Genomic DNA, 57,671 nt, shown 5'->3' with positions numbered 1-57,671 from the left:
CCAGGTTATACCTGCCTTCCATATACGGCCCGGCCATATCGGCAAAATATTTGTACCGTGAGGGAGAAATCAGCGTCCATTCCGTATCTTTCGGTGCACGCTTTTTCCAGTTTGTCAAAACGGACAGATTGGCATATCCCGCTCCCACAAACAAAACGTGGTTACTCACTATGTCTTCCTCCTTTTTTCTTGTAAAACTCACAGGGAAGAATCCCAGCCCTGCAAATGTAAGTATCTACTGTCCTCCCTTCCTCTTTTGGGCAGAAGGCAAACATATCCTATCTGCGTTTCTTTTGTCGTCGAATAAAGGATATTTCATGCAACATAGAACAAAAACGTGTGAATCAGGGAATAAAACAATACTGAATATGAAGAAACTTGACCTTGCGGAATTGAAGAAAGCTTTCAGGACAACATAATCTTTGTACAAAAAAGAACCTTTCGGGCTGTGCCGCTCGAAAGGTTCAAAATGGTTACCAGCGTATGTCATCCAGCACCTGAAAGACCCGTTTTTCTTCTTCTGTGCTCCACCCCCAGGTGCGGATGTCCTCTTTCAGTTCCTTCATGGAAGAACGGCCCCTTACAAAACCGTTGAGTCTTGCCGTCACAGCTGCGTCGCGGAATGAAGCTTCATCGGGATATAGCCGGGAAAGTGTTTCTACCGCTTTTTTATACCGGCGCAGAAAATATTTCTGATGATAATCTTCAGCAATATAAAACGTATCCCCTGCCACTATTTCTGTCTGGATTGGTGTCCCCAGTTCCTTTTCTTTCGCTGCTTTTGAAGCGAATGCTTTCTCCTTCTGCTCCTTGTTCTCATATATCAACAGCGACATATACTGTCGGGCCCGGAACAGGCTTTTCTGTGTAGGATTATGGCTGTTCCAGAATATATCAAGCAATTCCTCGTAGCTTAGTATTTCCGGGTCAAATGTAACTTGAAGGGACTCTGTATGATCCCCCATCTTCCGGTAGGTTGGATCAGGTTTTGTGCCGCCCGTATAGCCGGTGCGTGTCCGATATACACCTTGGAGCTGCCCAAACTGGGCATCTGGTCCCCAGAATCAGCCGAGCCCGAATACTGCGGTTTCCATAATGGTTTCCCCCTTGAGTTTTATTATTCTTTCAGTTTATATGACTGCCCCGTCCAATGCAAAAACGATCCAACAGACAGTGAACAAGGGAACATTCTAAAAAAATTCTTTCTTGAAATTTCGTCAGGGTATCGATACAATATAAATCGTAACAATTACGATTTGAGAAAAGGAGGAGCTATGCGATGAACACATTACTTAAGAAAGCCTTGTTTGTCTTAGCCTTCAGCTTCATTTTGGCAGGATGCGGCCAAGAGTCCGATTCAAACACGGAGTCAGAAAACGGTTCGGAATCAACGGAAGCTTCCGGAACACAGGAGGAAACATCTGAAAGCGAGTCTTCAGATTCTTCTGAATCATCTGAATCTGAAGAAGGATCCCATGACCACAGTCACGGTGAGGAGGATGGTCATGATCATGACCACGATCACGACCACAGCATGAGTGAGGAAGAGCAGCAGATTTATAATGGTTATTTTGAGGACAGTCAAGTGGAAGACCGCCCCCTGTCCGACTGGGAAGGAGACTGGCAGTCGGTTTATCCTTACCTGCAGGACGGCACCCTTGACGAAGTGTTCTCACATAAAGCAGAAGAAGAAGGAGAAAAGACGGCTGAAGGCTATAAAGAATATTACACAAAAGGGTATCAAACAGACGTAAACCGCATCGTCATTGAGGGGCAGACCGTTACATTCCATGAAAACGGAGAAGAAACGTCCTCGGATTACGCGTATGACGGCTACGAAATCTTAACATATGAAGCAGGTAACAGAGGCGTCCGTTATATTTTTGAAAAAGAAGGCGACGCCGGAGAAGCCCCTGCCTACATTCAGTTCAGTGACCACAGCATCGCCCCGAATGATGCGAACCACTATCATCTGTACTGGGGAGATGACCGCGAAGCATTACTGGAAGAAGTCACGAACTGGCCTACGTACTATCCGTCGGATTTAAGCGGAGAGGAAATCGTCCATGAAATGAAAGCCCATTAAATATCGGAACCCTTACGAATGAATGTCCTTGCTTACTGGCAAAGGTTTTGTAAAACCTTTGCCTCATTTTCCGTTGACAGGACAAATGGCTTATGATTAAATAATAAATAACCGCTTACAAAAGTAATGATGACTTAGGATTGTAACTGTCCAGCAGGCAAAACCTAAATTTTTTCATACATCCCACGGGGCTGGTATGAAAAGATTTAGGTTTTTTCTTTGCCCAAAGAAAGATAAAAGGACGATCGATATGAAAATTAAGAAAGTGTTTAACAACAACGTCATATTGACCGAGAATGCCGAAGGACAGGAAATGGTCGTCATGGGACGAGGACTTGCCTTTCAGCAGCGGCCCGGCGATACGGTCGAGACGGCCAAGGTGGAAAAAACGTTCATTCTGGAAAACCATGCCGTTTCGGAAAAGCTGGCGGAACTGCTGAAAGAAATTCCGGAAAAATACCTGGTGATTTCAGAACGGATCATTTCCATGGCCAAACAGGAACTGGGCGTAAAGCTCGACGATTACCTGTACGTCGCTTTAACGGACCATCTCGGTTTTGCCCTGCAGCGGCACAAGCAGGGACTCCGCCTGCAGAACGCCCTGTCCTGGGAAATCAAAAAGTATTACCGCCCTGAGTTTGACGTTGCATTGAAAGCGCTTGACATCATCAAGGAAGAAACAGGGATGGAGCTTGAAGAAGATGAAGCGGCATCAATCACCCTTCACCTTGTGAACAGCCAGATGTCGGGAGAAAAGCTGGAATCCATCGTGCAGGTCGTCAATATCGTCAATGATTTACTGAGCATCGTCAAATACCACTTCGGAATGGAACTGGATGAAAGCTCCCTGAACTATGAACGATTTGTCACCCACCTCCGCTTTTTCGCCTGGCGGCTGATCCGTAACGAACGAACCAGTTATGAAACCGAAGATGATTTTCTTTTCAGGCAGGTGAAACAGCAGTACCAAGAGGCTTATGAATGCACCAGCAAAATGGCGGCTTACGTGGAAAAAGCCTATCAATGGACGGTCTCCAAAGATGAAATGGTCTATCTTACCGTTCATGTGCATCGGGTGACATCCCGTGCGAAAATGGAATAATAGAGATCATCAGGATTGTAACTGATCAAGCAGGCAAAACCTGAGTTGAACTCCATGCAGAAGGCACACGTGTCGGTTTTCTGCTTGGACTCAGCTCAGGTTTTTTTATTTTTACATAGAACGAAAGGGGAGATTCTCATGAAAAAAGATTATGAATCGCTGGCCGGCTCTATTATTGAACATGTCGGCGGCGAAGAGAACGTGCAGTCTGTTGTTCACTGCGCGACCCGGCTTCGTTTCCGGCTGAAAGACCGGGAGCAGGCGGATAAACAGGCAGTTGACGACCTCGAAGGTGTCATTCAGGTCGTGGAAAGCGGAGGCCAGTTCCAGGTCGTGATCGGCAATGAAGTATCCGATGTATACAAAGCCATCACGAAAACAACCAGACTGGGAGAAGAAAGCGGCGGGAATGATGACAGCGGAGAGAAAGGAAATCTGTTTAATCGCGCCATCGATATTATCGCCGGTATTTTCACGCCGATCCTCGGTGCGCTTGCCGGTGCCGGTATCTTCAAGGGACTGCTTGCCGTACTGGAGTCTACCGGTCTGCTTGCCACCGACAGCGGCACGTACCAAATCCTGAATGCAGCGTCGGACAGTCTGTTTTACTTCCTTCCATTTCTGCTTGCTGTCACAGCAGCACGGAAATTTGAAGGAGATCCCTATGTGGCGATGGTTATTGCAGGTGCATTATTCTATCCCGACCTGATTACGTTCGGTGAGGAACAAGGCACGATGTCGTTTCTCGGTATTCCAGTCATCATGGCGGATTATTCCACCTCGGTCATTCCGATCCTTCTATCCGTATACATTATGTCAAAATTTCAGGGTGTACTTAACAACTGGCTGCATTCCAGCATCCGGATGTTTTTCACCCCGCTGATTCTCCTTCTTGTCATGGTGCCGTTAACCCTGGCTGCGTTTGGCCCGGTCGGAACGGTTATCAGCGGCTGGCTTGCCGACGGCTATACATTCGTGTTTGATCTCAGTCCTGTTATTGCCGGAATCATTATGGGTGTTTTCTGGCAGGTTCTTGTTATATTCGGGCTGCACTGGGGATTTGTACCGATCGGCATCAACAACATCTCTGTGTACGGTGAAGACACCTTTTCTGCCATTATTGCGCCAGCCGTATTTGCCCAGGCCGGAGCGGCTCTCGGGGTATGGCTTAAAACAAGACAGACCGGCGTAAAAGCGATCGCCGGACCAGCTGCCATTTCCGGCTTGTTCGGCATCACGGAGCCTGCGATTTACGGGATCAATCTGCGGTATAAGCGTCCTTTTGTACTCGGTGCTGCTGCAGGCGGGGCCGGCGGGGCCATTGTCGGTCTTTCCGGCGCAACCGCCCTTGCTGTCGGACTTCCCGGCCTGACAACACTTCCGATTTATTTTGGCGAAGGATTCGCCCTGTTCTGCGTGGCGATTGCCGTTTCGTTCTTCCTTGCTGCCTTTTTGACCTTTTTCTTTGGGTACAGCGACGCCCGGGACGGGGAAGCAGAAGGCGGAGAAACAAACCAGGCGGAGAAAGAATCAGCTTCCGCATCGGTTGTTAAAGAATCACAGCATACGATCCTCAGCCCGCTGGAAGGAGCTGTTATCCCGCTTGGAGAAGTGAATGACGCCGCGTTTTCCACGGAAGCCCTCGGCAAAGGGGTAGCGGTCATTCCGACAAACGGGAAGCTCTACGCACCGGCGGAGGGCACCATCAGCACTGCCTTCCCGACAAAACATGCCTACGGACTTACAACAGACGCCGGAGTCGACATACTCATGCACATCGGACTCGATACCGTACAATTGGATGGGAAGTATTTTACATCTCATGTGGAACAGGATCAGAATGTAAAGAAAGGGCAGCTGCTGGCGGAGTTTGATATTCAGGGAATTACGGATGCAGGCTTTGAAATTGCCACTCCGGTTATCGTCACCAACACAGGTGATTACCTGGATGTACTCGGCGATAACGACGGCAATGTCTTTACAGACGATCCCATCATCTCCATTGTGCAGTAAAAGAACACCTTAGTGCCTGCAGCCGTCCTCTCGGCTGCGCGCGTTCCCATTTATTATGAAGAAGGAGTGATACATTTATGACATTTCAACCACAGTTTCCGCAGGGCTTTTTATGGGGAGGAGCGACATCCGCGAACCAGGTAGAAGGCGCCTATAACCTTGGCGGAAAAGGATTATCGACAGCTGATGTCGTGGAATTTGTAGAACCGGAAGACCGTACAAGCATGAAAATTCCATTTCCGAGCCTCGATGAGATCCGGCACATTCTCGAAACCGAAAACGACCGTGTTTTTCCGAAACGGTTCGGGATCGATTTTTACCACAACTACAAGGAAGACATTGCGCTGATGAAAGAACTCGGTTTTAAAACGTTCCGCATTTCCATCGGCTGGGCCCGAATTTTTCCGACCGGTGTGGAATCCGAGCCGAATGAAGAAGGCCTCGCCTTTTATGACAACGTCTTTGATGAAATGCAGAAGCACGGGATTGAACCGCTTGTAACATTATCCCATTATGAAATTCCGCTTTATCTTTCCCGCGAATACGGTGGTTTTTACAGCCGGGAGGTTGTCGATTATTTCGTCCATTACGCCAGAACAGTCTTTCAGCGTTATAAAGATAAAGTGAAATACTGGATTACTTTTAACGAAATCAATTCCCTTTTAATGGCCCCCTATATCGGTACAGGCCTGGTGCAGGATTTTGTTCCGGACGGGCGGCTGCTTGAGGCGAAGTATCAGGCAGCACACCATCAGCTCGTAGCGAATGCCAAAGCGATTGAAGCCTGCCACCGTATCATTCCGGACGCAAGCATCGGCTGCATGGTGATCGGCATGATCAATTATCCAAACAGCCCGCACCCGGAAGACGCTGCAGCCGCACACACGGATATGCAGAAGACATTCTTTTTCACCGATGTATTCACCCGCGGCGGCTATCCGTTCTACATGAAACGGTTTTTTGCCGAACACGATATCCATATTAAGATGGAACTCGGGGATGAAAGGCTTCTTCGTGAAAACACCGTCGACTTCATTCCGTTCAGCTACTACATGTCAGGAGTCTCCGCCCGTCCGGAACAAGGCGGGGAAAAAGCCGGCGGCAACCTGATATCCGGGCTCAAGAACCCGTATCTCGAAGCTTCGGACTGGGGCTGGCAGATTGACCCGGTCGGTCTGCGTACCCTTTTAAATATGTTTTATGAAAGGTATGAGACTCCGCTTTTCATCGTGGAAAATGGACTCGGTGCCTTCGATAAAGTGGAAGAAGACGGCAGCGTTCACGACCCGTACCGTATTGATTATCTGCGCAGTCACATTGAACAGATGAAAGAAGCAGTCGGCGACGGTGTAGATCTGTGGGGCTACACGACGTGGGGTCCGATTGACCTTGTCAGCTTCTCCACCTCTGAAATGTCGAAGCGTTATGGCTTTATCTATGTCGACCAGGACGATTACGGCAATGGCAGCCTGAAACGTTCCAGAAAAGACAGTTTCTCCTGGTACCAGAAAGTCATCAAAACAAACGGAGAAGACTTGTCTTCCTGATATTTATTCTTGAAGAGTCTGGGACAAAAGAATGCAGGTCCGTTTATGATCCGAACGATGGAATGGAGTGCTGTGCTTCAAGCATTCTGTTCCGTCCTTCGGATTTTTTTGTCTATCTGCGGTGCTGCCGGGATGAAGTGCGCGTCGTCCTGCTAACCTGCTGTTCGAACGGCAGCGGATGAAGAGCTGACAAAAAGGCCTTACCAGCCAAACATCCGGGGTTACCGGCTGAATCCGGCCATTTACATGCCAAATATACGGATTTACAAGCCAACGCTGTCAAAAAAAAAGACCCTGTATCAACAGTTCGTTCCATGCTGAGGCATCCACTGCAGGCGGACGTTTGCCGCGGAGAGCGCCGGCTAAAAACGGTCACGTCCTGTGATTGTATTTTACATATGATGAAGCACTTGCCTGTTCTTGAAAACCCTATGACTCTTTCACAGATGCTTAGTGGCTCCATTCCATCCTCTTGAAACCACTTTGGCTGAATTTTAAAACCGCAGTGTCCTTAGGACGACGTTATGCGGACACTATTCCTTTATTTCACGGTGCTGATCGGTCCATAAAAGGATTTTTTGAACAAAACGCGCCCGACCAAACTTTCGGACAATTAGGAGCGTTTTGTGACAGCTTCTTTTTTGTTTCACGTGAAACATTTTTGGTGTGTTTTCATATTTTATAAAAAATGATGTTTAAATACCCTTTCTACTTGGTATAACACAAATGAAAACAACACATCATTTCTTTTGGAGGTGCTTATGATGGCTGATCTATTTCCGAAACGCAACCGTGATTTTTTCAGCTGGCTGCCTGGACTGTTTGACAAAGACACCACCACCGATTTGTTTGAACGCCCATTCGGCCTGCAGTATCCGAAAGTTGATGTGAAGGATGAAGGAGACCATTATCTGGTGGAAGCGGAACTTCCCGGCTTTTCCAAAGAAGATGTGAGCGTGGAATACAAAAACGGCTATATCACACTCGAAGGCAGAAAAGAAGAATCGTCGGAAACAAACGACGAAAATCAGAACTATATCCGCAAAGAACGATCCTACGGTTCCTTTCAGCGCAGCTTTTATGTAGGTGATGTGAACGAAGAAGAGATTAACGGACAGTTCCATGACGGCCTGCTTACGCTGCATGTCCCAAAAACAAAAGATTCTCTGGATGATAAGTCCGGTTACAAAATTGGCCTGAACTAGAAGCCGCCTCCTCCCGGCTTCTTTTTTTACGTTTCCATCCTCTATTTTCCTCAGACTAAAATCACATATGAAAGCAAACCACTCCTTATCCATTCAATTCATAAAGAAAAAATTTAATTTTTTTAAACCATTTAATATCCCCTCATGAGCGTTTTTGAAGGAATGTTCCCCGTTTCCCGGGGGTCGAAAGGTGTTGAAAATTATCAGTGTTATTATTATGATATAAACTATTGAATGCGCAGCAGGGATCTATAGGTCAGGGCATCCATTTTTTGAAAAAGATTCAAAAAGCAATATTAGAAATACTATGTAAAGTTAATTTGAAGCAGAAGTAAGAGGTGAAAATGTGAAAAATGTAACGTTAGTATTCTGGATTTCGATAGCCATCTGTGCTGTCCTTGTTATATGGGGGGCATCATCACCGGATCAGCTCGAATCCGTGACAAACACTCTCACATCAAGTTTTTCGACTGGTTTCGGATGGTATTACTTAATTATTGTCGTCGCTATGCTCGGATTTTGTGTATACTTAATTTTCTCTCCCTACGGACGGATTAAACTGGGAGATCAAGACACACAGCCTGAATTTAAACTGCCAACCTGGTTTGCGATGCTGTTCAGTGCCGGAATGGGGATGGGGATGGTATTCTGGACGACCGCGGAACCCATTTCCCATGCCTTTGTCAATGCTCCGGAATCAGAAGTCGGATCGGAACAGGCCATCCGCGAATCTCTGCAGTATTCTTTCTTTCATTGGGGCATTCATGCGTGGGCCGTTTACGCCGTTGTAGCTTTAACCCTGGCCTATTTCAAGTTCCATAGAGGGTATCCCGGTCTTATCAGCGCGACCCTGATCCCGGTTTTCGGAGAAAAAAGCATGCGCGGCATTGCCGGCAAGCTGATTGATGCGCTGGCTGTATTTGCCACCGTTCTCGGAGTAGCTTCCACCCTTGGCTTTGGAACAGCCCAGATTAACGAAGGGCTCGCCTTCCTGTTTAATACGCCGAATACATTTACCGTTCAGGTGATTGTACTTGTGGTTGCCACTGTGCTGTTCATCATCTCGGCGTGGTCCGGCATCAGCAAAGGAATCAAGCATTTAAGTAACATTAACATGTGGCTGGGCTTCCTCCTGCTCATTGCCCTCTTTATTGTAGGACCGACGCTGTACATTCTGGACATGTTTACTGGTACATTGGGGAACTACCTTTCGGATTTCTTTAACATGAGTTTCCGCAGTGCTCCTCTTGATGACGGCACGAGGGGCTGGATTGATGCCTGGACGATTTTCTACTGGGCCTGGTGGATTTCCTGGTCACCGTTTGTCGGGATCTTTATTGCCCGTATTTCCAAAGGGCGTTCCATCAAGGAATTCATGCTCGGCGTTCTGTTCGTGCCGTCCCTTGTCTGCTTTATTTTCTTCACGGTGTTCGGCGTTTCCGCGCTGAACCTGGAACAGAACGGCATTGCTGAAATTTCACAGTATCCGATGGAAACAGCCACCTTTGCTGTGCTTCAGGAGTATCCTCTCGGATTTCTTATGTCTCTTGTCACCATCGTTGTCATTGCCGTGTTCTTTATCACGTCCGCGGACTCCGCGACATTTGTGCTCGGCATGCTGTCGACAAACGGTTCCATTGACCCTGCCGGTCTCGTGAAAATTACATGGGGTGTGGCACTGTCTCTTGTAGCGGCTGTGGTCATGTACTTCGGTGGAACTCAGGGACTGCAGAATACCTTGATTATTGCCGCCCTGCCATTTTCAGTCGTCGTCCTGTTAATGGGTGCGTCGTTTTTCAAAACCGTCCGGGACGAACGAAGGCAGCAGAAAAAAGCAGCAAAAGCGGCATAACACAAAGCGGGGCTGTATCAAAAGATACAGCCCCTTTCCTGTGATAAAGAAAGTTTAACCGAGGCAGAAGCGGAAGGTGGCGACGCCTGCGGGAAGAGCAGCAGCCGAAGATCCCATCAAACGGCGGTTTTACCGTTTGATGTAGCTGAGGCGCTGCCCGCGGCAAGCGTCCACCTGTAGCGGATGCCTCAGCAATTAACGGACTTTTGATACGGCTCCTTTTTTACCTTTTATTTAATTCGGCCGCAATGGCTGCACCCACAGCGGCGTTGTGTTTGACCAATGCAATGTTGGCTTCCAGGCTCTGTCCCCCTGTGGTTTCCTGTATTTTCTGCAGCAGAAACGGTGTGACATCTTTGCCGGTGATGCCGCGTTCTTCCGCCTCCCGCACCGCTTCCTCTATTACATTGGAGATGGTTTCTTCTTTCATGGCATAGTCTTCGGGTATCGGATTTGCAATGACCGCTCCTCCTTCCAGTCCCATCTCCCATTTGGCCTGCAGTGTGGAAGCGGCAGCGGCCGCATCATCAATCCTGTAATGAACGGGAAATTCACTGGAACGTGTGAAGAACGCCGGAAGCTGGTCTGTCTGATACCCCATGACCGGCACTCCTTTGGTTTCCAGATATTCCATCGTTAAGCCAAGATCAAGGATGGATTTCGCCCCGGAACAGATGACGGCCACATTGGTGCGGGCCAACTCCTCCAGATCGGCGGAAATATCCATGGAATGCTCGGCGCCCCGGTGGACACCGCCGATCCCTCCTGTGACAAATACGGGGATATCCGCCATTGCCGCGCAGATCATCGTCGCCGCCACGGTGGTCGCTCCGTGCTTTTTCGAGGCGGCCAGATACGGAAGATCTTTTCTGGAAGCTTTCGCAACATCTTCCGACCGCGCGAGCATGTCCAGTTCTTCCTCACTCAGGCCGATTTTTATCTGCCCGTCGAGCACCGCAATGGTCGCGGGCACCACGCCGCCGTACCTGATAATCTGTTCGACTTCCCGGGCTGTCTGAACATTCTGCGGGTAGGGCATTCCGTGCGAAATAATCGTGGACTCAAGCGCTGCAACCGGCTTTCCTGCTTCCTGAGCACTGCGTACTTCCTCTGACAAGGTAATAAACTGATTCATTTTCTCTCCTCCATCCTTCTTTTCAATTCATCCGCTGTCATCATCTCTCCAGCGGCTGTTTCGGTAGTCAGAACTGCGGCAGCGTTCATCATTCCGGCCTGTCCGGCTGCCTGTACACCCCATCCTTCCAGCCACGCGTAGAACAGAGCGGCAGAGAACGCATCTCCCGCTCCGGTAACATCGACTATGCCTTCCACCGGTTCCGCCGGAATATGAAAAATACCGGACGCCCTGCTCCCGAGCACTGCTCCGCTGCTTCCGCCGGTAATCACGACATTGGCCGCCCCCCGCTCTATCCAGGCAGTCACAGCAGCCTCACAATCTTGTTCGTCTTCAATCTTCATGCCAAGAGCCGCTTCTGATTCATCCCTGTTGGTTACGAGCCACGTCACACCTTCCAGTTGCTGCGGCAGCCGCTGCATCTTCGGAGCAGAGACTGCAGTGAGCATCAACGGAACCTGATATTCTTCCGCTTTTTTACAAATCAGTTCCAGTGTGTCTGCAGGACAGTTCAGGTCCGCTGCTATCCCTCCGGCTTGCTGGAAAAGACGTTCATGTTTGTTTATATACTCCGGTGTGATGGACTCATAAATATCCATATCCGCAAAGGCAAGCATCATGGCACCTTCCTGATTCAGGACCCCCGTATAGGAACCAGTTGTCTTTTCCGGGAGCACGGCAGCGAAGCCCAGATTCATGTAGGATTCCGAGGCCTCTTTGACAGCCGACCAGTCGGCATCCATGCCTGTCGTCGTCAGAAGAATGGTCTCCTTTTCCAGACGGCCGAGATTTTCCGCCAGGTTACGGGCCACACCTCCGGCACTCTCTGTCGAAGTTACGGGATTGGAAGTTCCCCACTGCATCTCTTCTTTCACATAAAACTTCCGGTCTATGTTTGCCGCGCCAATACACACGACCGGTCGCGTTTCGTTGATGACATACGCCTTTCCCAGAATATAGTTTTTACGCACCAGACCGGATATGATATTGGCAACAGCCGGACGCGATAAACCGACAGCTTCCGCCAGTTCCTGCTGGGATATATAAGGATCCTGCTTAATACGCGTAAAAACCTCGTGTTCTTTTTCCGTCAACGACTCCCTGTTGTGATACATGGTTACCCGCCACCTCTTAAAACGTATGTTTATAAATAAAAACTTTTGTTTAAACGCATTATATCTGACTCCTCCCGCTTCGTCAATCCATCCATCCTTTATCAAAATAAGGCCGGAGCTTTCTCTTCCTGAAAAGCTCCGGCCTGACGTTTACCCCTTTCGGTTAGGACGGATGATGTTGGGGTGATTGGTCGTAATGATGAGATCACGGGAAAGGCGGCAGAGCCGTTCGACGACATGAGACTGATTCACCGTCCAGACATTAACACGATACCCGTTATACTGCATCAGATCGACCAGGGCCTTCCCTGCCATTTCGTGATAGATCATCATACATTCAGCCCCGGCATCCTCCATCTGTTCCAGAGGAATGACCGGGCGGTTCATAAATATGAGCCCGGTCTGTACCGAAGGGTCGATCTGTTTCACTTTTTTCACAGCCATATGGTCAAAGGAGCCGACCAGTGTGGTGCGGATGATATCATATTTACGCAGCAGCCGGACGACTTTTTCCTCCAGTCCGGAATAAAGATCTCTGCGCTGCTTCAGTTCAATCGTCAGTGTCTTTTTACGGTTCATCCGCCTGAGGACGTCTTCCAGGGTCTGGATTCTCTGCCCGGCAAATGTTTTACCGAACCAGGAGCCGGCATCCAGCGCTTTCAGTTCATTGACGGTATAGTCCCGCACCGCTCCCCGTCCGTTTGTTGTGCGTTTCACCGTCTGATCATGAATCACCACCGGCACCTTGTCCCGTGAAAGATGGACGTCCAGTTCAATCCCGTCCACTTTCGGCGAAGTCCACGCCAGCTCAAACGCGGCAAGTGTATTTTCGGGAGCCCTGCCGGACCAGCCCCGGTGGGCAATACATTGTACCATTTCCAGAACCCCTTTTTTTATATCTTCTCTTTCAAGTATACAAAAAATCATTGCCTTCGTGTTTATGGGCGGTATATTTTCCCATGATACAAGTTTAAAAGCAGACGGATTTACCAAGAATGATGAAAAGCAGGAGCTTCTATCAGGAGGGGGAACCAATGAACACAGCAGTGCGTCAACGCAGCCGGCAGAGACCGGGGTGGATCCGGCTGTTGATCCGGTGTCTTCTTGTCACCGGTATTATAGGAATGAGCGCTATACTGGCCGCTGTCGGTGCCGCCTTTGTGCTGCAGCCTCCGCCGATCCAGGTGGATCAGTCCACTGTATTTTACGGAGCCGATCAATCCGTGATCGGCGAACACCATAACGGGAAGCAGCGGTACTGGGCTGAACTTGATGATATCTCCCCGCATCTCGTTGACGCGGCGGTGGCCGTAGAGGACCGGGAGTTTTACGAACACAATGGCTTTGATCTATCACGTATTCTCTCCGCTGCCGCCGTCAATATCAGGACATTTTCCAAATCACAGGGAGCAAGCACGATTACCCAGCAGTATGCCCGCAATCTGTTTTTATCCCATGAAAAAACGTGGTCGCGCAAACTGGAAGAGGCGTTCTATGCCCTGCGCCTGGAAATGCATTATGCGAAGAAGGATATCCTTGAGGGCTATCTGAATACGATTTATTTCGGGCACGGTGCCTATGGAATCGAAGCCGCTTCCCGTCTTTATTTTGATACATCCGCTGAAGACCTGTCCCTGGCTGAAGCGTCTCTTTTAGCCGGCGTTCCGAAGGGGCCGTCCTATTACTCGCCATTCTCCCATCCGGAACGTGCCCGCAAGAGACAGCGCCTCGTACTCTCCTCCATGGAACAGACCGGTTTCATTACAGAGGCCGAACGTGAAAAAGCGGAACAGGCCCCCCTTTCACTGGAGCCCGTGGGCACGCTGGCTGATGACCGGACCGGCCCCTATTTTCAGGATTATGTGGAGTCGCTGCTGGAACAAAAATATGATCTCGATCCGGATCTTCTGGAACAAGGAGGCCTGCGCATCTATACCACGCTGGATCCCGGACTTCAGGAAAAAGCGGAAAAATGGATACGGCTGGAAATGCCGAAAGACTCGGAGCTGCAGGGAGCGCTTACCGCCATGGATCCCGATACCGGCAACGTTCTTGCGATGGTTGGGGGCCGAAATTATCAGGAAAGCACCTACAACCGGGCCGTCGACGCAGCCCGCGCTCCCGGCTCTGCGTTGAAGCCGTTTCTTTATTATGCGGCGCTCGAAGATGGGTTGACTCCGTTAACATCGTTCCGGAGCGAACCGACGGAATTTGATATCGGGGAAGATGGAGAAACCTATGCGCCGGGCAATTATGGGGAGATTTACGCGCATGATTATATTCCGATGTATGAAGCACTGGCTGTATCAGATAATATTTACGCCGTCAAAACCCATTTGTATCTGGGACCCGATGCGCTCGTAAACACCGTGAAAGAAGCTGGGATTTCGAGCGAACTGTCTCCCATTCCCTCCCTTGCCCTCGGTACCCAGAACGTAACACTGCTGGATCTGACCAGCGCCTATGTTCCGTTTGCCAACGGCGGCAAAAAAGCAGAACCGCGCCTGATTCAAAAAATCGTAGACGCCGACGGCAATGTGCTCGTCGACAATGAACCGGATACCGAACAGATCTTTGATCCTCAAAAAACATATGTCGTGACAGATATGATGAAAGGCGTATTCGACGTTTCCATGAATGCTTATACGTCGGTAACCGGACGTTCCGCGGCGCATCTGTTCGACCGGCCGCTTGCCGGTAAAAGCGGGTCCACCGATTACGACAGCTGGATGGCAGGTTCTTCCCCTCAACTCACCGCCGCTGTGTGGGTCGGTTATGATGATAACCGGGAGATGAATCATGCAGAAGAAGGACAGATTTCCAAACGAATCTGGGCAAAGTTTATGGACGAAGGGCTCGAAGGGGAACTGAAAATGGATTTTCCATCTCCAGACGGGGTTGTACAGGCATCAATTGATCCCGATACCGGACTGCTTGCTTCCGAAGAATGCGGTCCTTCACGGACCATCGCTTTTGAAGAAGGGACAGAACCGCAGCGATCCTGCACCAAAGAGCTTGAAAACGAGCAGGAAGACCGTCCTGAAAAACATCCGAATCAAAAAGAAGAGGAACTGCCGGAAAAGCAGGAGAAATTCTGGGACAGGCTGAAACGCTGGATACAACCCTGAAAAAACCAAAACGTGCAGGAGGCTGGATGGGCGCTCCTGCACGTTTTGGTGTCCTAGTTTATGATGCGTGCGTGTATTTCCAGTGTATTGATAATTGGCAGAAAGAACAACCGCTGTGCGGATTGTTCAAAAATCGTTCAAAAGTTCAGCTGTCCTCTTCCTTGTTTTCCTTGACATTCAGCAACTGGTGGAGTTCCTCGCTGGAATGATCCCAGATGTTTTTATCGAATGCCTTCAGGTACTCGCCCAGAATATATTTGGAATGCTCATCCATGTGATCCACGACAAGTTTCCCTTTCATCGATTTATCCATGTTGTTTACATGTTCCGGCATGCTCTTATATCCTTTGCGGATCCTTTTGTCGGAATCCTCTACCAGCGTTTCACATGCTCCTACGCCGGCATAGTAAGGTTTCCCGTCTTTATGGTCTACCGTCACCCAGACGAGCCAGTACAGTTTCGGATTGGGCACATCCTCTTTATCCGCTGAAAATTTTACTTTCTTTTCTATTTCGGAGCGGGCATGGAGCGCTCCCATATCTACAAACGCCCGGTCTTCTGCGGGATCAATGATGATCGGAGACATATTATCCAGACTTAACGTACCCGCGCCGAAGCCACCATCACCGCCGGTGGCATCTCCACTCAAGATATTAAACCCGCCGCCTTTTCGTTTCTTATCGTCCTTATCAAAAAGATCCATACAATCGTCTCCTTTTAAAAAGTCTCTTTCTTCATCATACCCTGTTTCTCCTCTTCATTTCAAAGAATCAATCAACTGCCAGGCTTCCTCTATATCCTCTTCCGAGTAGTTCTGGCTTTTTTTCAGCGTTCCGACTTTTTCCTTCACTTCATCCTTGGTTAATTCCTCAAAATATAACATGGTGGAAACGAGCTCCAGAAACCTGGCACTGTATTCATTTAACCGCCGGGTAATCATTTCTGCTTTGCGGCGCGGCCAGTCCAGCTGCATGTTCTGCAGGAAGGTGTTCCCCTGTTCGGTGAGCTGGTACCGGTACTGATAATATCCCGATTTCGTTTCCTTGATTTCAGACATGAAACCGAGACTGCACAGTTCTTCCGTTCTCATCGTCAGTTCCTCGGAATAAGGCCCGTACATATGAAACGTATATTTTTCCTGCAGGGGCAGCTGCATTTTCTTGCTGATATAGACGATCTTCTGCCATTTCTTACGGCCTACCACTTCCCCGGCGTCCTGTAACAACGCCAATAACTTTGCATGATCAGGCAGCATTGCCGATATCCTCCTTCGTGGTCCATCCACTCATATTCTATGTGCGGCGGTTATTCCGCTTCCCCATCCCGTCCATCAGGTTCTTCATAGGAAAACAGAATGTTTTTGATCTGCTGTTTTTCGTTTTCATGACCGGGCGTTTCCAGCCACTCCTGCGGATAGTACAATTTATGATCCGTTCTTTTTTTTCCTGATATGGCTTCCACCAGATCCGATTCCCTCGACAGCTCCCGGAGCCGTCCTCCCGGCATCAGGAGATGAATCGGCATCCGTTCTTCTTCCTCACCGGGCCGGTAGAAATCATACGGAAGATCCGACGACGAATCAATCACAAGATAGTATTCCGGATCAATCCCGGCGTTGGAAAACAGGTTCTGAAGCTTTGTCCATTCATTCAGCAGAAGGCTTTGGCTGAATTCCACATATTTAAACAGGTTCCGGTTCAGAAAACGCCGGCAGAGGTCCTTCAGGATGTCATCGTCTTCATACTGCCACATCTGAAAGTAGTACATGACTACCGACTCGTCCAGGCACAGATAATTTTCAAGGGTCAGTGTGCCTTCAAAGAATCCCTGAAAGTGGTAGGGATCCTGGAAAAAAGGATATCCTTCCTCCCGTAATTTTTTTACGCGCTGCAGAATTTTACTTAAAATCACTTCCGCACTGCGTGTGACAGGGTGAAAGTAAACCTGCCAGTACATCTGATACCGGCTCATGATGTAATCCTCTACGGCGTGCATGCCGGTGTTTTTAATGACGGCCTGATCCTCGGTCGGGCGCATGACACGCAGAATCCGTTCCATGTCAAAATGCCCGTAACTGACCCCTGTATAGTATGCATCGCGCTGCAGGTAATCCATACGATCCGCATCAATCTGGCTGGAGATCATGCTGACCACGAGTTTATTAGGATACGTCTTTTCAATCACATCGGCGACATCCTGGGCAAACGTCTCCCCCATTCTGCGCAGCACCTGGTTGACTTCCGTATCCCCTGTAATGATTTTTCTTGTCCACCATTCATGATCCGTCTGGAAAACTTTTTCAAAGGAATGCGAAAACGGACCGTGGCCGATGTCATGAAGCAAAGCGGCACTTAGGCAGAGAAGGCGTTCTTCCTCCTGCCAGTGCGGCCTTCCATCAAACACTTCGATGATTCGTCTCATGATTTCGTACACACCCATGGAATGGTTGAAACGGGTATGCTCCGCTCCGTGAAATGTCAAAAACGTGGTGCCGAGCTGACGAATCCGCCGCAGCCGCTGAAATTCGCGGGTGCCGATCAAATCCCAGATCAGTTCATCCCGAATATGAATATAGCGGTGAACAGGGTCTTTAAACACCTTTTCTTCCTGCAGTTTTCGGTTGCCTTCTTTCATGGGCCGTTTCCCGCTCCCTTATGTATGCTCTGCCTTTGGGCACGCCTATAGTAGTATCCTTTATTATACCAACCGGTCCGCTTCCTTGGCAAAACCTCTCAAAAGACGGTCACATTTCACCAATCCCCATTTCATGCTATAATCTACAAAGCTATATCCTTTTAGAACGGAGTTCAGCTCATGAGTATGAATGAAATGTTCCAAGGCAGAAGCTGGCGCTGGGTGGATCACGCGGGGTCCGGCCTTCATTTCGACCCTCTACAGTCTTTTGCCTACGACGATACGTTTTGTGTCAGTGCCGGTCTGGGGAGTGACCCTATCATGCGGGCATGGGTGCATCCCCCCACCGTTGTGCTCGGCATTCAGGACAGCCGTCTTCCGTCGGCGGCGGACGGCATTGCCTTTCTCGAGAATGAGGGATACCGGGTTATCGTCCGGAACTCCGGCGGACTCGCGGTTGTACTGGACGAGGGTATTTTAAATTTGTCTTTTATTTTTAAAGAACATAAACAGTTCTCGATTCACAGCGGCTATGATTTCATGTGGGAAACGGTACGGCAGCTGTTCACGGATGCCCCCGGGCCGATTGATGCGTATGAAGTTAAAGGATCGTACTGCCCGGGAGATTATGATCTTAGTATCGATGGAAAAAAATTCGCCGGTATCTCCCAGCGCCGCATCCGCGGCGGCGCTGCAGTCCAGATCTATATGGCCGTTAAGGGCAGCGGAGCCGGCCGGGCCCGCCTGTTGAAACAGTTTTACGAGCGGGCGGTGCAGGGAGGACCGTCGAAATTTGAATGGCCCCGTATTCGTCCTGAAGTGATGGCTTCTCTTTCCGAATTATACGAAGAAGAATGTTCAATAAACGATGTACTATACCGCCTCCTCACGACAGTAAAAGACGAAGGAGCCTTCATTGAATCTTCTGGACTCGATGACGAAGAGAAGGATCGGTTCGATACGTTCTACAACCGTGTCCTTGACCGCAGCAGCAAAGCGCTCCGGAAAACAAAGCGCCAGAATATATAAGGATGACTTTTAAAAAGTCTTATGGAAACGAAGAATCTGAGACAAAAGAATAGAAGCCAACCGAAAACCCGAATGAACGACTAGCTCGCTGCGGCCGGCCACTGCGCTTTCCATGGGGACGGCTTCAGCTAACTTGGTAAAGAAGACTGCTTTACCAAGTGGATCTTCAGCTCGTCCTCGTCCCATTGGAGTCTCCGTGACCGGCCTCCGCTGGATAGAAAGGGAAGCCGATCTAATCACAAAAGGAGAATACTTAAAACGGCAATTCAGCGGAGTCAGAGATTTTAGCTGATCTTCCTCCTTTCGAGCCGTGCCCGCGGAAAGACGAAGTGTTTTGGGGCAGCGGTTTATCTTAGGAACGAAAGATGCCGAACGATTTTAAAAAATCGTTCGGCATCTTTCTATCTTATAAAGGTTTTGTCGAACCTTTTTTCTTTTTCCCTTTTTATGCCTTAATCAGAGTTTTTTTTTCTGTGATGGCCTGCTGCCCGGTAATCAATGCGAGATTGTATACATCCATCACGCTGCAGCCGCGGGATAGATCGTTCACCGGTTTGTTGAGCCCCTGCAGGATCGGTCCGACAGCCTCATAGCCGCCAAGGCGCTGGGCGATTTTATATCCCAGGTTGCCCGATTCCAGACTCGGGAAGATAAAGACGTTTGCTTCCCCCCGTAGCGGCGAATCCGGTGCTTTTGTCTGCGCGACTGCCGGTACAAACGCGGCATCAAACTGGAATTCTCCGTCGATCATAAGATCCGGACGGTCCTCCTGTGCTTTCTTTGTCGCTTCCGACACCTTCTGGGTTTCCATGGAAGAGGCGGAGCCTTTCGTCGAGAAACTGAGCATGGCCACTTTGGGATCCATGTCAAATGTCTGGGCGGTTTCCGCCGTCGATACCGCGATTTCAGCGAGTTCTTCTGCGCTTGGCGAGATGTTAATTGCGCAGTCGGCGAAGACAAATTTCTTCTCATCTTTTACCATAATAAACACGCCGGACGTTTTTTGAATGCCTGGTTTTGTTTTAATGATCTGGAGGGCCGGGCGCACCGTATCCCCCGTGGAATGAGCGGCGCCGCTCACCAATCCGTCTGCTTCGTCCATATGGACAAGCATAGTACCGAAATAATTGGGATCCTGCAGCTTCTCCTGTGCGCTTTCTTCCGTTTCTTTTCCTTTACGGCGTTCCACAAAGGCTGCCGTCATGCGGTCGAAATGTTCATAGGTTGCCGGATCGTATATTACTGCATTCCCCAGGGAAACACCGAGTGCTTCCGCCTTGTTCTGCACCTCGTCTTTATTTCCGATAATGACCGGCTGCAGCATATTGTCCGCTGACAATTTAGCCGCTGCTTCAATAATCCGGTCATCGTCTCCTTCCGGAAACACAATGGAAGGATAGGAAGCTTTCACCTGGCTCTTAACAATCTCAAACAGATCGCTCACAGCCGATTCCTCCTTTATATCTATATCACATTCCCCGTGTCTATCTAATGGATCATCTATTCCTACTATACCCTGTTCAAGCTCGAACTACATATTTCATGAAAACTTGTCACTCTTTTTTCATTCACCAGCATACTCCTGTATATCAAAAAAATAAACCCAAAGACTTAAAATAATAAAAATAGAAATTTTCTAACCGGTATTCGTTTTCAACCCCTGTCAAATCAAGCGTTTTCACATTCATTTCTATATGTTTCACGTGAAACATTTTCAGCCCGGAAAGAATGATGAATACTACTTTTCTGTATCATAATAATAAAAGAATGATCAGAAACGACCCGACAAAGGAGCATATAGTATGGATGAAAAACGATGGATGCACCCTCTTCCCCTTCGCAACATCACCCTTCCGAGCAGCGTCATGATGGAAGTAAGCGAAACACAGGACATCGATCTTTATAAATATTACGCAGAACGGGAGATCAGTCTTCTCCTTTCCAACGAAACAGACAATCATTCTCTGGATCACTGGGAACCAACGATACAAGCCGTCCACGACGTACAGGGAACGATCATACTGCAGCTGAATTCCAGCCGGCAGTACATCGAAGCTGCTTCCAGAGAAACAGCCCTGCATGACATCCACCAGATGATTCAGTCGTTTGCCGATCAGGCCGCAGAGGCGGAACGAACCGGATTTGACGGTGTGGAAATTTTAGGAACAAAAGGTTCCGGCGTTTACTCCTTTATGTCATCCGAAGCCAATGAACGAACCGGACAGTGGGGCGGGTCCCGCGAAGACCGTCTTCACTTTCCGCTTGCCGCCGCCAGACATATCCGGGAATATACCGGAGGCGATTTCCCTGTTCTTTTCCGGCTGCCCTGCGCCGGCATCGGCATCGATGAAGAAGAGATCACGGAAGCGGCCGAACAGTTGGAAGCCTCCGGCGTGGATATGCTGCATATTGGAAGCGGCAGGCACGGGTCTTCTCCTGAATCCATCCATCATAACATTTATACGGCTTTGTCCATCAAACAGGCTGTCTCTCTCCCGGTGGCAGTATCTTTCGGTAACGAAGCGGGAGAAGCATCCTTGCAGCAATGCGAAGATACTTCGTTGGACGGAATCTCCCTGACACATGGAAATGATGCATGGAAGCCATTGTTTTTGACCAAAAATTGAAACCTTAAGGAAAAGGACAGTCTCAAGGGGCTTGTTTTTTTCGTATTCTTTCATTCATGGTATAGTGTTTGATAACAGAGAATTTTTCCAAAGGAGTGGTACATAATGAGTGAACCGTCCCAAACCCTTGACGGCTGGTTCTGCTTTCATGATCTGCGCAAAATAGACTGGGCAGCCTGGCGGAAGGTTCCTGAAGAGGAGCGGCAGGCCATGGTTAATGAATTTGTGGATGTTGTACAAACATGGAAAGGCGTGGAAGAAAGAGAGACAGGCAGTTATGCTCTTTATACGGTTGTCGGGCATAAAGCCGACCTGATGATGGTGAATCTGCGCGATTCGATGAACGACCTGGATGCGATCGAACAAACATTCAATAAACTGCGCCTCGCGGATTTTACCACACAGACCTACTCTTACGTATCTGTCGTGGAACAGGGCAACTACACCCCTCCAAAAGACGGCAGTGATCCCCTGGACAATCCGAATATGCGCGCGAGAGTTTATCCTATTCTGCCGAAATGGAACCATATCTGCTTTTATCCGATGGATAAAAAGCGGGAAGGAAATGATAACTGGTACTCCCTTCCGATTGAAGAACGCGTGGAATTAATGAAGGCGCACGGTAAAACCGGCCGTAAATATGCCGGCGAGATCAAACAGATTATCTCCGGCTCCACCGGTCTTGATGACTGGGAGTGGGGCGTCACCCTGTTTGCCCATGACGCCCTGCAGTTCAAAAAGCTCATTTATGAAATGCGCTTTGATGAAGTGTCTGCCCGGTACGGGAAGTTCGGCGCTTTTTATGTCGGAAACCTTCTGGAACCGGAGCAGGCACAGCATTTTTTTCAGCTGTAACGACAGAATAAGGACAAAAGACCGGTGTGAAAACGCCGGTCTTTTTTTAACATATCCTGCTTTTTGTTTTCATAGGGTACAGTAGTGTGAAGCTGTAAAAAGCGGGGTGATGTCATCGCAGTCATTAAGGCACCGACCGAAGATCTTAAAATGCTGGCCCGTTTGATGCGGGCGGAATCCGAGGGAGAAGGCAAGCTGGGCATGCTTCTTGCTGGGAATGTGATGGTAAACCGGGTGTATGCCAACTGTCTGGATTTTCAAAACATCCGCACTATTCCTGAGATGGTCTACCAGTCCCCGGGTGGATTTGAAGCGGTGCAAAGAAGTTATTTCTACCAGCGGGCGCGGAACCGTGATGTCCGCCTGGCGCGCCGTCTTGTGCAAGGTCAACGGTTTTCCCCTGCCGAGAATTCCCTCTGGTTTTACCGGCCGGGAGGGGACTGCCCGGCAGAATGGTTCGGACAGCCGAACGTCGGTCGTTATAAAGCCCACTGTTTCTTTTCACCCCGATATGAAGACTGTCCTGAAGTATACCGGTAATTCCCACTCAAAAGGAGGCACTTTTCGTGTACAATTATTATCCCTGGTACCCCATGCAGCAGTCCGCAGGCTGGTACCCTTACGGACCGGAGACGGATATGTACCGGCAGAACAGCAATAACATTAATGGCAATGGTAACGGCATACTGCCGATGGAACAATCCTACATTGAAAATATTCTTCGTCTGAACAGCGGCAAAATGGCTTCCGTCTATATGACATTTGAAGCAAATCCGGATTGGCAGTCGATGGTGTTCCGCGGCGTCATTGAAGAAGCTGGGCGCGACCATATTGTACTCAGAGATCCCGACAGCGGAAAATGGTATCTACTGTTGATGATCTATCTCGATTATGTCGTCTTTGATGAAGAAATCAACTATCAATATCCTTATGACGGGCAGAGCCCGGCCTCCCGTTAACCAGGTTTAAAACGCCGGCGTATGTGCAATAGTCACAACAGGAAAGCAGGCAGTGCGTGAACCTTCATGCACTGCTTTTTTCTTTGCTTTCTTAAAAATTTAAAGCTTACCCCTTGAAAGTCAAAAATGGTCAGTGTACAATATGATTACAAGGTCAAAGAAAGTCAAAGTCAAAACAGATGATTTGATACCTTGTCACCCACGCGTTAAGATGCCAATTAAAGATAAATAACTGTCGACAACAAGCACCATAATGAATTAAAGGAGGAAAACGAATCATGAGAAGATGTGAATATTGCAAACAGCGCCAGGCGCGCATTGAATTGAATATGAACATTAATGGATATCAGCAGAAAATGAATTTATGCGATATATGCTACCACGAAGTACGAAATGAAATGAAACAGCCGTCCAGCTTCGGCGGCGGACAGTCCTCTGCGTTTGACCAGTTCTTCCAGAACATGATGGGAGGACAGCAGCAGATGGACGGCGCTCAGGACCAGTCTGGACAGGCCCAGCAGGGCGGCGGAAACGGTGGTCTTTTGGATGACCTTGGGAAGAACCTATCCGACGCTGCCCGCGCCGGCATGATCGATCCGGTCATCGGCCGTGAAACAGAGGTGGAACGTGTTATTGAAACGTTGAACCGCCGCAACAAGAATAACCCGGTGCTGATCGGGGAAGCCGGTGTCGGTAAAACCGCCATCGCTGAAGGGCTCGCCCTCCGGATTACCGAAGGCGATGTACCGAACAAACTGAAAAACAAAGATATCTACCTGCTTGATGTTTCTTCCCTCGTCGCCAATACCGGTGTACGCGGACAATTCGAAGAAAAAATGAAGCAGCTTCTGAAAGAACTGCAGGAGCGTAAAAACGTCATCGTCTTTATCGACGAAGTTCATCAGATTGTCGGCGCCGGTTCCGCGGAAGGGTCATCTGACGCAGGCAATATCATGAAACCGGCCCTCGCCCGCGGTGAAATTCAGGTCATCGGTGCGACTACGTTGAATGAATACCGTAAAATCGAAAAAGACGCCGCGCTTGAACGCAGATTCCAGCCGGTTATGGTGAACGAACCATCCCTGGAAGACTCCGTCAGCATTTTGGAAGGCTTGCAGAACAACTATGAACAGTATCATCAGGTTTCCTATACCGAAGATGCGCTGCAGGCCTGCGTGAACCTGTCGAACCGCTATATTCAGGACCGTTTCCTGCCGGACAAAGCGATTGACCTGCTTGATGAAGCCGGCTCAAAAATCAACCTGATTCACAGCGAAGACGACGAGCAGGAACTTCGCAGCCGCATAGAACAGACCGCCGCGGACAAGGAAAAAGCCACCCAGCAGGAAGACTATGAACGGGCGGCCCAGCTCCGCGACGAGGAAGCCAAACTCCAGAAACAGCTTGAAGAATCGGAAGGCGGCAGAGATATCTCCAATCGTGACGCGGTCGTAGACGTCGATACGATCCAGCAGATTGTCGAGAATAAAACCGGCATTCCGGTCCGTCGTCTGCAGCGGGATGAACAACAGAAGATGAAAGACCTGCCGGAACGCCTTCGCGCAAGCGTCATCGGCCAGGATGAAGCGGTCAGCAAGGTTGCCCGTTCCATCCGCCGTAACCGTGCCGGACTTCGGAGAGGCACACGCCCGATCGGCTCCTTCCTGTTTGTCGGACCGACCGGCGTCGGAAAAACCGAGCTCTCCAAGTCTCTCGCCAGAGAAATGTTCGGCGACAGTGAAGCGATGATACGCCTCGACATGAGTGAGTATATGGAAAAACATTCTGTTTCCAAACTCGTCGGTTCTCCGCCCGGATATGTAGGACATGATGAAGCAGGACAGCTGACCGAAAAAGTGCGCCGTCAGCCGTACAGCATCATTCTGCTCGACGAAATCGAAAAAGCGCACCCCGACGTGCAGCACATGTTCCTGCAGATCATGGAAGACGGCCGTCTGACAGACAGCCAGGGCCGCACCGTGAGCTTTAAAGATACCGTGCTCATCATGACATCCAACGCCGGCTCCAACGTGAAACACGTCACCGTCGGGTTCGGAAATAAAGATAATGTGGAACCGAAATTGATGGAATCCCTGTCGGACTACTTCAAGCCTGAATTCCTCAACCGGTTTGACAGCATCGTGTCCTTTGAAGAACTCAAACAGGAAGACCTTGTCACGATCGTTGATCTGATGCTCGAAGACATCGTCGACGCAGCCAAGGAGCAGAATCTTAACGTCACCATCTCTCAGGAAGCTAAAGAGATGCTGGCCGAAGAAGGATATGACCCGGCATTCGGCGCCAGACCGCTCCGCCGCGTCATCGAAGAAAAAGTCGAAGACGGCATCGCTGACTTGATGCTCGAGGAAGAAGACCTTGAAAACATCCAGGTCACCGTCGAAGACAACGACATCTCCGTCGTCAAAGCATAATATTCACTTCTCCAGGGACCAACCTTTTCGGTTGGTCCCTTTTTATGTTTGGCGTTGTTGAATGTCCAGCCGTTCGGGGCCTGAGCCGAAGGAAGCTTGAAGCACTGGCCGGTGGGTGAAAAATCGGACGTTATTTCCTCCTTTTTCCATGTGAAAAAAGCGGATTCTGGCTTGAATAACGGAATGGATGGCCGCCATGTTTTCTTTTGACAAAATGCCGGTCCAAACAAACGTCATAAAACATCCATTGTTTCCCTGTCCCGTCCATGCTATGCTTCTAGTGGATAAACCACTTTCATGCGATGAGGTGAAAGATAAAAATGCTATCTTCTGCGATTGGTAGACTTCGGGCGGCGGGTATCCTTGAAGGGATATCGTTTATTGTGCTGCTTTTTCTGGCGATGCCGTTGAAGTACGGCCTCGGCATGGACATGGCGGTAACGATTGCCGGTTCTGTCCATGGCGGTTTGTTTATTTTATATATGCTGGCGGTGCTGTTCGTCTGGATTCAGCGGCGCTGGCCTGTTCCAAGAGCCATGATTGCGGCGGTGGTGTCCGTCATTCCATTCGGTCCGTTCGTGTTTGACCGCAGCCTGCGGAAAGAAGAAGAACTCGGGACAGCCCCGGGAAACGCCATTGGCCTGTAAAAAGTACGTCCCTGTAACATTTACGCTGTCAGGGACGTCTTTTTGTGTGCATGACAATATCAGCTTGTACATACGTATCATTGAAAAACATCAACTGAAGGAGATTTGCTATGTTCGAATGGAAAAATATTCTCAGGGGTGCGGCAATGGGAATCAGCGATATTATTCCCGGTGTCAGCGGCGGCACCATCGCCCTTGTGCTCGGCATTTACCACCGGCTGATCGCCGCGATCAACAACCTGTTCAGCAGGCGCTGGAAAGAGCAGCTCGGCTTCTTCATCCCGCTTGGTATCGGGATCGGCGCTGCCATCTTCGGTTTAAGCAGTGTACTGGACTGGCTCCTGGCCGATTATCCGCAGCCGACGTTTTTCCTGTTTATGGGGTTGATACTCGGGACGATTCCCCTTCTGCTCCGCGAAGCCGACTATAAACGGGCATTCAACGGCAGTCATTATGTAATTGCAGGGATTGCCGCCGTACTTGTTATTTTGTCCGGGCTTTTCGGGGGAGAAGAGAAGGAGGCCATGCAGAATCTGGCCGCCTCCGATTATCTCCTCTTCTTTTTCTCCGGCTGGATCGCGAGTACAGCGATGATCCTCCCCGGTATCAGCGGTTCGTTTATTTTACTGCTCCTCGGCGTGTACGGCACTGTCATTCATGCGGTAAGCTCCTTGCAGTTTTCGGTGCTGCTCGCGGTGGGAGCAGGGATTGTCGTCGGCCTGGCGATCATGAGTAAACTCCTGCACTACCTGCTGCGCCGGCACACTGCAGGAACCTACGCCGTGATGACAGGCCTTTTAACTGGGTCGTTGTTTGTCATATTCCCCGGCCTCAGTGCCGGCTTCGTCCAGTTTTTCGTCAGCCTTTTCACCTTCGCCGCCGGACTGGTCATTGCCGCGGTACTTGGAAAAGTGGAACGCAGGTAATGTAACATTTTTAGGTGTTTCTGCTGCTCCGCAGAAACTTGCATAATTCAGTATAGTTGGCATATAATAATGGCAGAGGCACAAGAAGTGCCCCTGCCTAAACAAGATGCGAACCATCCCTCTTAAGGAGGGCTTAAAACAGAATGGTTTAAATAGAAACCCATCCTACTTAGAGTGGCTGCTCTTTAGGATGGGTTTCTTATCTCTTGTCGGAAACGAGAACCAGCAGCATTGTCAAAATGACCATAAGCAGTTCAAAATCCGACATACAACCACCCCCTTTCATTAGAGGGTAGCTGCCCATCCCAAAAGCAGACCGTTCACATCACTCTATGATTATATCATAAAACTTGCATTACTTTATCCCCGGTAACGAAAAGACTTCTCCCTGCCATCCAGACAGCGAATATGGATTCGGTACAGCCATGTTTCCATACGACCCACCAAAAACTACAAACTGTATCATCCGTGTTGTTCCAAGGTATAAAAAGGCTGTTAAAAAGATGTGTTTATTCTATCATTGAATAACTGCGAGTCGTTTTGCATTTGTTCAATCATATGAACCCAATCTTCATCCATTATCATGCAGCGGAGTAGTCTCGAAAAATTTATTAGAAACAATAGCTTGGTTAGTGTCCTTCACACCATTATTTTTTAAATCTACAATGTTTTTGGTGGCACGGTCACCCCTTTCATATTCGCTTTGATTGCTTGAACCCATGTTTTATTGACGGTTTTCATCAGCTTGAACGTTTCTAACTGGCTTTTTGACAACACTCCGCTGACCTCCCCCTGTAAACGATCTACATACAACAGAAAATCGCTGGTCATATATACACAGGAAAACGTTTGCGCACAAAGTCATTGTTCTTTGTGCTTTTCAAATCATTATATTTTTTCATCATACTATATCCATATTCTTTCATCCGCGAATAGTTTTCCTTCAGGTTCGATAGTTGAGCAGGTGATATATGCTCTCGATCTGTAACAGCTTCCAATTGGTATGTATTTAAGATTACAGCAGTAGAGAATAAATTAACATCTGTAATTAATTCGTCAGATAGATGGAATTCGTATTTCTTATTTTCCAGGTATTGTATTAAAGCGAAAGTTCCTGCTAGTATGATGAAAAAAGCGAAACTTCCCAGGAATAACTTCCTGCTCAAAACACTCACCTTACTCTTTTATTTTTTAGCAAAAGACATTTTGGCATTAGGTAGAAGTCAACGTGCTGCTTAACACAGAAATGCTTATTGAAGAACCAACCGGGATTTATATCTGAGGGATAAAAAGAATCCTGTTTTTTCTCAACCCCAACGACAGTGTTTACAATTCCACGTAGGTGCGATCTTCTCAAAACCAGTCAACAAACTCTTGGATCTGGAACATCCTGTAACATCGCGTGCATACTGGAACTGGCAGCATGTGGAGGATATTGAGATAATATAAAAAAGGGGGAAGATGAATGAGAAAGAATGTGGTATTCATAACTATATTAGCCTTAATATTTATACTTAGCAGCTGCTCATTCAAGGAAATAATTAATAACCATGAAGATTTCAACATACAAACAGAAGATGTAAAAGAAAAGGTGCAATTTCAATTCAATGCTCAAGATTATATAAAGGGAAATTTAGATAAAAAAGATAGAACTTTTGCTGTGAAAAACACTGATTTTACTTTAAAGAAAGTTGAATCAACAATGAATGAAAAGACTCTTCGTTTTGAGCTTACTCACCATATTGCTGATGAAGGAACGTTAATATTGCCAAATGACTATAGCTTTTCAGAAAAGGACGATACAATAACTTCAAGCAGTCCTTTTTTTGGTGAAATTTGGATGGATGGTAAGAAAGCAACTCTTGAGCAGATTGGTTCTTCTAACAGAAACATTACTTTCACGATGAAGACAACGCTTCAGAATGCAGATAATGTAAAGGTACAATTCAAAAGATTACAGCGTTTTCATTACTCACGTGATAAATAGGTCAACACATCCCTTTAGGTACCCAAAATTTTATTATATAATCATTTTTATTGTAGAATGGGAAAGTAAAACTCCATCCTTAAAATAGAGCGGCAACTCTAATAAGGATGGGGTTTTAATATACCCTGAAATGGATGTTGCCCTATTTGAAGGGCCGTTCGCATCTTCCTGAGGAAGGGGTAGTTCATCGCTGTCCCTTCCTTTTATTATATCTTTACTGTACCATATTATTCTTATCACGTCTCTTGGAAGAAAGAGAAAAAATAAACACCCATCCTGCCCGGAGCAGATGCCCTCTTTTAGGATGGGTCTCTTCGTGGTCCGTATTTTCTATTATGCTTTCCATACCGCCGCGATCAAAAGAATCCAGCCGGCGATAAAGGCCGTGCCGCCGATCGGGGTAATGGCGCCGAGCCAGGAGATCCCGGTAAAAGCCATCGTGTACAGGCTTCCTGAGAATATGAGAATGCCCGCAAACAGCAGCCAGCCGGCCCACACAATCAATGCCGAACCGCCGGCATAAGCCGCCACCAGGCCGATGGCGAGCAGTCCGAGAGCATGCATGATATGATACTGCACGCCGGTCTGATACACGTCCATCAGGCGGTCCGATAACTTTCCTTCCAGACCGTGCGCCCCAAATGCACCAAACCCTACCGCTGCTGCGGCATTCAGTGCGCCTAGAATCACAAACAGTTTCCACATCTATCTCACCGTCCTTTTAAAACTCCAGTAGATTTCCTTCCGATGCCGGAATATCCGCCGCATCCGAAGACGAGGATGGAGAGGATAGCGGCGCTTTCGTTTCGTTGAAAAAATCAGCAGAAGATTTTTTTCCTGCCGTCTTCGGTTTCGTATGTTCCTGTTCCCCTGTCAGCATATCGCAGTACGACTTTATCACTCTGGCGTGATTTTTCACGGCATCTTCATCATCATATTCCAGCCGGTCCGCCAGCTCCATCATTTCTTCTTCCATCTTTTCCACTACGGTTCGAGCGGAAATATACATCTATGTTTCACCTGCCCTGTCAGCATTCACTGCCGGCATTATAACACAGGAACAGCACCTCACGCTCTGGTTTCCGATGAATGGACACGATATCTTCACGTTCATGGAAGGCCTTCCCTTCGGCGTAAAAAATCCTGAACCCGCTGTTCCAGCTGCCTGTTCAGGATTTTTTTATTCGTTGTTGTTCAGTCCACCACGGTGTAACCAAACGCTTCGATTTTTGGATAATTTTCTTCGTCCACCACCCAGATCTGCTCGTCATTGTCCTTTACTACCACATCTTTATCCGCTGCCGCTTGTTTTGCTTCGTCCTTGCTGTCATATTTTCCCGCAGGAATCTGCATATCATCCACTATGATGAATGCCATACATAACACCTCCATCTGTGAGGAGGTTTTCCCGCTCCATTCCAGCATTAAACAGGTGACAACATATCGTTACAGAATTGTAAAAGGGGTGGCATCAGCCGTCTGTTTCATGATAATAGCGGCGCAGTTTTTTGATGTCTTTGTTCCGCAGCGCTGATTTCTTTTCTTCATCGTGATACTGTTTTTTCTCTGCAAGCACGGTTCTCACCCCTGCAATATTCAGGCCCTGGTCGATCAGTTCCTTAATACGGGCGCAGCGGTCAATATCTTCGAGTGAAAAAATACGCTGGTTTCCGTCATTACGTTTTGGGGCGATCAGCCCTTTATCTTCATAATACCTGATCTGGCGGGCGCTTAATGATGTCAGTTCCTGTACCACACTGATTGGAAAGCAGGCGGTACGACGCGGGATTTGTTCTGTCACCTCGCCTTCCTCCTTTGTACTAGATGACATTCATAACAAGGCACGGATACTGGTCAGCGCGTCTGCCGGTTTAAACGGATGTACACATCCTGCAGGGTTTCATACCCCATTTTCATGGCTTCCTGCATCGTACAGACCCAAAGCTCGGCAGCCAGTACAGCATCGGCCAGGGCATGATGACGGTTGCTGACCGGTATGCCATAATGCGCACAGCAAACGTCCAGTTCATTCGAATCCTGCTCCGGAACCGCAATCTGATACAGAAACGACGTGTCCAGCAGCCGGTGCCGGAATTGCATGCCGCTTGCCTGGTATGTTGCATGCTGCAGAAATTTCCTTTCATGTTTGGCGTGGTGAGCGACGAGAATGTCGGTATGGATAAAGGTATAAAACTGATGCAGGACGTCGGAAAGCGGTGGGGACGACTCCAGCTCCTCTTTCGTCAGACCTGTCAGGCCGGCAACTTCCGAAGATAATGCCTCCGGTTCAGAAATCGTGCTGTAAAAGGTTTCTTCCTGCATGATGCGTCCTTTTCTTACTTTTACCGCTCCGATCGACAAGATTTTATCGCCGCCGTCCGGATAAAAACCGGACGTTTCGAGATCCAGAACAGTGAACTCCAGTGTATCCAGCGGCTGCAGCAGCGGCTGTTCCGCTTTTAAATCCTTCTGCAGCTGTCTCATATATGACTGGTGCTGCAGGCTATTCTGGTCAATCGACCCGGGGACGGGGGCTCCGAGCTTACCGGATACCTGGCGCACCCACTGGAACATGTTGTTCATGACCATTCGTTCTCACCTGACTCTGCAAGCTTTTTTGTATGCTGAAAGAGGGTTTTTCCTTCTTTCACGGCCGCTTTCAATTTCTGTTTCTGATCCTTGGTCAGGGCATCGATCGGAATGTAATGAACATCCTCATAGCTTTGCTGCTTATCGGCAAAGGCCGACCGGATCTCAAGAAGGTTTTTGAAATGTTTCTCCCTGTCCGCGGCAAAAGGGTAGGCGTCAGCCGTTTTTTGCATCCGTTCCAGCGTCGGAGTTTCCAGAATACCTTCCTTGATGGAAAGCAGACGCATGGCGTGAACATATGGAAAAAAACCGATATCCTTGATATGAATCGAGCCGGCATAGGGGCCCTTTTCATCCGGAAGCAGTTGACCAAACGCATTCACACCCTGACGCAGGTAGGAAATATTCTGGGATAGGCGCGTTAACAGCTTCGGCTGCTCCGCGACGAGATGAAACACATGCTGCTTCACATCCTCCAGCAGTTCTGTTTTTCCCACAAGCGGTCTGGCATCAATGAACGTCAGTAAATGACGCAGTGTCTCCCACTTATCCGCCTCCACCCACTGTTCAATCTGGGTTTTCCACGCCTCTCTGCTTCGGCACCAGCGCGGTTGGGAAGCCATAACCTTCCCTTCACAACGAGGATAGCCGACGACAGCCATCCCTTCCCGTAATTCCGCCCCAAGAGCCAGGAAATAGTCCTGACTGGCAGCTTCCCTTCCGTCTTCAAATACAATGCCGTGATCCTGATCGCTGAAGATCCCCTGCTCTTTTCTGCCGGCACTTCCCATCACAAAGAACACAAAATGAGCAGGAGGGATCCCCCGCTCATTTTGTACCCGGTCCACGGCAAGGGCTGTTGTTTCAAGAACCCACCGGTCATGGGCTTCGTTTAACTGCCATGAATCGTGCGCATACCTTTTCGTTTCTTCATCGCGGGCTTTCTTTATTTCTTCGTAACTTTGAAAAGAAGGAAGTGGAAGAGCTTCCTCCTCCAAATAGAACGATGAAGATCTCATCTTATCACGCACCTGTATGAAGGTTGGCTGAATCTGTCTGGGGATTCACGTTTTCCGGGTAACCGTAACTGCCGTGTTCACTCATATCAAGCCCCATGATTTCTTCTTCTTCAGACACCCGGAGCCCTCCTGTTAATCCTTTCGTGATGAGCAGCAGAATGTAGGAGGCAATAAAGGCGAACGCGCCGCACGCCAGCACGCTGATAAACTGTACACCGAGCTGTGTTAGACCGCCGCCGTAGAACAGTCCGGCCTGACCCCCATTCATTTCCGCCAGCTCAGGTGTGGCAAAGAAACCAGTGGAAAGTGTTCCCCACACACCGGCAGCACCGTGTACGGAAAGGGCGAAAATAGGGTCATCAATGCCTTTCTTTTCGAAGAATTTCATGCTGTAGAATACAAGCAGTCCGCCGACGATACCAATCAACACAGCGGCCCAGGGTTCAACAAAGGCGCAGGAAGCTGTAATGGCAACGAGTCCTGCAAGAGCTCCATTCAGCATGGTCGGCACATCTGCTTTACCAAGTGACGCCCATCCGATAAGAAGAGCGGCAACCGCACCGGCGGCAGCAGCAAGCTGGGTGTTCAGGGCAACAAAGCCGAAGAATGCGTCCGCGACACCAAACGTACTTCCGGCGTTGAACCCGAACCAGCCGACCCATAGAAGGAGCACGCCTAAAGCGGTGAAGACCTGGTTATGACCTGCCAGTTCATTCGGAGAACCATCCTTGTTGTATTTACCGATACGCGGCTTCAGAAGAATCGTAGCCGCAAAAGCTCCCATCGCACCGGTCAGGTGAACCACCGTCGAACCGGCAAAGTCCTGCTTCCCAAGGGCGCCGATCCAACCTGCGCCCCATACCCAGTGAGCGACAACCGGGTAGACAAAAGCTGAAAACAACACAGCGAAAATAACGTAGACGGACAATTTTGCTCTTTCTGCGAATCCGCCAAATGCAACGGTCAGCGCGATAGCTGCAAAGGCCAGCTGGAAAATAAAGTCGATCGAACTTGAAAGACCTCCGCCTTCAAAGGCATAATCACCATAGAAGAAATTTGAAAGACCAATGACGCCCCCGGCACTGTCTCCATATATGAATCCATAACCGACAGCCCAGAACACAAGCGAGGCAATCCCCAGCGTAAAGATGGTTTTACCGGCAATGTGGCCGGCGTTTTTCATCCGGGTGGAACCGGCCTCCAGCATAATAAATCCACCCTGCATGAAGATAACTAAAATAAATGCGACCATGATCCAAAGATTATCCATAAGTACCATAGGATCCATGAAACGTTCTCCCCTTTCTTTATCTTTGAAGATGTAAACTTAGTTAACATCTTTCGTTAATTCATATTTTACATGTTCCACAGATCACATCTACATTTACGTAAGAAAACCTAACATAGTAATTCCAAAAAAGGTGGGCTTTCTTTCAGCCGCAGCATGCAAAAGGAGAGATACAATGAAAATATTTGTCAGAGTATGCCTGCTGCTTGGTTTTCTCCTGCTGGCATACACCGCCTGGACCGGTTACAGCATTTGGAGTTTCAGCCAGGTAAGTGAAACAGAAAAAACCGATGCCGCTATTGTTCTTGGCGCAGCAGTGAACGGAGAGGAACCCTCCACAGTCTTCCAGAAACGGATTGACCATGCCGTCCGTCTTTGGGAAAACAACCAGGTGGATGCCTTGATCTTTACCGGAGGCAGCGGAGAAAAGGGAGAGATGGCAGAAGCAGAGGCAGCAGCCGCTTATGCCGAAGAGAAAGGGGTGGACGAAGAAGTTATTTATATGGAAACCAGATCAAACATCACGGAAGAGAATCTCCGCTACGGGAAACAGGTGGCCGCTGAAAATCAGTTCGATACCTTCACCCTTGTAAGCGATCCGCTTCATATGAAGCGGGCGGAAGCGATCGCCCGGGATCTCCGGATGGACGTCATTTCTTCCCCGGCAGCTGATTCCGCCTATCAAACGTGGAAAACCAAAGTCCCGTTTTTCCTGCGGGAGTGGTTTTTTTACACCGGATATCAGCTTCTTTCCCCGTTTCGTTTTTAAAGAGGAGAGAGGAAGGTTGGAGACACACTGCTTATGAAAAAGTCTGCTAATTATTTTTTACTGCCATTTTTTCAGGAGAACGGCATATTCTGTCCGTTATCATAATGTTCCAGACATTTTTCATCGTTTTGCGCTGATTTTGTCCATAACCCTGCTGTTACAGCCACTTTCCTTTCGCAACTGTCCATAACGCCGTAAAAAAGCTGCTTCGCGTCGGTGCACGAAGCAGCTTTTTGTCATTATCGGACTTTTCGTTTTAAGCGTAAGGGAAATCATCCGGGTGATACCCGTAGCGGCGATTTTCATTCAGGCCATCGATCGCCTGCAGGTCCTCGGTGTCCAGTTCAAAATCAAACACATCCGCGTTAGCTTTGATCCGTTCCGGCGTGACCGATTTCGGAATGGTAACAACGTTGTTTTCAAGGGACCAGCGGATAAGCACCTGAGCCGGTGTCTTTCCATGCTTTTCTGCAATCCGCTGAACCGGGTCTTCATCAAGAAGGTCTCCCTGACCGAGCGGACGCCAAGCTTCCAGTTGAATATCATGCGTCCGGCAGTATTCCAGCAGCTCTTTCTGGAAAAGGCGCGGATGGAATTCCACCTGGTTGACCATCGGTGTTACCTTGGCGATCTTCAACAGTTCTTCCAGATGCTGATCGGTGAAGTTGCTGACCCCGATGGCTCGGACTTTTCCTTCTTCATAAAGCTTTTCCAGCGCTCCCCAGGTTTCCTTGTATTTGCCCGGTACCGGCCAGTGGATTAAGTATAGATCAATCACATCGACGCCAAGCTTTTCACGGGAGCGTTCAAAAGCTTCCAGTGTCTCGTTAAAGCCCTGTTCATCATTCCAGACTTTCGTCGTAATGAAGATGTCTTCCACAGGCACATCACTTTCTTCTATTGCCTTCCCGACACTTTTTTCATTTTTATAAAAAGATGCGGTGTCAATGCTGCGGTATCCTACTTCCAGTGCGGACTTCACCGCACGTTCCACTTCGTTTCCGGCTTCCGCCCGGAATACGCCGAGTCCTACCCACGGCATCTCAACGCCGTTTGCCAGTGTTGTTGTCGATGTTTGAATGCTCATATAAAACTACGCCTCCTTGTCTATTCGTCAGGAATACACCAATTAATTTCCGGCCTTCCTGCCTCCTTCAAAAACTGGTTCGTGCGCGAGAAAGGCCGGCTTCCAAAGAATCCTTTATGCGCGGAAAAAGGACTTGGATGCGGGGATTTGATCACAAGATGATGCCCCGCCGTGATGAGCTCTTCTTTTGCCTGGGCATGACGCCCCCAAAGTATAAATACCACAGAATCGCTTTTATTATTCACCTGTTTGATCACTTCGTTCGTGAAAAATTCCCATCCTGCTCCACGGTGGGAGGCAGCCTGCCCCGCTCTCACCGTGAGTACCGTATTTAACAGCAGCACACCCTGCTCTGCCCAGCTGGTCAAACAGCCGTGACTTGGAATCGGACAGCCGACATCTTCCTTCATTTCTTTATAGATGTTCTGCAGAGACGGGGGCATTTTCACTTCCGGCTGCACGGAGAAGCTTAAGCCATGCGCCTGCTTTGGCCCATGATACGGATCCTGCCCCAGAATAACCGCTTTCGTTTGTTCATACGGTGTATGATGGAGCGCATTAAAAATGTCATACATATCGGGGTAAATAGTCTTTTCCCCGTATTCTTTTTTTAAAAACTCTCTCAGCTGAAGATAATAATCTTTTTGGAACTCCTGGTCGAGAATATCGGACCAATCATTTTTAAGCACAGCCATTCGATGATCTCCGCCCCTTTTCTCCAGGTGCCTGTCAGCATGTATTCCCGCTCTGCTGCAGTTCAAACCTGGAATGTTTCACGTGAAACAATTACCTTTTGATGAGTGAATCCAGTTCAGAATAAATACCGGGCGCGGCAGAAAGAGCGTATAATCCTTTCGTTTCTGTGGATACCTTCGTGCGTCCGCCCGCTTCGTTTACTATCAAGAGACCTGCCTCCACATCCCAGTCATTCAGCTTAATTTCCCAGCTCCCATCGAGTCTGCCGGCGGCGACATAACAAAGATCGAGCGCTGCACTGCCAGTACGCCGAAACCCGCCGACACGGGGAACGACCTGATTAACATGTGCTAGATTATTATCTTCTGTCGTTCCTTTATCATACGGAAAACCGCTGGCGATGACTGCTTCGTCCAACCGCTCTGTCCGGGAAATATGTATGCTGTTTCCATTCAAACTGGCTCCTCTATCCTTGACGGCTTCATACATCTCATCAAGCTTCGGAGCATAAACCACTCCTGCCACGGTTTCCCCTTCCCGGCGGATTCCGATTGAAATACAGTAAAATGGGATGCCCCTCGCATAATTCACCGTTCCATCAATCGGGTCGATCACCCATTCATAGGGAGAGTCCCCTTCATACGCACCGCTTTCTTCGGTCTTCATCAGATGATCAGGATAATACGTTCGAATCTTTTCCGTTAGAAACGATTCTGTCCACACATCCATCTCCGTGACCAGATCAATCGCAGCACTTTTACTGTTGATCCCCATCGGCTTTTCCGCGCGCTCCACCTGTTTTCTTCCAGCCTCACGCGCCCACTCTTTCGCATGTTCCAGCATGTTTTCCCATTCCTGCATTCACATTACTTCCTTTCTTTCCCTCATCTTCTATTATCTTATCTAAAAACAGGAAAAGACTCAAAAGGAGGAATGGAACAAATTCCTCCTTTTACATTCCTTTTTGTGTTAAATTAAGAGTGATACCGTGATATTATTGATCTGCCAAGGAGACTATCTATGCTTGAACTCATTCTGAATGTACTGGAGCAGCTCGGACTGGCGGGTTTGTTTCTGGGGATTGCCATTGAGGCCATATCCTCCCCGTTCCCAGCTGCCATTGTACTGCTTGTATACGGCTACATCATCGACCCCTATGGATGGGAATGGATTCTTCTAAGCATCGGTTCCGCCGCTGTTTATACCGCCATTGCCTATATTCCTTACTGGCTGGCCCTCCGCTATGATTACCTCCTGCAGAAACAGGTGGACAAAGCCGGAACCAGACAGATGATGAAATTCATGGACAAGTATCGGGAATGGACGATTACCGCCGGACGGATTCTCGGAATGGGTTATATCGTGTACGTCGCCGCCTTTTACCGCATCACGCCCTTCCGTTACGGCTTTTTCACCTTCATCGGCGTGTTCCCCGTCGCCCTGCTCATGCTGTACCTCGGCAGGCTCGGCAACATCGAAGTCGTCTACACCTGGTTTCAGGGGATCCAATATATTTTGATGGCTGTTCTCGCCGGACTTATCGGATGGTATATCTATTACCGTATCAAACGCCGGAAAAAGATGACGGACACAGAACACGACAGAGAACAAGAATGAAAAAACAGACCGGGACTATAAAAACGACAGTCCCGATCTGTTTTTTTGTTGGTTACAGGGTGAATTTATTCACCGTTCCATTCAGTTCATCTGTCAGCGCCCGCAGTTCGGTAACTTTATCGACCACATTGCGGAAGGCTCCGAGCTGCTCCTGTGTCGATGAGGAAATTTCTTCGTTTTCCGCTGCCGTTTCTTCCACGACACTGCTGATACTCTCTACATTTTCCAACACGTCGCTTCCAAGACCTTTGGAATATTCCATACTTTGCAGCAGTTCTTCCAGCTTGTCTGTGATGGAAGCCACTTTTTGATGAATGTCTTCAAAAGAGCTGTTCGTCGTTTCCATGGAAGACTGTTCTTCCGCAGAAATGGATACTCCGCGGTCCACCGCTGTTGTTACGGCTTCTATGCCTTCTTCAATCGAGCCAACCATATCGGAAATCCGTGTTGTTTCTTTTGATGTCTGTTCGGCCAGCTTCCTTACTTCCTCTGCCACGACGGCAAATCCTTTGCCTGCTTCGCCGGCACGTGACGCCTCAATGGCAGCATTCAGCGCCAGCAGATTCGTCTGTTCGGCAATGTCGGAAACGGAATCCGCCATGGAATGGATTTTTTTCGTCGATTCGACAAACGATTGGGTAGCTTCTTTAATACTTTCGGTCGTTTCTGTGTTTTCCTGAACCAATGACCGCTGTTTCTCCAGCGCTGCCTTCCCGGACTGGACGGCTTCAATAGCTTCTTCTCCGTATTGAACAGATTGCTTTGTGTAGTCGACGTTCGACGTGAAGGCTTTGTCCATATCTTCCACTTTCGTGACAGAATCCTGAAGATCGGATGCGATTGTCTGCGTGCCCTGGGCCAATTCGTCTGTAGAGGAAGCCACCTGCTGATTGATTTCGGTCACGGTCGCGTTTTCATTCTCAATCTGCCCGGCAAACCCTTCTACCCTTTCGCTGACCGACTGAATGGACTGGAGTAATGTTCTGATCTGTTCAATCATCTGCTGGAAAGAGTCATTTAACCTTCCCAGCTCATCCTTCTTTTGATAGGCAATCGGCTCAATGGCCAGGTTTCCATTGGCGACCTCATTGGAATGATCCGCTAACTGCCGTAATGTTCTTGTGATCGGGCTCGTGATTCGATTTGAAACGACGAGACTGATGATAATGAGAAGCAGAACACTGACCGCGCTCGTAATAATAATGAACTGCACCTGCTGGTCGAGTGCTGCCTGCGCCTGATCATAACTTGCTTCTGCAAACAGCTGCAGCATGTAAACATCATTTTCAATACCTGCCAGACGGGACGCCTGCTGATCCGCAGCCGCACCATCTTCTGCATTCAATACCTGCAGCGTTGCTTCTTTCCATCCATCAAATTTAGATGTAATTCGCGTAATATATTCGCGGCTTTCTTCGTTCACCGTGATGTCATCCAGCTGACCAAGAAGCTCTTCGGTTGCTTCGATGGATGTCGTTGTCTCCTGTACCAATTCTTCCGATTGTGTCGTTGAAAAACTGGATAAGTTCTGCTGGGCTGCATTGGTCTGCGATTTAAATTCTTCAATGGTCACCAGCGCATCCACTTGATCCTCACTGGAAGACTGAATCTGCATCATGTTGAAGATGATGAACGTAATGATTGCTGCTGCCAGTATGACCGTAGTCAACGTATTGATGAATAATTTCTTTTTTATAGACATCTTTTCCTCCTACGATTCCTCTGCCAGTTCTTCTTTGGCAGCATCAATTTGTTCATCGATATTGTCAGGAAAATCCGCCACACGCAAAGGCGCTAAGCCGACCCCTTCTTCTGCAAGTCCGAACTCCAGATTTTCCCCTGATAACGTTTCTCCTTCCGCCATACGCTCTACAACTTGATAAATGGCGTTATCCACGTTTTTCATCACAGAAGTAATGACCGCGTCTTCCGCCTGGAAATACTGGTCCGTATCTACACCTATTCCATATACACCCTGAGCCTGTGCCTCCTGAAGCACACCGACTCCGGTAAAACCGGCAGCAGCAAATATAATATCTGCATCGTTCTGAATCATTTCATCCGCCATTTCCGCTCCCAGTTGATCATCTTCGTACGTCCCAGCGTATTCCCGGTCGATAACAATATCAGGGTTTGCCGCCGTGGCCCCTTCTTCAAAACCATTATAGAAATTGTTGATAATTTCTACATCCATCCCTCCGATAAACCCGATATGATCGGTTTCTGTCGTCAACGCGGCTGTCATGCCTGCTAAATAGCTCGCCTGTCCTACCTTGAAGTTGACGGAGGTAATGTTCTCCATTTCCGATACGGAATCGATGATCATAAATTGCTGATCCGGATGATCACCTGCTACTTTTTCAAGCGCTTCCTGCAGCTGATAACCTATTCCGATAACCAGGTCATTATCCTGCTCTACCAATTCACGTATTCCCTGCTCATATGTGTCTGTTGCTGCAATTTCCCGGTAATCGAACACGACGTCCAGATTATCTCTTGCCTGAACAAGCCCCTCAAACGCCAGATCATTAAAAGACTGGTCTCCCAGCCCGCTGTCGGACATCATCACACCGACTTTAAGTTTCCCTTCCGTCGCATTTATTTCCTGTTCCTGACCGCATGCTGCCAAGGACAGCACACTCATCAGCATAACCACCATGATAAAAAAGTGTTTGTTTTTCATGCTTTTCCCCCTAAAATGATCTCCACCTTTATAATCGACAAATTTCCTTTCATTTGAAGGGTTTTACAATTATTTAACAAAAACTTAGTGAGATAAGCCTTTCGAAAATAGCGATTCATAGATTAAAAGTCAAAAAAAGAGACCCAAAAAGGGCCTCCTGGATTTTCCTTATTTATGGTACGGCTCACCGTATTGCTGTAAATACGATTTTTTATATGAAATAGTATTCTATAGAATAATTGATGACATCCAAAACTCAATGGGGGATAAAACAGTACCTGTCCCCTTCCCTCTACTATTTATATAATGATGTAAGAGCAGAAGATGTTATATCTATTATTGATATTGAAGCTTCTTTACTATCAAGGATTGGGATTTATATAATTTTAGATAATTATAGTATAAAGCCGAGTGAAGTTATTCAAATTAATCAAAACTTATTGGAAGAATATGCAAACGCTGCTTATAAAGTAACAACAATTACACCGTATGTTGAGAATCCGGAAAAAATATTAGGATATTAGACCACGAAGGGATAGACCAACTATTAGATGGCTACGGAGAATAAGGAGAGTTTATAATTGAAGTAGTAAAAATATAGCGATGATAATAGCTCGGTTACACATTGAAATAACGTCACGCAAAGAGTTTGCAAAATCCCGTGAAAAAAACTTCTATATTTTCCAATTCATATACCTATCATTTTTACCATTTAGGCCATTTAAACGGTACAATCTATTAAGTGACTTTTCTAGTTCAATTCGTATCTTAGCTAAGGCTAGAACAGGATCGCTTTTTGCAAGAATCTTAATATTTTTAATAGTCAATTGAAGTTCAGATGATTCATCTAATTCATTTTCTTCAAGTGGTATTCTTTTCTCTACTTCTTCTATTATCTTTTCAATTTCTTGTGAATCAATTTCTGCTTAAAAGTCACCCACTTTAATTCTCTTTAATGTAGATATAAACGGACTTATCAACAGTATTGCTAGTAGAATAATAGATGTAGAATCAACCTTGACTTTAGCAATCGAAAATGTGTGTGCAATTAATAAAGCAATAAATAATATAGAGGTCATGAATTGATAAAGAATTTCTTCATAAAATTCCTCCTGCTTTGTCTTCCTAATCTTTTTTCAAATTTATAATTTCTTCCTCGGTATAGCGACAATGGCACCTAACATTTTCGTATATATTTACAACGTCCCTAAACTGGACCCCAAAGATAGACCGTCTTTGTGGTACGCTGTTTTCTCCCCTGAAACATGCTCCTCGCAACCCTTGGTAAACTCAGTGTTAGGTAAAGTAGAAAACGTAATTCAGAGTGCAGTTAAGAATTTTGGAACCTTTTAAATCCTTCTTTATTACTAAAAAGCTCAAAAAGAATCTCACTTAACGCATTCTTTAAACTTAAACAAATAGAATTAATGGTCCATGATTCAATACTATACTCAAATTCATCATACCAAAAATTCATCATAAAACTCTCTCTGTACTCCTCCAATAATTTCTGAAATGCCTCAAAGTCGCCATGCGCAACTTTATTTCTCATCTTTCTAGCAATTTTACAGAATAACTCTCTATCCTCATAGTCGTTAAGTTCATTCCGTAAAAATCTAGGTAGCTTTTTTTCTAATTCTCCATGTGTTCTCCCGTTACTATTCGGATTTATTATTAACATTTCGATTAATGACATGATCTTAAATAAATAATATGCATTATAATCTTCAGATTCATTTATAGCATTAATTATGTAATCAAAAATCCAAAAATCTCTGTCACTTTCAAGAAAATTATCAATCAGCTTTCCTACATATTTCATTGATTGAATTGATTTTTCATTATAAGCATTTAAATCATTTTCCTTATTTACCATACTAGATGCAAAGTTCAAAATCAGTGGTTTCGATCTTAAATCATCAGGGTTATATGTCATGAAAGGAATATTAGTATCACAATGAGCTCTAGCACTCCTTGATTTAGTTAGAATATGGCAAAATCTAATAAATTTTAACGGATACTGAACTTCACATGTTGGGCTACCCAAATGACAGTTTTTTAATTGTAGCAAGGACTTATCAAATTCTAATACTTCTAACTGCACTAAATTGTTAACAATTTCTTGTAAATAATAATCAACATCCTCTTCAAGTACATCCGTCCAATTTATGTTGCTAACTATCTTCTGAGGTCCATACTGGTAAACTTTAAAATCACCAAAATTGTACTTCTTACTTGTTTCAATAAAATGCTCTCTTAAAAGCATCTCTTCCTTCAAATCATCAACGATTCCAGTTAACCAGTCGTCATAAAGATTTGATATACCAACACCTAATTTTTCGCTTAATATTATGGGTTCAATTTTCCCATATAAGTTGATTAAAATCACTCTAACACCTCACTACCTATTTTTCTATTTCACCTAACGTTTCGCATTCCTGCACCTTTTCAAGCCAAAGCGAATTGGAATGTTTTGTTAGGCGAAGTCCGCCAGCTCAGCTCTAGGGACTTGTACTATACGAAAACCACTCCGGCTGCTGCTTTTCCAAAACAGCAAAAGTATATTCACCAGGCATCCTGAGGTTATTTACAAAATCCTGTAGTAATATGTTCGACATTCAAAATTTTCTAAATAATCGAATTCTATAATTATTTCTTTAAAAATCTGAACTATATTGTTAAAGAAGTTTTCCCATTTCACATAATAATCAACTTCAATATTTGGGCATTTCCCCCTAAGCAGGAACCTTCTCCACATGCCCCATCATCGTCTTCAGGGTCATATACCTTAGCACTGATCAGTTCAATTCCATAAGGTGAAAACAAACCAAAATTTAGTGCTTTTATTTCTTTTGGTAAAACTTCCACCCGACTAATTAAAATAATCTTTTTTTAATACTCTCTTTTAAGTTTAAATATTCTTCATTGGTTAACTGCTAATGCTTCTTCCTGTATAAGTAATAATTAACTTTTATGTATCTTGGCAAACCACGGCAATTTCAAAGACTAACTTGAATTAGCACTTACTTCGAGAGGATTTCACCTAACGTTCCACACATGTTGACGACATGGATATCTCTCCGATTCCCTATCCATGTTGTCAACATGCTGTTAGCAGTAGTAAAATCGGAAGCTATCAGAACATTCTTGCCTTTCTTCCATGATATACATATGCAAATGGGTTGTTATCTAGAGCCTCACGTCGTATGTTGCCAATATCCTTAATTGATAAACCAATAGATAACGTAGCCCCAGAAGCTATTCCAATTCCTTTTTGAACAGGAGAAAAGGCTACCCCGAACATCTCAGCGGTACTCATTATGCCTGGCATAGACATGGATATAAGTCCATTCATTACTGAAGGTTTAATCTTCCACCTACATTCCTTCATTACCCTATTCAAGTCACTTACATTGGATTCAAGTCTATCTTCAAAATCAATCCAAATCCTCTTAAGCTGTACTCTATCCTCAGCAGATTGCAATCTACCTTCTAATTCGTTTATCTCCATACGAAGTCTTCTAAGTTCATCACTACGTCTCTCCTTGAACAACAGAATATCTTCAATTGAGACATCCATATTAGGTGTTGGAAGAATATTGAACTGGTAATTAAGAAACGAATGACGATTGTTAGCATCCAAACTTCTTTCTGGTTTGAAAATTTTATCCTGTGTAAACATCCTATCAGTACCAATTGACGTATCAGCACTGCTAATCGCAGCCAAATACTTGGCTAAAACTGACATATAAATGTCACTTAGGTGAGCATCTACTGAAATCCACTGATTATTCTCACTTCTAATTATTTCTGACTTTTCTTCGATCATCTCCATAACATGTGATGATAATTTTGATTCATGCAATCTATAATAGTCTGGTTCAACTTTCGACATATGAATGTATTCTCTTCTCCCAGCTTTCATTTGATGGGGCCTATACTCATCAAACCTTTTTCGAACTTCATCAACAAAGTCTTCGTACATATTTGAAAACATTACATCATCGGGTCTAGCAGGTATAAAATGACCAGTATTCATTAGATAACTCACTTCAGGTGAAATATGATACTCATCATTCTGATATGGCATTATTGAAGATACTTCTTCCGAATACAAAATTGCATTCCTTAGCCATATTCCATCCTTAATATCAATACTGGGATAATAAAGTATTCTTCTCTTCATAAGTCCTCCTATAAACTAGATTTTATATCCGCTAACGTTAAGAGATTTACGCAGCGTCATACTATATTCATATTCAAAAAGTTGCGTAAATCTTGTGTTATTGGATGTTGCATGACGCTCGAAGCAAGATTAATATTGTTTTATAAACTCTTGCCAATCATTAGGATATAATTTAATTATGCTTTTTAACCTTTTATCGGAGATTTCCGTATCCTTATAATTAACGCCTTGTCGTAAAAACTCGTTTTACTACTCCATTTTTAGTGAGTATTCTTCTGAATCTAAATCAGATACCCAATCACATAAAAGATCAACAGGAAAATATTCTTTTCTTTTATTACCATCTATATTTATACTCCTTGAAAAATAAGGTTCAGATACTTTAGCTTTTTTCAACAATTAAATAATAGGCAACTTCTGCAGTTATGGCTTCTTTCTTATAAATAATTCACTAATAAGAGCATTAATTGCTGGAGTACGTCCACTTTTAGCCAAAATGTAACTTAGTATCTTTAAATAATGACCTCAGCTTAATCAACTTCATCCTCACCCTTGTTTTCAATTACCTTTTTAATGGTACTCATTTCAATAGTTATCTCTATTTTTTTGTTTACCATCACTTGTGGTACGGTTCCCCTTTCTGAATCTTAAACGCGCGGTAGATCTGTTCGAGGAGGATCAGTTTCATCAGCTGATGGGGGAAGGTCATCTTGGAGAAGGACAGTTTGTCGTCGGCCCGGTCGAGCACGGCTTCACTTACACCGTTGGAGCCGCCGATGACAAAGGTTAGCTGGCTCTGTCCGTGAATACTCCAATGCTCCATCTTCTCCGCAAGCTTCTCCGATGACCATTGCTTTCCGTCCAGATCCAGCACAATGACATGCCGACCCTGTTTGATTTTATGTAAGATCCGCTCTCCTTCTTTCTCCCGGACCTGCTGCCTCTCCTTCTCACTCATCTGTTCCGGCGCCTGTTCATCGTTCACTTCATCCATGGTCAGTTTACAGTACGGTCCGAGCCGCTTTTCAAACTCTTCGATCCCTTGTTTGATATACTTTTCTTTAATCTTTCCGACACTTACAATTTGTATCTGCATACATGCTCTCCCGTTTTGTTATTATACACATGTGCACAACTGGCATGTTATTTATCCACAGAACTTATCCACATATTCACACCTGTCTTTGAGGTTTTCCCTTCATTTTGTACACAGCTTTCTCCGTGCAGTATGAACAAGTTGTGGATGAATGTTTTTCTTCCATCTTTTCCATTAAAGGAGGTTCACCGGTCTCTTCAACCGCGTCATCAAGGGCTCTTTCACTGTGTTCCGGACATGCAAAGTACATGTTCATCACCTCCCCTTCACTATATCACAAGATACTTATCCACAACATCCCATGAAAAGCACAAGCGCCGATGAAGAAACGATTGCAGGATCAAAAAAGCCTTTAAAAGCGCAGGACACGCTTTTAAAGGCTTAACCGCTAAAACTGCTGCTGATTATTCAGGGTCATATCAACCGACTGCTTCTGTCCTTCACGGTAGAACGTGATTTCGATCGTGTCTCCCATTTCTGCTTCTGTATACAGATACCGCCTTAAATCATGGCCGTCTGCAATCTCAGTGCCGTTCATTGCGGTGATGACATCATACCGGCGGAGGCCGGCGGTTTCTGCTGGAGTGCCTGAAACCACATTGGTAATGAAGATTCCGCTTTCCACTTCCGGAGGCAGCTTCAGCGTTTCCTGCCAATGATAACTTGGAATTTCTGAGAGCGAACGCAGGGTGATTCCCATTTGCGGTCGTTCCACCTCACCGGCTGCTTCCAGGTCCTCAATCACAGGTACGGCTACAGATGTCGGAATTGCAAAACCTATCCCTTCTACAGAAGACTGTGCGATTTTCATGGAATTGATCCCGATTAACTGCCCGTTTACATTTACAAGAGCACCGCCGCTGTTCCCGGGGTTTATAGCCGCATCGGTCTGAATGACCTCCGCGTTCCAGTCCGGCTTTCCGTCGCCGGTCAAATCGACCGGTATGCTCCGCTCCACCGCACTGATAATACCTTGTGTAACGGTACGGGACAAATTGGTGCCGAGCGGATTGCCGATCGCAATCGCTGGTTCCCCGACATTCAGGTTGTCTGAATTACCAAACGATACAGCAGTCTTTACTCCTTCTGCATCTATCCGGAGCACCGCCAGGTCCGTCAGCACATCAGAACCTACTATTTCTGCATTGACACGGTTCTCATTGGATAAACTCACCTCCACCTGACCGGCTCCTTCAATCACGTGGTGGTTGGTCACCACATATGCGGAATCTCCTTCCACTTTGTAAATAACACCGGAGCCTGTGCCCTGACTGGCACCGGATCCGTTTTCTTCTTCCCAGAAATCCGACTGCTGTAGATTAAACACTCCTACGACCGCATCTGACACTTTATCGACCGCTTCTGTCGTATCGGAACGGACCGATACCTGCATCTCCTGCTGCGGTGCCTGCTCTGCATCCATTTCTGCCGGTTCAGGGTCAGGAGCAGGGTCAGACTCCGCTTCCAACCCTTCCGTTCCGCTCTGCCCGGATAATCCTGGATAAAAGCCGGATTCATAAAGAAAAGGCACCGCAAACAGGATCAGTACCGCCCCTATGACAGCACCTGCCAACGCGGCCATTCCAATCCTTTTCCGCTGCCTGTTTTTCCGATGGATGGGTCTTTCTGCATGATCGTTATAATACCCCATATCTGTCGTCACCTTTCATCCGTTTTCCGTGATTATCCCTTATCGTGTCCCTTCTGTTTGTTTTTAAACATAATTCTTACAGGGTCACAAGCGGTTTTGCTTCATAAGGGTCTGTATCATACAGATGAAAGGTGTGTCCGACGCCGCACTCTTCTTCTTCAAGGATCTGCCGGACCGACATGCGGGCAAGTTCTTTCATATTATTATCACGGCTCAGATGGGCAAGATACACACGGCTCGTCCGGTCTCCGACCACTTCCGCCAGGGCCGAGGCTGCATCTTCATTCGAGACATGCCCGGTATCGCCGAGAATCCGCCGTTTCACATTCCACGGATACCTCCCCATTCGGAGCATGTTTAAATCATGATTGGCCTCAAATACAAACATGTCGGAATTCCGGATTAATCCTTTTGTCTGCTCCGTCACATATCCCATATCCGTGGCAAGCGTGAATTTCTTTCCTTCGTGATGAAAAACAAAAAACATAGGATCCGCCGCATCATGAGAAACAGGAAACGATTCAATATCGAGATCCTCAAAGGTCTCGACCGCATTCTGCTCGAACACAAACTTCTGATCCGATGCTATCGTGCCAAGACTGCTTTCCATCGCCTGCCATGTCTTTGGATTGGCATACAGGGGAAGCTGATATTTTCTCGCCAGCACCCCTGCTCCTTTAATGTGATCGCTATGTTCATGTGTGATCAATACCCCGTCTATATCCGCCGGACTGCGCGAAATCTGTGCAAATAAGTTCTCTATTTTTTTTCCGCTTAACCCCGCGTCAATCAGCAGCCGCTGCCGCTCTGTTTCTACATAAACAGCGTTGCCCGTACTGCCGCTTGCCAGTACACTGAACGATAATGCCATAACAGGTCCTCCATTTACTCTTCCTCATTCTGCCCGTTGCCTTCCTCCGTATTTTCCTCGTCGGCCTCTTTCTCCTCGTCTGTGTTCTCTGAAGGATTTTCCACCGAATCGGGATCATCTGAGACTTCCTGCAACGTCCGAATCGTACCCCCGATCGCATTGACCAGATACTCATTCTCCCCGTTCACTTCCATGCTGTACATCGGAGCCAGCACCTGGGTATCTCCTTCGGGTGGAAACAGGCTATAATACCTGAGCTCCACTAGATTCACTTCGTCATTATTGGAAAGAATATTTTCGGTTAACAGCCTGTCGATGGCCCCGTAAGCGGAGAGCATATCTTTCTGCTCTCCCTCTTCCTCAAACTCCATATAGCTCTGCAGGTAACTCTCAATATCCCCGTCGTCATTCAGGAAGAGGACGAGAGGATTTTCATCATACGTCACGACCATTTTCTCTTCATACATCTGGTTGAAAAGGATCTGTCCCTCCTCTTCATTCCATTCATCCATCGTATAGTCCGAACCGTTCCAGACTTCCTGTTCGAGAAAATTCGCGACATCTTCTTCATTGTTAACCGTATACGCATTCTCCAGGGTCACTTCCACAAAGCTGTTGTCCAGTGTGCTTACATTCTCTTCTCCGGCCTGCCCGCTCACGTCGTCTTCAATATCTACCGGCTCTCCGACAATATGGCTGATTTCTTCACTTTCTTCTGGCAGGTTTTCGGTAACGCTTATATTTTTTGCACTTAATTCCTCTTCTGTTGAATTCTGGGCCCGTACATTCAGATCACTCTGATTTCGTTTTTCAATCATCTGCTGCAGCAGAAAGGTATTCAACAGAAGAAAGGTAATGATAAAAATGGTTTTTGTACGGTTCCAGTCCATACTATTCCTCCTGGGCGGAGTCCGGCGTGTCTTCCGGATCAACCGGATACCAGGCTCCATCATGTTTGACATACCAGCTCGGTTCAAAACGGAAAACAAGGCTGTCGGTTTTCTCCAGTTGGTATCCCGGCTGAATGTCTTCAATCAACGAAGGTTCAAACTGTTCTTCCGCATAGGCAGCCACTTCGTGGCCGGATGCCAGTTCGACGGAGCCTCTGGCATCAATCGGAGAATCGTCCAGTTCAAACAGAGGACGGGAATATTCCGATACCTGGCCTCCGGACCTGGTAACATTAATAGAGGAAATATCCGGGCCTCCCGACGTGAAAACAGGAAGGCCGGCCACCATCATCCGGTACGTTACGCTTTCCTCCTGGGACTGCTCCTGCCAGTCATATAATCTGTAATCATCGGTCCATCCGCCGCGTGAGTTGACAAATCCAAACGTGGCACCGATGACATGGCTCTGGCTTGAAGAAGTACTTTCACTGTACACCGGATTTACGTAGGTGAAATAGCTTCCGTTTTCTTCCACACTCACCATCCGATTACCGTCTGTAAAGGAGGCTTCCTCATTTTCCCTACGATATTGTTCCACATACTCAGCATCGCTGAACAATAAATTTAAAAACTGATTGTAGTCGATCCTGGTCGATGTATCCGACAGGGTGCTGTACTCCACCGGGTTCTCCGGAAGATACAGGACTTTGAACGGAGACGCTTCATTACCAATTTCATACGGAAACACCGGCTTATATTGATCCATCTGCAGAATATAGTTATTCCGGAAGGAAGACAAGCTGAAATTGGTCTCCCCTTCCAGTACGAAAGAGTCTTCCTCCGATATAAAGGTCACAAGAAGGTTTTCCGAATCGCCCCCTCTGTCCCGCAGAAGCATCCGATCCACTGAATCCATCGAAAGATTCGGATTGTCTTCTTCGAATTGAAACATCTGCTCCAGAATGTCATCGGGTACAGAAGCAGGAAAAATAATTTCTGCGGCACGGGGAGCAGCATACAGACCTTCCTGATCAACTTCCTGCTTCAGCGTAATATTTTCAAAACGGGAGTCCAGTAATTCTTCATAAAACTGCGAGAAAAGCTCTTCTGTTCCATTTAAAGCGGTATGACGGTCTTCATGATGAAAGACAAGCTGCGAAGGTTCCACCACATCATTAAGGCTCCGCTCTTCCCCAATATTTTCACTGGATGTGGTGGCAGATTCGTTCAGGGGTGCAAAATTGGGCTGAAACGTCCAAAGCTGCCACGTTAACAGCATGCTGAACACCACCAGTGAGGTGAGGGTCCACGATTTTATACGCTCTTTCATTCTACAACACCTGCTTTTTCCTGTGTGGAATACGGAAGTGTCACGGTAACGGCGGTCCCTTGCTGCCATTCACTGTCAATGATTATGTATCCATGATGGGATTCAATCAATTCTTTGGCGATCGCAAGACCGAGCCCTGTTCCGCCAAGATTCCTGGCTCTTGCTTTGTCCACCCGATAAAAGCGGTCAAATACTTTCGGCTGGCTTTCTTTCGGAATGCCCACTCCTTCATCGGTGATTTCCACATCAACCGTTTCCGGTCCGGGTCTAACATTAATCGTAATCGTGCCCCCATCCGGTGAATATTTCACAGCATTGGAGACAATGTTATCAAACACCTGCATAACTTTATCTTTGTCGATATCGACGTAAAGCGGATGGTGGGGGATCCTCTTGGAGAAATCAATATTTTTATCTTTTGTAACCATTTCAAAGCGTTCCGTCATCTGCTCCAGCAGTTTACCCAGATCCTCTGTTTCAAACGTCAGTTTGAGATCATCACTGTCCATTTTGGAGAGCTGCAGCAGATCATTCACAAGCCGTATCATTCGTTCGGTCTCATTCTGGGTGACCTCCAGAAAACGGGGACCGAGGGTTTCGTCTTCCATGGCTCCGTCCTGGAGGGCTTCCAGGTAGCTTCTCATCGTCGTAAGCGGGGTCCTCAGTTCATGAGACACGTTGGCAACAAACTCGCGGCGTTCCCGTTCAATCGTTTCTTTTTCCGTTACGTCGTGAAGAACGGTAATGAGGCCGTTCACCGGTCCTTCTTCATTACGGATCACAGAGAAATTGGCTTCCAGCAGGCGTTCTTCTTCTTCATCACTGAAATCCAGTAAAATGGAATCCGCATAGTCATATAAGTCACTGGGCGCAACGGTTTCCGACAAGTGCAGCAATTCCGGAAGGGAGGCCCCCATGACGCGGCTGCTGTTCACATGAAGAAGCTGTTCCGCTCTTTTGTTCATCAAAATGATGCGGCCCAGTTCATCTGTAGCAATCACTCCGTCAGTCATATGGGTGAGGACGGAACTTAATTTTTTCCGTTCGCCTTCTGTCGTGGAGTGGGCTTCTTTCAAATTCAATGTTAAGGAGTTGAACGATTCGGCCAGCTGCCCGATCTCATCCTGCCCGTACACCCGCACCCGTCTGGAAAAATCGCCATCCATCATGACACGGGCCTGTCTGCGCATATCTACAATCGGACGTGTAATCGTCTGGGAAAGCAGGATCCCGAGCAGAGCGGTGAGTCCCAGTGCGATAATGGTTCCGTTAATAAAGATGGCATTGATTTCATTCATTTCCTGATAGATGCTTTCCATGCTTGCTTCGATGTATACAGCGCCCAGTATTTCCCCATTTTCGGCAATCGGCTGGGCAACGACACGGAGCCGGTCCCCGCTGCGGCTCCGCACGATCTGATTCACGGGAGAGCCGATAAGAGCCCGGTCCACTCTGACCCGGGTACTCTGCTGTCCGATCAGATTCTGATCATTCCATTCCGAGGTTCCCAGAATCTGCTGGTTCGGGCCGATCACCTGAGCTTCGATGCCTTCTACCGAAAAAAATTCCTGAAGAAGATTGGCGATATCATCTTCCAGGGGCTCTTCCTCCTCATCACGGTTGCGTGTCAATTCCTCCTGGACGTTGTATTCGAGCAGATCCGCCCGCTCCAGAATCATTTCTTCATGGTTGTCTACCAGCTGTGTTTCCAGTTCCCCTGTAAAGTAAACCCCGATCACCTGCACCGCAATAAAGATAAGCAACATGAAAATAGTGATAAGCTTGAAGTGGATGGACTTAAAAAACCCCCCGATTTTCATACCTACTTCTCCTGTTCAGGATGTTTTAAGTAATATCCTACGCCTCGTCTCGTTACAATCCACATCGGGTAGCTTGGATTATCTTCCACTTTCTCACGGAGGCGACGGACGGTCACGTCCACCGTACGGACATCACCGAAGTAATCATATCCCCAGACAGCCTGGAGCAGGTGTTCTCTTGTCATGACCTGCCCCATGTGCCGGGCCAGGTAATGAATCAGTTCAAATTCGCGGTGGGTTAAATCAACGGCGTCCCCCCGCTTGGACACAAGATACGCGTCGGGATCGATCGTCAAACCGCCGACTTCCATTACTTTCTGTTTAGACGGATTTTCTTCCGGGACGGTCTGCAGGCGGCGGAGGTTTGCCTTGACCCGTGCCAGCAGCTCCCGGTTGCTGAATGGTTTCGTCACGTAATCGTCCGCCCCGAGTTCGAGACCTAGCACTTTATCAATTTCAGCATCTTTTGCCGTCAGCATAATAATCGGCATATCAAAATATTTACGTATTTCACGGCATACTTCCATCCCGTCTTTATGGGGAAGCATGATGTCGAGAAGAACCAGATCCGGTACAAATTCATGAACTTTTTCCAGCGCTTCATTGCCGTCGTAGGCGACTTCCACTTCAAATCCTTCTTTCTTCAGATTGAAATCAAGAATATCAGCAATCGGCTGTTCATCATCTACGACCAGTATTTTTTCGTCCATTTCCATTCGCTCCGTTTCCTTCATGAATTCCGTGCTGTATCGCTTCTGCCTCCGTCCTGTCAGAGGACAGATGGTTGTCCAGTTATTCTACCTATTATTGTAACATAGGGAAAAGCGTTGGGTTATCATGGTTTGAGTGCTCTTCACCGCCTCACCGCTGTTCCTATCAAAAAACGTCTGGATCGCATTCCAGACGTTGGGTCATTCTCTATGTTGGATGGTGGCTCGAGACGGAATCGAACCGCCGACACGAGGATTTTCAGTCCACTGCTCTACCGACTGAGCTATCGAGCCATGATTTGCACGTGTCTTCATAGAGGCATTATTTAAAAAGAAGTAAATGGCGGGCCTGACGGGAATCGAACCCGCGATCTCCTGCGTGACAGGCAGGCATGTTAACCGCTACACCACAGGCCCTTTTTTGAAAGAATAAACGGCGAATCTCTGCGTCAGCTGCGTTCATGTCGTCAGGTCATGTACCGATGTACATTCCCTCCTCCATTCTCTTGCTTCCTTGACCTTCTTGTTTCTTCTTTCAAAAAGGTAAGGGGCATATCTCTGCGTCAACTGCGTTCGTGTCGTCAGGTCACGTACTGAGGTACGTTCTCTCCTCCACTCTCTATCCTTCTTGGTCCTTTTTTAAAAGGGGGGAAGTGAGAATGGTGACCCGTACGGGATTCGAACCCGTGTTACCGCCGTGAAAGGGCGGTGTCTTAACCACTTGACCAACGGGCCGTATGAAAGAAATGGTGAGCCATGGAGGATTCGAACCTCCGACCCTCTGATTAAAAGTCAGATGCTCTGCCAACTGAGCTAATGGCTCTTGTTTTCTTCACTTTTGACAGCGACAGAATTAATAGTACCATGCCGATTTTTGATTTTCAACCGGTTTTTTAAAAAATTTCAGCCCGCCTGCTTTCTTCCTTATTAGAAACAAAAGCAGACAGGCCGGAAGTTCATTAAATGCCCCACACCCCACGTATCAGGTTGGTTTGATTGCGATCCGGGCCGACTGAAAAAATGCTGAGCGGAATGTTCGTGAGCTGGGACAGGCGTTCCAGATAATGGCGCGCATTCTCCGGAAGTTCATCCAGGGAACGGACTCCTGTAATATTCTCCGTCCATCCTGGCATTTCCTCATAAACAGGCTCGCATTCGGCCAGTACTTTCAGGCTTGCCGGAAACTCTTCCATGATTTCACCGCGGTATTTATATGCCGTGCATATTTTTACCGTTTCGATCCCGGTGAGGACATCAAGGGAATTCAGGGACAGATCTGTAATACCGCTGACACGGCGGGCATGGCGGACAACGACACTGTCAAACCAGCCGACGCGGCGGGGACGGCCGGTCGTCGTGCCGTATTCATTGCCAACTTCCCGGATCTGCTCTCCGACGCTGTCGGTCAGCTCTGTAGGAAACGGACCGTCTCCTACACGCGTCGTATAAGCTTTTGATACTCCAACGACATGGTGGATCTTGGAGGGACCAATCCCGGATCCGATGGTGACACCGCCGGCAATCGGATTAGAGGAAGTAACAAACGGATACGTTCCCTGGTCGATATCAAGCATGACACCCTGCGCTCCTTCAAACAATACCCGGCGGCCGTCATCGACGGCATCGTTAAGCACAACTGATGTATCACAAACATAATCTGCGAAAAACTGTCCGTATTCATAGTACTCATCTAAAATATCATGAATCTGGAATCCTTCCGTCTCATGAATTTTTTCCAGCAGACGGTTTTTTTCGTTCAGGTTTCGTTCCAGCTTCTCTTCAAATTCTTCTTTATCCAGGAGATCGGAAATCCGTATACCGGTTCTGGCAGCCTTGTCCATATAAGCCGGGCCGATCCCTTTCCGGGTGGTGCCGATTTTATTCGTGCCTTTGCTTTCTTCTTCCATGGCATCGAGTTTTACGTGGTAAGGAAGAATAACATGAGCCCGGTTGCTGATACGAAGATTGCTCGTATCGATACCACGTTCATGCAGATATTTCAGCTCTTCGACTAGTGCTTTCGGATCGATCACCATGCCGTTGCCGATGACGCACGTTTTATTATCATAAAAAATCCCGGAAGGAATCAGATGCAGCTTATACGTATTGCCTCCAAAAGCTATGGTATGACCTGCATTATTCCCTCCCTGATATCTGGCGACTACTTCCGCATTTTCAGACAGATAATCTGTAATTTTTCCTTTGCCTTCATCTCCCCATTGCGTCCCTACAATCACGATTGATGACAAATTGTCCACCTCCGGCACCTGTTACCAGGCCACTGTATTTTTTCTATGTAAAAGCCACAGGCTGAAAACCCTCACATAGTGTATCAAGTCAGTAGGGAAAAGTCAATAAAATACGAACATTAAATGGTTCCACAGCATTTTACGTTCGTATATAAAGGCACAGGATAAACGAGTGCCGGCTTTTTTCAGAGACAGACTGTACCTGAAAATGTCTACGTTATATTTTTTGTGGACATTTTACGGAAGGAGGGAAGGATATTGTCCCGAATCTATGGATTGCGACCATTTTCGTCCCTGAAATCAATGATGGTGGTTCATATTCAAAGATTACAGACGTCCGCGTAAAGCAGCTGTCCATAACCCGGACACCCTAAACCCCCGGACCTTCGGCATCTAAAAAAGCCAAGGTTTGTTCACACCTTGGCTTTCCTCAAGCTCCCGGCGGCGCATCGCTTTCATCATGCCTCCGGTCCAGATTGACAAATTTATTGTATTCCTTGATAAAGGCAAGTTCCACTGCACCAACCGGGCCGTTACGCTGCTTAGCTAAAATGACTTCAATCATGTTCTGATTTTCCGTTTCCTGGTCGTAGTAGTCCTCCCGGTACAAAAACGAAACAATGTCGGCATCCTGCTCGATACTTCCGGATTCCCGCAGATCCGACATCATCGGCCGTTTATCCTGACGGGACTCCACACCGCGGGAAAGCTGGGAAAGGGCGATAACCGGGACATCCAGTTCTCTGGCAAGACCTTTTAGTCCTCTGGAAATTTCCGAAACTTCCTGTTGGCGGCTTTCTCCGCCGCGGGAACTGGAACCCTGGATCAGCTGCATATAATCAATCATAACCATGCCCAGACCCCGCTCCTGTTTCAGACGCCGGCACTTGGCACGGATTTCATTGACTTTAACACCTGGTGTATCATCAATATAAATACCGGCGGAGGAGAGGCTTCCCATAGCCATTGTCAGTTTTTCCCAGTCTTCTTCCTCCAGAGATCCTGTTCTCATTTTGGTGGCATCAATATTGCCTTCTGCGCACAACATCCGCTGAACAAGCTGGGAGGCTCCCATCTCCAGACTGAAGATGGCAACATTTTCGTCCGATTTCGTTGCCACGTTCTGGGCAATGTTCAGGGCAAACGCCGTCTTCCCCATCGAAGGGCGGGCCGCCACAATAACGAGATCACTGCGCTGAAAACCGGTCGTCATTTTATCCAGCTCTGCAAAACCGCTTGCCACACCGGTAATATCATTTTCCCGGTTCTGGAGCATTTCAATGTTATCGTACGTTTCAATCAGAACATCCTTGATGGAAACGAAATTGCTGGAGCGCCGCTGCTGGGCGACTTCCAGAATAGAACGTTCTGCATCATTCAGAATCTCTTCCACTTCTTCTTCGCCGTTATAGCCTTCCGATACGATGGACGTTGCAGCCTGAATCAGGCGCCGCAGAATCGATTTTTCCTGGACAATCCGGCTGTAATAGTCCACATTGGCGGCTGTAGGTACGGCGTTGGCCAGATCCGTCAAGTAGGAAATACCGCCGACTTCCTCCAGCCATTCATAATCCTGGAGAGCAGAAGTCATCGTTACTAAATCAACCGGGCTGCCTTTTTCCCCTAATTCAAGCATGACCCGGAAAATACGTTGATGAGACACGCGGTAAAAATCTTCAGGTGCTATACGTTCTGTTGCTGTTACCAGGGCCCCGCCCTCCAGAAAGACGGCGCCGAGAACGGCCTGTTCCGCTTCAATATTCTGAGGGGGCCTGCGGTCGGCCATGATATCGTTCATGTCCATCTTCCTGCCTTTCCTTCGCGTGAACTGAACGGAAAAA

51 protein-coding genes, 4 tRNA genes and 1 pseudogene (1 of these 56 only partly in view) are annotated in these 57,671 nt (G+C 47.3%); 19 read left to right on the top strand and 37 right to left on the bottom strand.

What is annotated here, in order from left to right; translation table 11 throughout:
• Positions 1-169: the 5' portion of an NAD(P)/FAD-dependent oxidoreductase gene (locus ACW9JV_RS00595; RefSeq protein WP_457330304.1), read on the bottom strand. 923 nt of this gene lie to the left of the window's left edge; the window shows 169 of its 1,092 coding nt (coding positions 1-169); the start codon lies at positions 167-169; its stop codon lies off the left edge, out of view.
• A 304-nt stretch (positions 170-473) separates the two neighbouring features.
• A pseudogene (locus ACW9JV_RS00590) lies at positions 474-1,052 on the bottom strand (peptide-methionine (S)-S-oxide reductase); the annotation flags it as partial.
• Between the two features lie 227 nt (positions 1,053-1,279).
• Here ACW9JV_RS00590 and ACW9JV_RS00585 point away from each other — a divergent pair.
• The 6 genes from ACW9JV_RS00585 (at position 1,280) to ACW9JV_RS00560 (ending at position 9,805) form a co-directional block, all read left to right on the top strand.
• On the top strand, positions 1,280-2,086 hold the full coding sequence (locus tag ACW9JV_RS00585) for a metal-binding protein ZinT (RefSeq protein WP_457330302.1): 807 nt from the start codon (positions 1,280-1,282) through the stop codon (positions 2,084-2,086).
• 250 nt (positions 2,087-2,336) lie between these two features.
• Entirely contained in the window at positions 2,337-3,188 is an 852-nt protein-coding gene (gene licT / locus ACW9JV_RS00580) for a BglG family transcription antiterminator LicT (RefSeq protein WP_457330300.1), read from the top strand.
• Positions 3,189-3,326: 138 nt separating this feature from the next.
• Entirely contained in the window at positions 3,327-5,201 is a 1,875-nt protein-coding gene (locus ACW9JV_RS00575) for a beta-glucoside-specific PTS transporter subunit IIABC (RefSeq protein WP_457330298.1), read from the top strand.
• Positions 5,202-5,278: 77 nt separating this feature from the next.
• Positions 5,279-6,748 (top strand): glycoside hydrolase family 1 protein, encoded by a 1,470-nt coding sequence (locus ACW9JV_RS00570; RefSeq protein ID WP_457330295.1) that lies wholly within the window; start codon positions 5,279-5,281, stop codon positions 6,746-6,748.
• Positions 6,749-7,512: 764 nt separating this feature from the next.
• Positions 7,513-7,953: an Hsp20/alpha crystallin family protein gene (locus ACW9JV_RS00565; RefSeq protein ID WP_457330293.1), complete on the top strand. Its 441-nt coding sequence runs from the start codon at positions 7,513-7,515 to the stop codon at positions 7,951-7,953.
• Positions 7,954-8,299: 346 nt separating this feature from the next.
• A complete protein-coding gene (locus ACW9JV_RS00560) occupies positions 8,300-9,805 on the top strand; it encodes a BCCT family transporter (protein WP_457330291.1) in 1,506 nt (501 codons plus the stop codon).
• A gap of 223 nt (positions 9,806-10,028) precedes the next feature.
• Here the strand turns inward: ACW9JV_RS00560 and ACW9JV_RS00555 are convergent, their stop codons facing one another.
• The 3 genes from ACW9JV_RS00555 to ACW9JV_RS00545 form a co-directional block, all read right to left on the bottom strand.
• The gene (locus ACW9JV_RS00555; protein ID WP_457330289.1) at positions 10,029-10,940 is read right to left on the bottom strand and encodes a pseudouridine-5'-phosphate glycosidase; all 912 of its coding nucleotides are present in this window, start codon (positions 10,938-10,940) and stop codon (positions 10,029-10,031) included.
• Complete coding sequence (locus ACW9JV_RS00550; RefSeq protein WP_457330287.1) at positions 10,937-12,055, bottom strand: carbohydrate kinase; 1,119 nt, start codon at positions 12,053-12,055, stop codon at positions 10,937-10,939. Before ACW9JV_RS00550 ends, ACW9JV_RS00555 begins: the two co-directional genes overlap by 4 nt.
• 150 nt (positions 12,056-12,205) lie before the next feature.
• Positions 12,206-12,931, bottom strand: coding sequence for a glycerophosphodiester phosphodiesterase (locus tag ACW9JV_RS00545; protein WP_457330284.1), 726 nt, complete (start codon positions 12,929-12,931; stop codon positions 12,206-12,208).
• Positions 12,932-13,089: 158 nt separating this feature from the next.
• Between ACW9JV_RS00545 and ACW9JV_RS00540 the strand changes: the two genes are divergently transcribed.
• Positions 13,090-15,183: a transglycosylase domain-containing protein gene (locus ACW9JV_RS00540; RefSeq protein WP_457330282.1), complete on the top strand. Its 2,094-nt coding sequence runs from the start codon at positions 13,090-13,092 to the stop codon at positions 15,181-15,183.
• 145 nt (positions 15,184-15,328) lie between these two features.
• Here ACW9JV_RS00540 and ACW9JV_RS00535 read toward each other — a convergent pair whose 3' ends face one another.
• Genes ACW9JV_RS00535 through ACW9JV_RS00525 form a run of 3 tightly spaced genes read right to left on the bottom strand, consistent with a single transcriptional unit; the run spans position 15,329 to position 17,817 of the window.
• On the bottom strand, positions 15,329-15,886 hold the full coding sequence (locus ACW9JV_RS00535) for a YwhD family protein (RefSeq protein WP_457330280.1): 558 nt from the start codon (positions 15,884-15,886) through the stop codon (positions 15,329-15,331).
• 54 nt (positions 15,887-15,940) lie between these two features.
• On the bottom strand, positions 15,941-16,438 hold the full coding sequence (locus ACW9JV_RS00530; protein WP_457330278.1) for a YwgA family protein: 498 nt from the start codon (positions 16,436-16,438) through the stop codon (positions 15,941-15,943).
• A gap of 50 nt (positions 16,439-16,488) precedes the next feature.
• On the bottom strand, positions 16,489-17,817 hold the full coding sequence (locus ACW9JV_RS00525; protein WP_457330276.1) for an HD domain-containing protein: 1,329 nt from the start codon (positions 17,815-17,817) through the stop codon (positions 16,489-16,491).
• A gap of 180 nt (positions 17,818-17,997) precedes the next feature.
• On the opposite strand from ACW9JV_RS00525, the gene ACW9JV_RS00520 reads away from it, so the two are divergent.
• A complete protein-coding gene (locus ACW9JV_RS00520; RefSeq protein WP_457330274.1) occupies positions 17,998-18,846 on the top strand; it encodes a lipoate--protein ligase family protein in 849 nt (282 codons plus the stop codon).
• Between the two features lie 445 nt (positions 18,847-19,291).
• Here the strand turns inward: ACW9JV_RS00520 and pta are convergent, their stop codons facing one another.
• Positions 19,292-20,290 carry a phosphate acetyltransferase gene (gene pta / locus ACW9JV_RS00515; protein ID WP_457330272.1) on the bottom strand — a complete coding sequence of 333 codons (999 nt, stop codon included), beginning with the start codon at positions 20,288-20,290 and terminating at the stop codon, positions 19,292-19,294.
• Positions 20,291-20,648: 358 nt separating this feature from the next.
• On the opposite strand from pta, the gene ACW9JV_RS00510 reads away from it, so the two are divergent.
• From ACW9JV_RS00510 to ACW9JV_RS00475, 8 genes are all read left to right on the top strand, one after another.
• Positions 20,649-21,473, top strand: coding sequence for an oxidoreductase (locus ACW9JV_RS00510; RefSeq protein WP_457330270.1), 825 nt, complete (start codon positions 20,649-20,651; stop codon positions 21,471-21,473).
• A gap of 105 nt (positions 21,474-21,578) precedes the next feature.
• Positions 21,579-22,328: a hydrogen peroxide-dependent heme synthase gene (gene hemQ, locus ACW9JV_RS00505; protein ID WP_457330268.1), complete on the top strand. Its 750-nt coding sequence runs from the start codon at positions 21,579-21,581 to the stop codon at positions 22,326-22,328.
• Between the two features lie 114 nt (positions 22,329-22,442).
• Positions 22,443-22,868: a cell wall hydrolase gene (locus tag ACW9JV_RS00500; RefSeq protein ID WP_457334517.1), complete on the top strand. Its 426-nt coding sequence runs from the start codon at positions 22,443-22,445 to the stop codon at positions 22,866-22,868.
• A gap of 26 nt (positions 22,869-22,894) precedes the next feature.
• Complete coding sequence (gene gerQ, locus ACW9JV_RS00495) at positions 22,895-23,287, top strand: spore coat protein GerQ (RefSeq protein ID WP_457330266.1); 393 nt, start codon at positions 22,895-22,897, stop codon at positions 23,285-23,287.
• Positions 23,288-23,565: 278 nt separating this feature from the next.
• Positions 23,566-25,719 carry an AAA family ATPase gene (locus tag ACW9JV_RS00490; protein ID WP_457330263.1) on the top strand — a complete coding sequence of 718 codons (2,154 nt, stop codon included), beginning with the start codon at positions 23,566-23,568 and terminating at the stop codon, positions 25,717-25,719.
• Positions 25,720-26,039: 320 nt separating this feature from the next.
• Positions 26,040-26,366, top strand: coding sequence for a DUF3817 domain-containing protein (locus ACW9JV_RS00485; protein WP_457330261.1), 327 nt, complete (start codon positions 26,040-26,042; stop codon positions 26,364-26,366).
• Between the two features lie 110 nt (positions 26,367-26,476).
• Positions 26,477-27,292: a DUF368 domain-containing protein gene (locus ACW9JV_RS00480; protein WP_457330259.1), complete on the top strand. Its 816-nt coding sequence runs from the start codon at positions 26,477-26,479 to the stop codon at positions 27,290-27,292.
• Between the two features lie 1,465 nt (positions 27,293-28,757).
• Positions 28,758-29,279 carry a hypothetical protein gene (locus tag ACW9JV_RS00475; protein WP_457330257.1) on the top strand — a complete coding sequence of 174 codons (522 nt, stop codon included), beginning with the start codon at positions 28,758-28,760 and terminating at the stop codon, positions 29,277-29,279.
• Positions 29,280-29,612: 333 nt separating this feature from the next.
• Here ACW9JV_RS00475 and ACW9JV_RS00470 read toward each other — a convergent pair whose 3' ends face one another.
• The 7 genes from ACW9JV_RS00470 to ACW9JV_RS00440 form a co-directional block, all read right to left on the bottom strand.
• The gene (locus ACW9JV_RS00470) at positions 29,613-29,984 is read right to left on the bottom strand and encodes a DUF423 domain-containing protein (RefSeq protein WP_457330255.1); all 372 of its coding nucleotides are present in this window, start codon (positions 29,982-29,984) and stop codon (positions 29,613-29,615) included.
• Positions 29,985-30,000: 16 nt separating this feature from the next.
• Positions 30,001-30,288 (bottom strand): DUF5327 family protein, encoded by a 288-nt coding sequence (locus ACW9JV_RS00465; RefSeq protein WP_457330253.1) that lies wholly within the window; start codon positions 30,286-30,288, stop codon positions 30,001-30,003.
• 185 nt (positions 30,289-30,473) lie between these two features.
• Positions 30,474-30,656 (bottom strand): hypothetical protein, encoded by a 183-nt coding sequence (locus tag ACW9JV_RS00460; RefSeq protein ID WP_457330251.1) that lies wholly within the window; start codon positions 30,654-30,656, stop codon positions 30,474-30,476.
• A gap of 94 nt (positions 30,657-30,750) precedes the next feature.
• The gene (locus ACW9JV_RS00455) at positions 30,751-31,080 is read right to left on the bottom strand and encodes a MerR family transcriptional regulator (RefSeq protein ID WP_457330249.1); all 330 of its coding nucleotides are present in this window, start codon (positions 31,078-31,080) and stop codon (positions 30,751-30,753) included.
• Positions 31,081-31,133: 53 nt separating this feature from the next.
• Positions 31,134-31,868 carry an exonuclease domain-containing protein gene (locus ACW9JV_RS00450; RefSeq protein ID WP_457330247.1) on the bottom strand — a complete coding sequence of 245 codons (735 nt, stop codon included), beginning with the start codon at positions 31,866-31,868 and terminating at the stop codon, positions 31,134-31,136.
• Positions 31,859-32,887, bottom strand: a complete 1,029-nt coding sequence (locus ACW9JV_RS00445) for a DUF294 nucleotidyltransferase-like domain-containing protein (RefSeq protein ID WP_457330245.1) — start codon at positions 32,885-32,887, stop codon at positions 31,859-31,861. Before ACW9JV_RS00445 ends, ACW9JV_RS00450 begins: the two co-directional genes overlap by 10 nt.
• Before the next feature lie 4 nt (positions 32,888-32,891).
• Positions 32,892-34,175, bottom strand: coding sequence for an ammonium transporter (locus tag ACW9JV_RS00440; protein WP_457330243.1), 1,284 nt, complete (start codon positions 34,173-34,175; stop codon positions 32,892-32,894).
• 175 nt (positions 34,176-34,350) lie between these two features.
• On the opposite strand from ACW9JV_RS00440, the gene ACW9JV_RS00435 reads away from it, so the two are divergent.
• Positions 34,351-34,944 carry a YdcF family protein gene (locus tag ACW9JV_RS00435; protein ID WP_457330241.1) on the top strand — a complete coding sequence of 198 codons (594 nt, stop codon included), beginning with the start codon at positions 34,351-34,353 and terminating at the stop codon, positions 34,942-34,944.
• Between the two features lie 256 nt (positions 34,945-35,200).
• Here the strand turns inward: ACW9JV_RS00435 and ACW9JV_RS00430 are convergent, their stop codons facing one another.
• The 3 genes from ACW9JV_RS00430 to ACW9JV_RS00420 all read right to left on the bottom strand — a co-directional run bounded on the left by ACW9JV_RS00430 (position 35,201) and on the right by ACW9JV_RS00420 (position 37,588).
• Positions 35,201-36,031, bottom strand: a complete 831-nt coding sequence (locus ACW9JV_RS00430) for an aldo/keto reductase (protein ID WP_457330239.1) — start codon at positions 36,029-36,031, stop codon at positions 35,201-35,203.
• A 20-nt stretch (positions 36,032-36,051) separates the two neighbouring features.
• A complete protein-coding gene (locus ACW9JV_RS00425; protein WP_457330237.1) occupies positions 36,052-36,726 on the bottom strand; it encodes a uracil-DNA glycosylase in 675 nt (224 codons plus the stop codon).
• 91 nt (positions 36,727-36,817) lie between these two features.
• Entirely contained in the window at positions 36,818-37,588 is a 771-nt protein-coding gene (locus tag ACW9JV_RS00420; protein ID WP_457330235.1) for an inositol monophosphatase family protein, read from the bottom strand.
• Between the two features lie 159 nt (positions 37,589-37,747).
• Here ACW9JV_RS00420 and ACW9JV_RS00415 point away from each other — a divergent pair, with 159 nt between their 5' ends.
• Positions 37,748-38,344, top strand: coding sequence for a DedA family protein (locus ACW9JV_RS00415; protein WP_457330233.1), 597 nt, complete (start codon positions 37,748-37,750; stop codon positions 38,342-38,344).
• Between the two features lie 52 nt (positions 38,345-38,396).
• Here ACW9JV_RS00415 and ACW9JV_RS00410 read toward each other — a convergent pair whose 3' ends face one another.
• Together ACW9JV_RS00410 and ACW9JV_RS00405 are read right to left on the bottom strand one after the other, a co-directional pair.
• On the bottom strand, positions 38,397-40,046 hold the full coding sequence (locus ACW9JV_RS00410) for a methyl-accepting chemotaxis protein (protein ID WP_457330231.1): 1,650 nt from the start codon (positions 40,044-40,046) through the stop codon (positions 38,397-38,399).
• Positions 40,047-40,055: 9 nt separating this feature from the next.
• Positions 40,056-41,027, bottom strand: coding sequence for a BMP family lipoprotein (locus ACW9JV_RS00405; RefSeq protein WP_457330229.1), 972 nt, complete (start codon positions 41,025-41,027; stop codon positions 40,056-40,058).
• Between the two features lie 242 nt (positions 41,028-41,269).
• On the opposite strand from ACW9JV_RS00405, the gene ACW9JV_RS00400 reads away from it, so the two are divergent.
• The gene (locus ACW9JV_RS00400) at positions 41,270-41,551 is read left to right on the top strand and encodes a hypothetical protein (RefSeq protein ID WP_457330227.1); all 282 of its coding nucleotides are present in this window, start codon (positions 41,270-41,272) and stop codon (positions 41,549-41,551) included.
• A gap of 806 nt (positions 41,552-42,357) precedes the next feature.
• Here ACW9JV_RS00400 and ACW9JV_RS00395 read toward each other — a convergent pair.
• The 16 genes from ACW9JV_RS00395 to dnaB all read right to left on the bottom strand — a co-directional run bounded on the left by ACW9JV_RS00395 (position 42,358) and on the right by dnaB (position 57,628).
• Positions 42,358-43,416 (bottom strand): hypothetical protein, encoded by a 1,059-nt coding sequence (locus ACW9JV_RS00395; RefSeq protein WP_457330225.1) that lies wholly within the window; start codon positions 43,414-43,416, stop codon positions 42,358-42,360.
• 747 nt (positions 43,417-44,163) lie between these two features.
• Positions 44,164-45,213, bottom strand: coding sequence for a DUF6236 family protein (locus ACW9JV_RS00390; RefSeq protein ID WP_457330223.1), 1,050 nt, complete (start codon positions 45,211-45,213; stop codon positions 44,164-44,166).
• Between the two features lie 616 nt (positions 45,214-45,829).
• Positions 45,830-46,309 (bottom strand): 23S rRNA (pseudouridine(1915)-N(3))-methyltransferase RlmH, encoded by a 480-nt coding sequence (gene rlmH, locus ACW9JV_RS00385; RefSeq protein WP_457330221.1) that lies wholly within the window; start codon positions 46,307-46,309, stop codon positions 45,830-45,832.
• A 76-nt stretch (positions 46,310-46,385) separates the two neighbouring features.
• A complete protein-coding gene (locus ACW9JV_RS00380; protein WP_457330219.1) occupies positions 46,386-46,559 on the bottom strand; it encodes a CxxH/CxxC protein in 174 nt (57 codons plus the stop codon).
• A gap of 138 nt (positions 46,560-46,697) precedes the next feature.
• Positions 46,698-47,960 carry a S1C family serine protease gene (locus ACW9JV_RS00375; protein WP_457330217.1) on the bottom strand — a complete coding sequence of 421 codons (1,263 nt, stop codon included), beginning with the start codon at positions 47,958-47,960 and terminating at the stop codon, positions 46,698-46,700.
• A gap of 76 nt (positions 47,961-48,036) precedes the next feature.
• On the bottom strand, positions 48,037-48,831 hold the full coding sequence (locus ACW9JV_RS00370; RefSeq protein ID WP_457330215.1) for an MBL fold metallo-hydrolase: 795 nt from the start codon (positions 48,829-48,831) through the stop codon (positions 48,037-48,039).
• A gap of 14 nt (positions 48,832-48,845) precedes the next feature.
• The gene (locus ACW9JV_RS00365; protein WP_457330213.1) at positions 48,846-49,721 is read right to left on the bottom strand and encodes a two-component system regulatory protein YycI; all 876 of its coding nucleotides are present in this window, start codon (positions 49,719-49,721) and stop codon (positions 48,846-48,848) included.
• A gap of 1 nt (position 49,722) precedes the next feature.
• Positions 49,723-51,051: a YycH family regulatory protein gene (locus ACW9JV_RS00360; RefSeq protein ID WP_457330211.1), complete on the bottom strand. Its 1,329-nt coding sequence runs from the start codon at positions 51,049-51,051 to the stop codon at positions 49,723-49,725.
• Positions 51,048-52,871: a cell wall metabolism sensor histidine kinase WalK gene (walK, locus tag ACW9JV_RS00355; protein WP_457330209.1), complete on the bottom strand. Its 1,824-nt coding sequence runs from the start codon at positions 52,869-52,871 to the stop codon at positions 51,048-51,050. Before walK ends, ACW9JV_RS00360 begins: the two co-directional genes overlap by 4 nt.
• Positions 52,872-52,873: 2 nt before the next feature.
• On the bottom strand, positions 52,874-53,581 hold the full coding sequence (gene yycF, locus ACW9JV_RS00350; RefSeq protein WP_457334515.1) for a response regulator YycF: 708 nt from the start codon (positions 53,579-53,581) through the stop codon (positions 52,874-52,876).
• A gap of 218 nt (positions 53,582-53,799) precedes the next feature.
• Positions 53,800-53,875: transfer RNA gene (locus tag ACW9JV_RS00345), tRNA-Phe, on the bottom strand.
• A gap of 47 nt (positions 53,876-53,922) precedes the next feature.
• Positions 53,923-53,998 (bottom strand) — tRNA-Asp (locus ACW9JV_RS00340).
• A gap of 243 nt (positions 53,999-54,241) precedes the next feature.
• Positions 54,242-54,316 (bottom strand) — tRNA-Glu (locus tag ACW9JV_RS00335).
• Between the two features lie 12 nt (positions 54,317-54,328).
• Positions 54,329-54,404 (bottom strand) — tRNA-Lys (locus tag ACW9JV_RS00330).
• Between the two features lie 136 nt (positions 54,405-54,540).
• Positions 54,541-55,830, bottom strand: coding sequence for an adenylosuccinate synthase (locus tag ACW9JV_RS00325; protein WP_457330207.1), 1,290 nt, complete (start codon positions 55,828-55,830; stop codon positions 54,541-54,543).
• A gap of 430 nt (positions 55,831-56,260) precedes the next feature.
• Positions 56,261-57,628 (bottom strand): replicative DNA helicase, encoded by a 1,368-nt coding sequence (gene dnaB, locus ACW9JV_RS00320; protein ID WP_457330205.1) that lies wholly within the window; start codon positions 57,626-57,628, stop codon positions 56,261-56,263.
• Between the last annotated feature and the right edge of the window lie 43 nt (positions 57,629-57,671).

The sequence above is a fragment of the Salibacterium sp. K-3 genome (assembly GCF_054052005.1).
Note: the sequence above shows the minus strand (reverse complement) of the source record. Positions and strands in the feature narration are given on the sequence as shown.

What these genes read in the sequence shown, in the direction of transcription:
- ACW9JV_RS00425 (WP_457330237.1), bottom strand. Translation starts at nt 36,726, where the DNA reads ATGGCTGTGCTTAAAAATGATTGGTCCGATATTCTCGACCAGGAGTTC.
- ACW9JV_RS00490 (WP_457330263.1), top strand. Translation starts at nt 23,566, where the DNA reads ATGAGAAGATGTGAATATTGCAAACAGCGCCAGGCGCGCATTGAATTG.
- ACW9JV_RS00375 (WP_457330217.1), bottom strand. Translation starts at nt 47,960, where the DNA reads ATGGGGTATTATAACGATCATGCAGAAAGACCCATCCATCGGAAAAAC.
- ACW9JV_RS00535 (WP_457330280.1), bottom strand. Translation starts at nt 15,886, where the DNA reads ATGGATCTTTTTGATAAGGACGATAAGAAACGAAAAGGCGGCGGGTTT.
- ACW9JV_RS00430 (WP_457330239.1), bottom strand. Translation starts at nt 36,031, where the DNA reads ATGAGCATTCAAACATCGACAACAACACTGGCAAACGGCGTTGAGATG.
- ACW9JV_RS00510 (WP_457330270.1), top strand. Translation starts at nt 20,649, where the DNA reads ATGGATGAAAAACGATGGATGCACCCTCTTCCCCTTCGCAACATCACC.
- ACW9JV_RS00575 (WP_457330298.1), top strand. Translation starts at nt 3,327, where the DNA reads ATGAAAAAAGATTATGAATCGCTGGCCGGCTCTATTATTGAACATGTC.
- ACW9JV_RS00540 (WP_457330282.1), top strand. Translation starts at nt 13,090, where the DNA reads ATGAACACAGCAGTGCGTCAACGCAGCCGGCAGAGACCGGGGTGGATC.
- ACW9JV_RS00435 (WP_457330241.1), top strand. Translation starts at nt 34,351, where the DNA reads ATGAAAATATTTGTCAGAGTATGCCTGCTGCTTGGTTTTCTCCTGCTG.
- ACW9JV_RS00565 (WP_457330293.1), top strand. Translation starts at nt 7,513, where the DNA reads ATGGCTGATCTATTTCCGAAACGCAACCGTGATTTTTTCAGCTGGCTG.
- hemQ (WP_457330268.1), top strand. Translation starts at nt 21,579, where the DNA reads ATGAGTGAACCGTCCCAAACCCTTGACGGCTGGTTCTGCTTTCATGAT.
- ACW9JV_RS00475 (WP_457330257.1), top strand. Translation starts at nt 28,758, where the DNA reads ATGAGAAAGAATGTGGTATTCATAACTATATTAGCCTTAATATTTATA.
- ACW9JV_RS00460 (WP_457330251.1), bottom strand. Translation starts at nt 30,656, where the DNA reads ATGGCATTCATCATAGTGGATGATATGCAGATTCCTGCGGGAAAATAT.
- ACW9JV_RS00480 (WP_457330259.1), top strand. Translation starts at nt 26,477, where the DNA reads ATGTTCGAATGGAAAAATATTCTCAGGGGTGCGGCAATGGGAATCAGC.
- ACW9JV_RS00370 (WP_457330215.1), bottom strand. Translation starts at nt 48,831, where the DNA reads ATGGCATTATCGTTCAGTGTACTGGCAAGCGGCAGTACGGGCAACGCT.
- rlmH (WP_457330221.1), bottom strand. Translation starts at nt 46,309, where the DNA reads ATGCAGATACAAATTGTAAGTGTCGGAAAGATTAAAGAAAAGTATATC.
- ACW9JV_RS00450 (WP_457330247.1), bottom strand. Translation starts at nt 31,868, where the DNA reads ATGGTCATGAACAACATGTTCCAGTGGGTGCGCCAGGTATCCGGTAAG.
- ACW9JV_RS00570 (WP_457330295.1), top strand. Translation starts at nt 5,279, where the DNA reads ATGACATTTCAACCACAGTTTCCGCAGGGCTTTTTATGGGGAGGAGCG.
- ACW9JV_RS00360 (WP_457330211.1), bottom strand. Translation starts at nt 51,051, where the DNA reads ATGAAAGAGCGTATAAAATCGTGGACCCTCACCTCACTGGTGGTGTTC.
- ACW9JV_RS00400 (WP_457330227.1), top strand. Translation starts at nt 41,270, where the DNA reads ATGACATCCAAAACTCAATGGGGGATAAAACAGTACCTGTCCCCTTCC.
- ACW9JV_RS00525 (WP_457330276.1), bottom strand. Translation starts at nt 17,817, where the DNA reads ATGAAAGAAGGCAACCGAAAACTGCAGGAAGAAAAGGTGTTTAAAGAC.
- ACW9JV_RS00485 (WP_457330261.1), top strand. Translation starts at nt 26,040, where the DNA reads ATGCTATCTTCTGCGATTGGTAGACTTCGGGCGGCGGGTATCCTTGAA.
- ACW9JV_RS00415 (WP_457330233.1), top strand. Translation starts at nt 37,748, where the DNA reads ATGCTTGAACTCATTCTGAATGTACTGGAGCAGCTCGGACTGGCGGGT.
- ACW9JV_RS00390 (WP_457330223.1), bottom strand. Translation starts at nt 45,213, where the DNA reads ATGAAGAGAAGAATACTTTATTATCCCAGTATTGATATTAAGGATGGA.
- ACW9JV_RS00470 (WP_457330255.1), bottom strand. Translation starts at nt 29,984, where the DNA reads ATGTGGAAACTGTTTGTGATTCTAGGCGCACTGAATGCCGCAGCAGCG.
- ACW9JV_RS00530 (WP_457330278.1), bottom strand. Translation starts at nt 16,438, where the DNA reads ATGCTGCCTGATCATGCAAAGTTATTGGCGTTGTTACAGGACGCCGGG.
- ACW9JV_RS00520 (WP_457330274.1), top strand. Translation starts at nt 17,998, where the DNA reads ATGAGTATGAATGAAATGTTCCAAGGCAGAAGCTGGCGCTGGGTGGAT.
- ACW9JV_RS00445 (WP_457330245.1), bottom strand. Translation starts at nt 32,887, where the DNA reads ATGAGATCTTCATCGTTCTATTTGGAGGAGGAAGCTCTTCCACTTCCT.
- ACW9JV_RS00440 (WP_457330243.1), bottom strand. Translation starts at nt 34,175, where the DNA reads ATGGATCCTATGGTACTTATGGATAATCTTTGGATCATGGTCGCATTT.
- dnaB (WP_457330205.1), bottom strand. Translation starts at nt 57,628, where the DNA reads ATGAACGATATCATGGCCGACCGCAGGCCCCCTCAGAATATTGAAGCG.
- ACW9JV_RS00465 (WP_457330253.1), bottom strand. Translation starts at nt 30,288, where the DNA reads ATGTATATTTCCGCTCGAACCGTAGTGGAAAAGATGGAAGAAGAAATG.
- ACW9JV_RS00365 (WP_457330213.1), bottom strand. Translation starts at nt 49,721, where the DNA reads ATGGACTGGAACCGTACAAAAACCATTTTTATCATTACCTTTCTTCTG.
- ACW9JV_RS00585 (WP_457330302.1), top strand. Translation starts at nt 1,280, where the DNA reads ATGAACACATTACTTAAGAAAGCCTTGTTTGTCTTAGCCTTCAGCTTC.
- ACW9JV_RS00550 (WP_457330287.1), bottom strand. Translation starts at nt 12,055, where the DNA reads ATGTATCACAACAGGGAGTCGTTGACGGAAAAAGAACACGAGGTTTTT.
- ACW9JV_RS00555 (WP_457330289.1), bottom strand. Translation starts at nt 10,940, where the DNA reads ATGAATCAGTTTATTACCTTGTCAGAGGAAGTACGCAGTGCTCAGGAA.
- ACW9JV_RS00410 (WP_457330231.1), bottom strand. Translation starts at nt 40,046, where the DNA reads ATGTCTATAAAAAAGAAATTATTCATCAATACGTTGACTACGGTCATA.
- walK (WP_457330209.1), bottom strand. Translation starts at nt 52,871, where the DNA reads ATGAAAATCGGGGGGTTTTTTAAGTCCATCCACTTCAAGCTTATCACT.
- licT (WP_457330300.1), top strand. Translation starts at nt 2,337, where the DNA reads ATGAAAATTAAGAAAGTGTTTAACAACAACGTCATATTGACCGAGAAT.
- ACW9JV_RS00380 (WP_457330219.1), bottom strand. Translation starts at nt 46,559, where the DNA reads ATGTACTTTGCATGTCCGGAACACAGTGAAAGAGCCCTTGATGACGCG.
- ACW9JV_RS00405 (WP_457330229.1), bottom strand. Translation starts at nt 41,027, where the DNA reads ATGAAAAACAAACACTTTTTTATCATGGTGGTTATGCTGATGAGTGTG.
- ACW9JV_RS00545 (WP_457330284.1), bottom strand. Translation starts at nt 12,931, where the DNA reads ATGGTACAATGTATTGCCCACCGGGGCTGGTCCGGCAGGGCTCCCGAA.
- yycF (WP_457334515.1), bottom strand. Translation starts at nt 53,581, where the DNA reads ATGGACGAAAAAATACTGGTCGTAGATGATGAACAGCCGATTGCTGAT.
- ACW9JV_RS00420 (WP_457330235.1), bottom strand. Translation starts at nt 37,588, where the DNA reads ATGCAGGAATGGGAAAACATGCTGGAACATGCGAAAGAGTGGGCGCGT.